We start from the raw sequence: 57,671 nt of genomic DNA, 5'->3' as shown, positions 1-57,671 counted from the left end.
ACTGATGGTTGAAATTGGGAAATTAGCTGGTAAGAAAGTTACTGCAATACTAACTGGTATGGACGAACCATTAGGACACAAGATTGGTAATGCACTTGAAGTATATGAAGCAATAGAAACACTCCATGGAAAAGGACCTAAAGATTTAGTAGAAGTAACTTTGACCATCGGTGAACAACTCTTATTAGATGCAAATCTTGCATCAAATCAAAAAGAAGCTAGAACTATGCTTGAAGCAGCATTAAATGATGGAAGAGCTTATCAAAAATTCTTGGAACTCGTAGAAGCTCAAGGTGGAGATATAGATCCATTGAAACATCCAGAAAATCTACTTTCAGATAAAACAGTTGAAGTTTTAGTGCCAAAAGATGGTTATATCACTGAAATGAATGCTCTTGATATAGGTAAAGCAGCAATGAGACTCGGTGCAGGACGAGAAACAAAAGAAGATCAAATCCTTTTAGATGTTGGTATTGATTTACATAAAAAGATTGGTGATCAAGTTAAAAAAGGAGACGTTTTAGCTACCTTATATGTTAGAAACAAAGGTATAGATGAAGCTAAATCATTATTACTTGATGCGATCACTATTGGTCAAGAAAAAACTGAAATCGTATTGATCAAAAAGAAAATATCATAATATGGATGTGAAATATCCTGATTATAACAATTCGATATTAAATGTAAGTCATACCATTTTAGATTATTATAAAGCTGAAAGTAAGTATCCTGTGATACCGGAATTAAAGAAAGTTTTAGATTTAGGGTTTAAACATGTAGCTTTAATCTTACTTGATGGCATGGGGACAAACATTTTAGAAAAACATTTAGATGATCAATCATTCTTAAGGAAACACATGATAAAAAAAATCACATCAGTGTTTCCTCCGACTACAGTTGCTGCGACCAATGCAGTATTAACAACAAAACCACCTATTGTTAGTGGTTATTTAGGATGGGTTCAGTATTTTAAAAAAGAAAATACGAATCACGTAGTATTTTTAAATGAAGATTTTTATGATACGAAAAGAACATTTCACAATAACTTAAGAGAGACGTATATGAAACAAGATTTAATTTATGACTATATTAAACGAGCAAATACAGATGTTGAGACTTATGAATTGTTTCCTGATTTTAGACCAAATGGGTATAAAACATTTCATTTAGAACTTAAAAGACTAAAAGAGATTACAAATAAAAACCAAAAAAGTTTCTCTTATCTTTATTGGGCATATCCAGATCTTTTAGAACATGAAACTGGCATTTGTAGTGAACACGTTAAAGTGGAACTTGAGAAGCTTAATCATGACTTAGAAATGTTTAGTCAAACGATGAATGAAGATACCGTGATCATTGTAATTGCAGACCATGGTTTAATTGATGTTGAGCCCATTGAACTATATAAACATGAAGAACTCATGAAAATGTTACTTAGAATGCCATCTATTGAGCCAAGAGCGACTAACTTTTTTGTGAAACCTTTTAAGAAACATAAGTTCAAAAAAATGTTTAATGAAACTTATGGAAATGATTATAAGCTATTATCAAAACGTGAACTTATCTATAGTGGATTACTTGGGCAGGGTGAACAACATCCGCTCATAGATTCATTTTTAGGCGATTTTATGGCGATATCAATATCTAATAAATACTTCAAATTTAAAGAAGGTAAATTATTTAAAGCACATCATGCGGGACTCCTTGCAGGAGAGATGGAAGTACCACTGATTGTTTACCACAAAAAAAATGAGAGACTCAAATGAGTTTCTCATTTTTGTATATTATTTTACTTCTTTTTTTGGTTTATCGCTTTTAGCAATTTCAGCTGCCATCATGATCGATGATGCTAAATCAGTAACGTTCGTTGGAACAACAATCTTAGTTGATTGTCCATCAGCAACTTTAGCTAATGCTTCATAACCTTTAATCTTTAATACAGCTTCGTCAGGCATTGAATCTTTAATGAGTTTGATACCTAACGCTTCAGCTTCTTTTAATTTATAAATCGCTTCAGCTTCACCTTCAGCTTCTCTAATCTTTTGTTCTTTAACAGCATTTGCTCTTAGAATAACAGCTTCAGCTTCACCTTCAGCTTTAAGAATTTCAGCACGTTTTTGACCTTCAGCAATCAAAATGGTTTGACGTCTTTCACGTTCAGCACGCATTTGTTTTTCCATTGAATCACGGATGTCTTTAGGTGGAAGAATATTCTTAACCTCAACACGATTCACCTTGATACCCCATGGGTCAGTTGCTTCATCTAAGATACGTCTCATTTGTGTGTTGATTAAATCTCTTGAAGTAAGTGTTTGGTCTAAATCAAGATCGCCAATGATATTACGTAACGTAGTTGCGGATATTTTTTCAATCGCTAACATAGGGTTTTCTGTACCGTATGTATAAGCTTTTGGATCAGTGATTGAGAAGAATACAACTGTATCAATTTGCATGGTAACATTATCTTTTGTAATTACTGGTTGTGGATCAAAGTCTTTCACTTGTTCTTTTAATGAAACAACACTAACAACACGATCTAATATTGGAACTAAGAAGTGAATACCTACACCCCAAGTTGTATAATATCCACCAAGACGTTCAACCACATATTTTTTAGTTTGCGTAACTAATCTAAAACTAGCTGCAGCAATCAGTAATAATATACCGCCAACAATAAGTAGTGTTAATCCAATAGGACTCAACATTACAGGTGAGACAAATAAATCTAATAAGTTCATATGATTTCCTCTTTCTAATTTTTATTATATTTTTTTAACAATTAATTTAACGCCTTCAACATCAAATACTCTAACTTTTTCACCAGTGACAATCGTTTCATCAGAAATTGCTGACCATTCTTGGGATCTAAGTTTAACAACACCAACGGTAGAAGGAGTAATATCTGTTGTAACATATCCTTCTTGTCCAATGACTGAGTCAACATTAGTTTTTATTTCATTGACCTTAAAGTATTTCATGACTACTGGTCTAGTAAATAGGAACAATACTGTTGTTACGACAATAAATGATAATATTTGTAGCCATTCAGGTAATCCTATGAGTGCAAAAATAAAACTTGGAGTTGCACCTAATGAGAACCAAATACTTACCATATCTGCAGTCGCAAACTCAAATGCTAAAGCAAATACAAAAATACCTAACCAAACCCAAATTAACCATTCCATATATTAAGCTTCCTCCTTCAAATCTACAATTAAGATTTGTTCTTTCTCGCTCCAAGATGCCTTATATTTTTTGACATCTTCTGATAAATCAATATGAGCCATTTCGCATATTTCGTCCATAAATGCTTTGTTTGTAACACGACTATAGGATGATTTCACTGTAATACGGTATTTGTTATTATCTGGAATATCGTGTCTTAGTGCATGTTCTTTATCTAATGGCTTTATAAAGATTTTCATATCATCTTTATTGTAACCGAGCATAACACTATAAGCTGTTTCGAAAAATGTAGTAGCAGGTTTATTAAGTGTCAAATTGCCTTTTGCTAGAGTCACAATACAGTCTTTTGGTTTTTCATTGAACCAAGTTATTTGCATACGTTATCACTCCTTTGATAACGTTATTATACTCCAAAATTATTTAAAATACAATATAATTACAAAAAATTATTTTAAATTAAGGTTTCTTATATGGAACCCATATGTTTTTGCATAATCTATTGTTTCTTCTATAATATCCAATTTATCTACTTGATGAATCATTGAATCTATGATGTACTGATGAATTGTTTCTCTTGAGTCAAGCGCACCATAAACAAATGTCTTTGGTTCAAAAATTTGCATATCATAAGATACTTCAATATGTTTAATATCATCTTCGATTTTATATTTTAATGTTTTTTTAACATGTATCTGTTCAAGAGAAACAGTTTCAATGTTTCTATCGATTAAAGGCACAATAAAATGAATACCTGGTTGATCAATCATACGATGAAATTTCCCCAGTCTTTCAATAAACATAACTTCATTTATTCTGACGATTTTAAAACTAGGAATTAAAATCATGAGTAACAGTGCAAACATCACTAAGATTGCTGTAATCACTTCATTTGGCATATATACACTTCCTTTTCTTATTTGTTGTATTAAAAAATGTTTTATGATAGAATTTAAATGATCACTACGGGGAGCTTCGCGCTGAGAGGACTAATATAGTCGACCCGAATTACCTGATCTGGATCATACCAGCGGAGGGATAGTCGAGTTATTTGAATCAATCGAACTATCAATTTCTTTGGTTATCCATAGAAATTTTTTATTTTTCTAAGGAGGAAAAGAAATGAATCAAAGTATCGAAACAAAGAAGATGATTGCTACAATTAACCTACTGGCAATCGCAATCGTCTTAGATGTTGTGCTAAGTAGTATACCTGGATTAAATCTAAGTATGCCATTTGGAGGTAAGTTTTTTGGATTGTCCATGTTGCCAATCGTCCTGATTGGACTTATGTTTGGTCTAAAATATGGACTGATTTCAGGGTTTATCTATGCACTTTATAATTTTGGTGTTGATTATATCGTGTATCTAGAAACATTGAGAATAACCCTTGAAGGTTGGACTGGAGAATCATGGGGTGCATTTAGAATATTCTTGCTAATCTTATTTGATTATATTATTCCATTTATGGCATTTGGATTATCAGGGTTATTCAAAAATGGGCTTGATCAAAGAATGCAATTTATTTACGCATTCCTTTTAGTTAGTGCAATTCGTTTAGCATCATCAACACTGAGTGGTGTTATCTTATGGAGTAGTAGTATTGAGTATGCATCAAGTCAAGTTGAAGCAGGTAATGAATCTCCAAATATTGCAACCCAAATATTTGCATTTGTTGGTAACAAGATTTGGTTATATAGTTTAGGATATAATTTCATCTATATTACAACGACTTTAGCAACCACTTTAGTCATTGGATTACTAGTTTATAGACGTCTTCAAGTCCTTAATAGAGATTATTTTTTAGCAAAATAATACTTGTCAATGACTTTTAAGTAATCTAATCTTGGCGAGAACCCAAATTGAATTGGAAATGCTTCGTTTTTAAAAGCACTATAAGGGATGGATTTTCGTCCCTTTTTTTCATCAAATTGAAGATCCCAATATTTAAATAAAACATGTGCTGGAAGCATAAAATATTCATCAAATTGTTTAAAATGAACTATTAAAAAAGCAATACCACCATGATTTTCGACATGTCTTAAGTGTTCGATTTGATGGGAGTGAATATTCTTTAGTGGCATCGAGGTTTTTGAGTTAGTTTCTTTAGCATCAAAATCGATGTATTTTCCCTTATAAATCCCATTAAAATCAGTCGTTGAAGGTGTTTTATAGTAAGCTTCAACGATTTTAGCTTTGTTTCGTGCAGGATAACTCACATTCACCACTTGTATAGGTGTTGGTTTTTTATGGATAACAGCGATATCAGCATTTAAATAGTAATTGTTGGTCGTTTCAATATCGCCTTCTAGAGTCATTCCTAAATTCGCACGATTATTTATTTTTTCTTGTTTCTTACGTTTGATTGGATAATTGATCATATATGTTTCACCTATATTCATCATATCATAATACCGAAACAAAATCATTGTTATATTCTAAAAAAATGGTATAATAAAAATAGTAAAAAGCGTTGCTTAGTTTTATATAAAGGATGTGTTATTTTGAGTCAGATTAGGTTTTTTGCTTTAGGCGGACTCGGCGAGAATGGGAAAAACATGTATGTCGTCGATGTTGACAAAGATTTATTTATATTAGATACAGGGATTAAATATCCGAGTGCAGAGTTATATGGGGTGGATGAAATCATACCTGATTATCGAGTCTTAATACGTGCTAAAGACCGTATTAAAGGCATTTTTTTGTCGCATGCTCATGAAGATCATATCAGTGCACTACCTCATATTTTAAAGGACTTAAATGTTCCTGTTTATGCGACTAATTTCACGATGCAAATCGTTAAAGATTTATTAAAGGAAGAAGAATTTAATTTAGAAGATTATAAACTTAATACGATTACACAAAATAGTATCATCAAGTTCGGAAGCGTCAGAGTGAGTTTCTTTAACACGACACACTCAATTCCAGAGTCAATAGGTATTGCTATTCATACACTTGATGGTGTTATTGTTTATACCTCAGACTTTACATTTGACCAAAGTGGACACATTCAATATCATACAGATTTTAAGAAGATTAATGAATTAGCTGAAAAAAATGTACTAGCTTTACTGATGGAATCTTTAGGTTCAACCTTGATTTTAAATGGTGGCGTGAATCAAAATTTAAACAGTAAGCTAAATAGTGTTTTTGCAAATGCAGAAGGAAGAATTATTGTCTCTTTATTCTCTTCAGATTTAAAGAAAATACAACGCGTTGTTGATATGTGCTTAGCTCATCACAAAAAGATAGCGATTATCGGTAGAAGAGCACAAAGAATCGTTGATATTGCGATTGGTGATGGGTACTTAGATATACCTAAATCTAGTTTAGTTAACTTGAAATTTATTGATGACAAGAACAAAAACGACGATAAAGATATTGTTGCGCTTGTCACTGGTAATCGTCATGAACCATTTTTCATGCTTCAAAGAATGTGCAAAAGAATAGATAGACTGATTCACATTTCTGATCAAGATACAGTCATCTTAATGACACCTCCTGTTCCTGGAACTGAGAAGATGGCAGCAAGAACGCTTGATGTATTATATAGAAGTGATGCAAAAGTAGAAAATATTGATAAAAGATTGTTAACTGCTGCACATGCTACTGGCGAAGAATTGAAAATGATGATGAATTTATTAAAACCTAAATATATTGTTCCTACAATTGGTGAATATCGTCATCAATATGGATTAAAACGATTAGCAGTCGAAATAGGTTATGATCCTGAAGAAGTATTTATTTTAGATAACGGAGATGTTTTAAACATTAAGGATAAAGATGCATTTGTATCTAGAAATGAAATAACAGTTGGAGATATTTTAATTGATGGTACTGCTGTTGGTGATGTCAATGATTACGTTATGAAAGATCGTGAACTTTTAGCAGAAGATGGAGCATTACTTATTGTTGCTCATGTTTCACCAAAACAAAAGAAAATCTTGGGTGAAGTTGAAATAGTCACTAAAGGGTTTGTATACGTGCAAGAATCAGAAGAAATCCTAACTAAAGTTAAAGAATTATTTTATAAGACTAGTGAGAAACATTTAAATGGTAAATATATCAATTGGAATGAGTTCAAACGTGATGTTAGAAATGATATCAACCGCTACATTTATCAAGAAATACGAAGAAGTCCAATTACTATTCCAGTCATTATATCGACTGAACTATAGGAGGTCTTATGAAAATTTATACAAAAAGGGGAGATTCTGGTGAAACAGATCTACTCGTAAGAAGAGTTAAGAAAAATGATTTTCATATCGAAGTCAATGGACAAATTGATGAAGTGATGGCAACTATTTTAGTTGCGAAACAACACATTAAAGACCAAAAAACTTTAGATTTGTTAGATAAAATCCACTATACATTTTATCAAATGGCCTATGAGATTGCTTTAGATGATTTAAAACAAATTAAAGTCTTTGAAACCGATGTTTTATTATTAGAAAAAGAAATTGATCACATGGATGAAACTTTAGAAAAATTGACGAAATTCATTCAACTTGATCAAAATTTAGCACAAGCATGGCTCAATATGTGTCGTGTAAAGACTAGAGCATTAGAACGTGTTTTAGTAGAACTAGATAGTCATAAAAAAGTTAATGACCATACGTTAAAATATGTCAATAGACTCTCAGATTTCTTCTTTACTTTAGGGAGAACATATGAAATAAGATAAGATAAGTTAACTTATCTTATTTTTTAATTTACAATGTAAGCGGTTTCGTGTTATCATAGTCTTGATGAAAGGCGGGATAATAATGAGAACAGTTAAAGTAGTTATATGGGGATTTGGAGCCATGGGACAAGGTATGGCAGACATGCTACTAACAAAAAAAGGCGTAGAAATAGTTGGTGTTTGTGACATTAACCCTAAAATCGTTGGAAAGAAGGTTAATGACTTGCTTGAAAGCAAGGCTTCTTGTGATGCTGTGATATCAAATGACATCGATCATCTTCTTGATGAACAAAAACCTGATGTCGTAATGCTTTGTACGGATAGTTTTGTAAAAGGAGCATTCCAAAAGATTAAAAAAGTTGTTGAGAAAAAAGTGAACTGTATCACCACAGCTGAAGAGATGGCTTATCCATATCAATCACATAAAGCATTATCAGAAGAAATGGATGAGTTAGCTAAGAAGCATGGTGTCACCATATTAGGTACTGGAATTAATCCAGGGTTTGTTATGGATTTTTTGGTCCTTGCACTTACTGGTACAATGAAAGATGTTAGTCATATTGATGTAAAACGTGTCAATAGTTTGAGTCCTTTTGGACCTGCAGTCATGGATGAACAAGGTGTTGGAGATACACTTGAAAAGTATCATGAACGTATTGAAAACAATGATTTAGCAGGTCATGTTGGTTTTAATCAAAGTGTACATATGATTTTTAAAGGTTTAGGTATTCATCCAACAAGATTCGAACAACAAATGAAACCGATTATTACTACTGTAGATAGAAAATCAAAATATGGATTTGCGAAGAAAGGCACATTGGCAGGTATCAATATGACCGCTCAAGGATATATGGGTGATGATCAATTCTTAAATATGGATCATCCTCAACAAATCGAACCAAATCTTGAAGGTGTTCATACTGGAGATTATATCGATATTTATGGTTCTCCTGATATCCATATGGCGATTACACCTGAAATTGAAGGTGGCTTAGGAACAATTGCGATTTGTGTCAATATGATTCCACATGTCATCAATGCTAGACCAGGTTTAAAAACAATGTTAGATTTACCAATCCCAAGAGCAATCCTTGGTGATATGAGAGATATGATTGAAGAGGAACTCGTTTGATAGGAGGAATATGATGATCCAAAAAGGCACATATGTCATGGTTAAAAAAATTGTTTTAAAGCATAATGAAAGATCAAACAATCTTCCTGAAGATACAAAGACAAAAGATTATATGATGAAAATAAAAGGCTTCTTATTAGAGGATGCAAATCTTAATGACTTGGTTGAAATAGAAACAACAACCAAAAGAAAAGTTGAGGGTATCTTGATTGAGGTTAATCCATCCTACACACACTCATTTGGAGATCATGTTGATGAAATTGATGTGATGAAATCGATCATTTTGGAGGAAACAAGATGACAGATTATGAGATGATGATGTCTAAAAGACAAGCAATTATGAAATCTTCACTACAATTGGATTATGAGCAGTTTGAACTTGAGGGTATTGCATTTGATTATGAAAAAATGATGAATGATGCTGGTTATACTTTTGAGGAAGTTCAAAAGATTCAAATTGAAAATCATGTAGGACAAACGCCTTTAGTTGAACTTAAAAATATAACTGAATACGCTAGAAAATTCGCAAAAAAGGGATTTGGAGCGCGTATCTTTTTAAAGGATGAAGCACTTAATTTAAGTGGTTCTTTTAAAGCAAGAAGAGCAGCAATTAGTGTATATCATGCAAAAAAATTAGGATATAAAGGTGTTGTGGCAGCAACAAGTGGAAACTATGGTGCCGCAGTAGCAGCGATGGCTGCTAGATTAAAGTTGAAATGCATTATTGTTCAAGAAGTCTTTGACTCTAATGAAAAGAATCAACCAGAAATTGTAGAAAAAGCTAGAGCATGTGAGGCATATGGTGCAGAAGTTATTCAGTTATCTGTAGGACCAGAACTTTTTTATGAGTTTTTGCTTATTTTAGAAGAAACAGGATATTTCAATGCTTCACTTTATTCCCCATATGGAGTTAAAGGCATAGAAACACTAGGATATGAAATTGCTGAAGAAATGTTAAGAAAAGAAGGCAAGTATCCGGAAGTCGTGATTGCAACTAACGCTGGTGGTGGGAATTTAACAGGCACTGCAAGAGGTCTTAAATATCATGGTGCCAATCACACAAGAATCGTTGGTGCGAGTGTTGATTTAACAGGCTTACATATGGCAAGTGATCATGATTTTAACTTAAAATCATTTACAACAGGTCACACAGGATTTGGTATCCCTTTTGCAACATACCCTGACCGATCTGATGTACCTAGAAGTGCTGCAAGACCACTGAGATATATGGACGAGTATGTTTTAGTCAATCAAGGTGCAGTTTTCTTTATGACTGAAGCTTTATCCCTTTTAGAGGGTATGGAAAGAGGACCTGCAGGTAATACAAGCTTAGCTGCAGCATTTTCAATGGCTCAAGAACTTCCAGAAGATTTCATTATCGTTGTGCAAGAAAGTGAATATACTGGAGCAGGCAAACATTTTAATAGTCAAATTGCGTTTGCTAAGTCACAAGGGATTACATTAACATTTGGTCATCCACTTGATGAAAAACCCGGAAAAAATCTTGTATTCCCTACATCCGGAAGTTTAATCAAACATAAATCATTAGATATGAATCAATTAAAAATGTCATATCTCAAAAGATATAAAAACCACGAGTTTAGTATGACTGAACTTAAGTATTTAGAAGATGAACTTAGAGTCAATCAACAAACAATTATAGAAATGGTGGGAAAGATCAATGAAAGCTAGAAAAGATGATTTTGAACAAAGACGAAAACACCTAAAAGACATGTCGGATCAAGACTTGAAAACTTATTTTTATAAATTATTAGATGAAATGATTGATCCAATTTTAGATTTAGCTTATACACACACATCACCTTCAATTGAACGAAGCGTACTACTTCGTATGGGATTTTCTTCGATTGAAGCAAAAGCAATCGTCGATTTGATTTTGGAGAATAATTTAATTGAACATGGTGCTGGACATGTTGTTTATAAGTATGCCCAAAAACATCAACTAAATATGAGAGAAGCTGGGTTGAAACTACTTGAAACACATAATCTAGATGATATCAAGGAGGATTTTAAACATGCTAAAGCCTAATGAAAAACTTGATATAAAAAACATACTAAGTGATTTAGAAAATTATAGACCCAAAAGAAAAGGTTGGGTATGGAGAGAACACAAACCTCAAAACATAGGACCTTTTTTCTATCAAGATGTCAGTGATTCACTAAAAAATTATGTATCGTTACCAAGTGCAAGACATTTAAATCATATTGATCCACAACCTCAATCAACGATTACAACAGAAATTGCTTCAGGTAGGTTCGAAGATGATATTAGACGTATGCGTATGGCTGCTTATCATGGTGCTGATCATATGATGGTCATTAGAACTGCTGGACAATCACATATGGACGGACTTCTTGAAGGTACTCCTCAAGGGGTTGGTGGAGTTCCTATCACTAGAAAACAAGTTAGAGCTCAAAGAAAAGCTTTAGATATCATTGAAGAAGAAGTCGGTAGACCGATTAATTATCATTCATATGTATCAGGAGTTGCTGGTCCTGAAATCGCAGTCATGTTTACTGAAGAAGGTGTCAATGGTGCACATCAAGACCCACAATATAATGTGTTATATCGCAACATTAACATGATTAGAAGTTTTGTGGATGCAGCAGAATCTAAAAAAATTATGGCTTTTGGAGAACTTGCACAAATCGATGGTGCACATAATGCAAATGCAACAGCTAGAGATGCTTGGAAAGTGATGCCTGAACTTCTTGTGCAACATGGTATTAATTCAAGATTTAGCGAACGTGTAGGGATCAAACCAGATTTGATTTGTCTATCAACGGTTCCACCAGCTGCACCACCAAGTCCAGACATTAAACTTAATCTACCTTATGCACTTGCACTGCGTGAGTTTTTTAGCAATTATAAAATGCGTGCACAAATGAATACAAAATATATGGATTCGTCAACAAGAGAAGCTACAGTGACACATGTCTTAAATCTATTGATTTCTAAACTAACTTCTGCAGATATACAATCAACGATTACTCCTGATGAAGGACGTAATGTGCCGTGGCATATGTTTAACATTGAAGCTTTAGATACTGCTAAGCAAGCCATGATTGGTATGGACGATTTAATGAGCATGTTAACATTTAAAACAGATGGAGAACTTTTTAAAACTAAACGTGAACTAGAAGAACGAGCAATTTTAATGATGGAAGAAATCATCGAATTAGGTGGTTATTTCAAAGCTGTTGAGGCTGGTATGTTTGTCGATAGTGGACTATATCCAGAACGCATGGGTGACGGTATTAAACGAGAAGTTAATGGTGGTATTGGTAGTGATACAACATATAAACGTGCTAAGGACTATATGGCTCCAGTGTCAGCTCATTATGGATTCAATAATATCGAGCAATACGGTATAAGCAAACATCCAGAATCATTAATCAATGGATCAACTTTTGAGAAACCTGAAAAAATCCAGTTTATTGACGAACTTGATGAAGAAGATAATGTGAATATCCGCATGGATCAAACAAAAAATTATAGAGACACTCATCTTATAAAACCAGAAGTTCAGTGGTTGGGTGATGGTGTGGTAACAGTTGATTTATTTTTTCCAACAGATAAAGATACTGCCGAGGCAGCGGCTTTAGAAGTAGGTAAAAAAATGAATTTAACCAATGTGGAAGTTATACATGTCGAAGTTCTTCATCCTAGTGAAGGTACGAGAGTTCAATTCAAAGGTGTCTTTGATATTGATATTGACATCAATGAATTAAAAATTCTCAAAAAAGAAGAAAATTTACCAGAGGAAGAAATCTTGGCTTATGTAAAAAAGCATGATTTAAAAATTGTTGCTGGCACAGGTGGAAATGATGAACACAGTGTTGGTATGAGAGAAATCTTGGATATCAAACATGGTGGTATTGAAAAATATGGCATTCATTATACATACTTAGGCACAAGTGTTCCAATCGAAAAATTTATTGATGCGGCTATTGAAATCGATGCAAGTTGTGTCATGATTTCACTCATCATCTCACATGATGATATTCACTACAAGAATATGCAAAAATTAAATGATTATGCGATTGAAAAAGGTGTTAGAGATAAATTGATATTAATCGCTGGTGGTACACAAGTGACTCCAGAACTCGCAAAATCATATGGCATGGATCAAGGTTTTGGTAGAGGTACGAAAGGAATTGATGTTGCTTCTTTCATTGTGAAACAACACAAAAAGATTTATGAAAGTTGATGTTTTAGTTGCAGAAATTGGATCGACAACAACGATTGTTAATGCATTTAACCTATTCCAGGAACCACTTGGATTTTTAGGCAAGGGTTATTCTAGAACAACTGTTGAGACTGATGTCACCATTGGTTTAAAAAAAGCAATTGAAAACCTAAAAATAAACTTAAATGTTAATGACATTGATTATCAAGAGATGTTTGCAACCTCATCAGCAGCTGGGGGACTAAAAATGACTGTTCATGGTCTTGTCTATGAAATGACAGCAAAAGCTGCAAAACAAGCTGCCCTAAATGCAGGTGCAAACATTCACTTAGTGACAGCGAATCTTATAGAGGATAGTGATATCGAAAAGATTAAAGCGATACATCCTAATATTATTGTTGTTGCTGGAGGTACAGATTATGGCGAAAAAGAAGTTGCTTATCAAAATCTCTTAAAATTAAAAGATTTAAATATACCAATGATTTATAGTGGGAATATTCAAAATCATGATCGAATCAAAGCATTAAATATTATGCATTTAAGGATTGTTGAAAATGTATATCCAAGAGTAGATGACTTTAATATTTTACCTTTAAGAAAAGCAATATATGAGACTTTTGAAGAGAACATTGTTCATGCAAAGGGTATGCACAAAATTAATGACATGATCAATGGACATATTATCCCTACACCTGGATCAGTTATGGAAACGACGCTTTTATTAAATGATTTAATCAAAGGTGTAATGACAATAGATGTTGGTGGGGCAACCACAGATGTCCATTCAGTTTGTGAACCCAATCAAATATATCAAAAATATCATGATGGTGAACCTTTATTTAAGCGAACAGTTGAAGGCGATTTAGGTGTATACATTAATAGAAACCTTGTTTACGCCCAATCAAGAAAAACAAAAATAAATCAAACCATGCATATGGAAGAAGAAAGTATTTTAAGAATCTTAAAAGAAGCATCTTATATTCCAGAAACTGATCAAGGTAAACAACTGATCGACCTTTTAACAGAAGTCTGTGTCGAAAAAGCACTAGACCGTCATGTTGGCGATTTAAAGCGTGTTTTTACAACCAATGGTATGAAAGTCATACCTGATGGTAAAGACGCTTCTCAAGTTCAAGCAATCTTCTTAACAGGTGGAGCTTGTTTATACCATGATGGGATTGAACCGTTTATTAGAAACTACTTAGAACAATCTGTTACCAAACTGGTACCAAACCATCATGTTAAAATTTATAAGGACCAAAAGTATTTGTTTTCTTCACTTGGTGTACTTTCTTTAAACTACAGAGAAGAGGTTAAACAAATGCTACGTGATATGTTTAACATTAAGGAGGATAAAGATGTATCCTAGAGTCTTAATTGATCCAAAAAAATATGCTTATAACGTCTCATTTATCACAGGCTTATGTCATAAACAAGGCATATCCATTATGGGGGTTTCAAAAGTTTATTGTGCCGATGATAAGTTAGTATCTGTACTTGATCAATCTCAAGTTGATTTTATTGCAGATTCTAAACTAGATAATTTGATGCATATCAAGACAATAAAACCCAAAGTTTATTTAAGAATTCCTGCTTTATCTGAAGCATCACTTGTTGTTAAATTTACAGATATGTCACTTCATTCTGAACTTGAAGTCATTAAAAAAATAGATGAAATCTCTGGGAAAATGAGAAAAAGACACAAAATAATACTCATGTATGATTTAGGGGATTTAAGAGAAGGCATTTATTATCAATCTTTTAAATTAGATGACATTAAAGAAATTTTAGCACTTCAACATGTAGAACTATATGGCATAGGTACTAATTTAACATGCTATGGTAGTGTGATTCCTTCTATTGAAACGTATCAAAAACTAAAGACAATTAAAGATCAAATTGAACATGCATTTGACATGAAACTTCATTTAATCTCTGGTGGGAATTCATCTTCAATACCAATGCTCATAGAAGGTAACATGCCTAATTTTATCAATAATCTTCGCATCGGAGAAGCAATGATTGTCGGTAGAGAAACTGCATATCAAAAACGTATCGATCATTTATATGAAGATGTGATTACCTTAGAAACTGAAATTTTAGAAATTAAGGAAAAACCCTCATATCCTGAAGGAGAACTTGGTTTTGATGCGTTTGGTCAAATTCAAACTTACAAGGATGTTGGTATGATGAAAAGAGCTATCTTATCAATTGGTAGACAAGATGTTAAGCATGATGATTTAATACCTCCAAAAGGTATAGAAATTGTAGGAAGTAGTAGCGATCATTTAATTGTACATATTATTGATGGTATCTATCAAATTGGTGATGTGATTCAGTTTAAACTTAAATATGGGGGCATATTAAGTTTAATGACATCACCCTATGTGGAGAAAGTCTATGTCTGATATCTATAGACCAACATATGCTCAAATTGATTTAAATGCTCTTGATCATAATGTTGATTACGTCCAAAAACTAAATCCTAATAAAGAGATTATCCCTGTGATCAAAGCCAATGCTTATGGTCACGGTGCGATAAAAATTATGGAACACTTAATCAAGAAAGGTGTTCGTGTATTTGCTGTATCACTCTTGGAAGAAGCAATCGAACTTAGAAACATCAATCATCATGTCAAAATCATTATGATGGGACCTATTCTTGAGGATCAGTTTAAAGTTGCTGAAAAGTACCATGTCGATATTACGATTTATGATGAACATATTTTAAAGGCTGTCTTAAAGACAAAATGTATATTAAACATTCATTTGAAAATTGATACAGGTATGCATCGATATGGTTTGGAAGATAAAGAACAAGTCCTTAAAGCGATTAATGATATTACAACACATGAAAGTTTACATCTAGAAGGTATTTATACACATTTTGCGACTGCAAATGAGAACTATGATTATTATCTCATGCAACTCAATCATTTCAAAGACATTTTTAAAGATATAAAACATAAACCACCGATGATTCATATATCCAATTCTTCATCGGGTATAAAATATGAAAAGGATTATGATTTTACGACACATATCAGATTAGGCATATCGTTATACGGTTTATCATTAGATGAGCCAAAACCTAATCTTATACCTGTGATGTCATTACATAGTCAAGTTGCAGAAATGAAGCATATAAAAGCACATGATAAAGTCGGCTATGGTGCTTCATATGAAGCTAAAAAAGATGAGTACATTGCTGTTATACCGATTGGTTATGCTGATGGATGGTTGAGAAGCAATAAAAAGAATGATGTTGAGATTAACCATAAAAGATATCCAATTGTTGGGATTATCTGTATGGATGCAATGTTTGTAAAAGTTGATGATACAGTTCAAGTTGGAGATGAAGTCATACTATTTGGAGGTATGATTTCAACTGATGAAGTAGCACAAAAACAAAAGACTATTGTTTATGAAGTGTGTACCAATATATCATATAGGGTACCAAGAAAATATATAGGGAGAACATAACATGAATTTAAAAGGAAGAAGTTTATTAACACTGCTCGATTATACGACTGATGAAATTCAGTATTTGATTAATCTAGCAAAAAGGCTTAAGGAAGAGAAAAAGCAAGGCATACCTCATCGTTATTTAGAAGGTAAAAATATTGTTTTACTTTTCCAAAAGGATTCAACGAGAACAAGATGTGCATTTGAAGTAGGCGCATATGATCTAGGGATGCAAACGACTTATTTAGGGCCTACTGGATCACAAATGGGCAAAAAAGAAAGTGTTAAAGACACTGCAAGAGTTTTAGGACATATGTATGATGCGATTGAATTTAGAGGGTATTTACAAACAGATGTGATGGCTTTAAGTGAATATTCAGGTGTTCCTGTTTATAATGGCCTTACTGATTTATATCATCCAACACAAATTCTTGCTGATTTCTTGACGATTCAAGAAACTTTTGGAACTTTAAAAGGCTTGAATTTTACTTATTTTGGTGACGCTAGAAACAATATGGGTAATTCACTTATGATCGGTTGTGCGAAAATGGGTATCAATTTTAAGGCAGTTGCGCCTAAAGCATTATGGCCTAGAAAAGAGTTAATAGAAGTGTGCGAAAACATTGCTAAAGAAACAGGCGCAATTCTATCTTTTGAAACTGATCCATTAAAGGGTGCAGAACATAGCGATATTATCTATACAGATGTTTGGGTATCCATGGGTGAAGCTAAGGATGTGTGGTTAAAGCGCATCAAAGAATTATATCCATATCAAGTTTCTAAAGATATCATGAAAGCCGCAAATAAAGATGCTATATTCATGCACTGCCTACCTGCTTTTCATGGATTAGATACGGAAGTTGGACAACAAATTGCTATGGAGTTTGGTGATCAATATCCAACTGTTAAACAAGGGGCTTTAGAGGTTACTGATGAAGTCATAGAATCCAATCAAAGTGTCGTTTTTGAAGAGGCGGAAAATAGAATGCATACTATTAAAGCGGTGATGTTAGCAACTTTGAGTGATGATTATGAGTAAATATGTCATATCACTTGGAGGTAATGCATTAGGGAAAGACCCACAAAGTCAAAAAGCATTATTAAAACATGTAAGTAAAGCTATATTGCCACTTATTAAAGAAAGGCATGATATTGTTTTAGTTCATGGTAATGGACCACAAGTTGGTATGATTAATTTGGCTTTTAATGAATCAAAATCAACACCAATGATGCCATTTGCTGAGTGTGGTGCAATGAGTCAAGGTTATATTGGCTTTCATATCCAAAATGCTTTAATCAATTTGATTAAGCAAGAAAAATTAAACAGAAAAGTAGTAACACTTGTGACTCAAATTCTAGTCGATCAAAATGATCCAAGATTTAAAAATCCTTCGAAACCTATAGGTAGTTTTTATAGTAAAGAAGAAGCCGATGAGTTAACTAAAACTTTAAATTATGATATGGTTGAAGATGCTGGACGTGGATATCGAAGAGTAGTACCAAGTCCACTACCAATCGATGTGATTGAGAAAGAAAGCTTGTTAGCATTACTTGAAAAACATCACATCGTTATCAGTGGTGGAGGTGGAGGTATCCCAGTCATTAAAGATGAATTTGGTTATCATGGTGTCGACGCAGTGATTGATAAAGATTTTGCGAGTGCAAAAATTGCTGAAATTATTGATGCAGATGCATTAATTATTTTAACTGCTGTCGATCATGTATACTTAAATTTTAATGAACCTAACCAGATTAAGTTAGAAAAGATTTATGTTGATGAGTTAGAAACTTTAATTAATGACAATCATTTTAAAAAAGGTTCAATGCTACCAAAAGTAGAGGCATGTATATCCTTTGTAAAGCATAGTAGTCATAAAGCAATTATAGCGTCATTAGATCAAGCCTATGATGCGATTGTTCACCACAAAGGTACTGAAATTTTACCGAGATAAAGATAAAAATCACGATTCTAATATGAACCGTGATTTTTTTAATCTCTTTTTTTATGTTTGATTTGGTCGATCATTTTTAAACGATCAGACAATGCTTTTTCATATGCACTTTCTGATTTTGGATGGTAATAAACCTTATTTTTAATTTTATCTGGCATATATGACTGATCATTAATTGATTGATCATCGTTATGTGGATAATGATATATTTCAGGGTTTAACTTGATTTTTCTATTACTTGCATGATCAGGAATTACTCCACAATCTTCGTTTTCATAATCACTAAGTGCTTCATCAATCGCAATCACACCAGTATTACTTTTCGGAGATAATGCCATATCGATAACCGTGGTTGATAAAATGATTCTCGCTTCTGGCATGCCTACTTTTAAAGCAGCTTCTGTAGCAGCTAAGACTTTTTGTCCCATCATTGGATTTGCAAGTCCAATATCTTCATATGCTATGACTAAAAGTCTTCTAATAATGGATAATAAATCATCAAGTGTTAATAATCGTGCTAAATAATGGATAGACGCATCAACATCTGACCCTCTAATTGATTTTTGTAGAGCACTTAATAAATCATAGAAATGATCTTCATGATCATCAAGATCTAAATGCTTTTTGCCACTGATGCGGTCGATATGATGACTCATCAAAGTATCACCATCATCTAGAAGTAATGATGCACTTTCTAAGATGTTTAATGCGGTTCTGACTTCATGATTAGAAAATTTCACAATTTTAGTTAATGCCTTTTGATCGATATGAATATCGATATCTAAATGATGAATACCATTTAAAACTGCTTTTTCTATGGCATCATCTGTTAATTTTTTTACTTCATACAAATGACATCTCGAACGAATCGCTGGATTGACAGATTGATAAGGGTTAAGTGTTGTTAATCCAATGACAGTAGCTTTACCATTTTCCATAAAAGGTAGTAAATAATCTTGAATATCTTTTTTCATTCTGTGGATTTCATCAACAACGATTAAAATATCTTTATAAGCTGTTGTATCTAAAATATCTTTTAGTCTTTGCTTGTTATCAGTTGATGCATTAAAAAAATAGAATTCATGACCAGCTTTTTCAGCAAAAATAGTCGCGATCGTGGTTTTACCAGTTCCTGGGGGACCATATAAAATAAATGATAATAGTTTCTCTTTTTTTAGCATTAAACTCAAAACACCATCTTGTGAAACAAGATGGTCCTGTCCGAAGACATCGCTAAATTCAGTTGGTCTAATCCGATATGCTAAAGGTTTCATTTTATCACCCACCAACATTATAGCATACTTGTAAAAAGTAATAAAATGCGATAAAATAAATAAGTGATACAAAAAGATACCGGAGGCTTATTATGAACTTAAAAGACTATATTGCAGAAGTACCAAATTTCCCGAAAGAAGGGATTTTATTTAGAGATATAACACCACTCATGTTAGATGGTAAAGCATATAAATATGCATCAGATGAATTTACTAAATTTGCACAAGAAAAAGGAGCAACAGTGATCGTTGGTCCAGAAGCTAGAGGATTCATTTTTGGATGTCCTGTAGCAACAAATATGGGCATTGGATTTGCACCTGTAAGAAAACCAGGGAAACTCCCTAGAGAAGCTATATCAGTTTCTTATGATTTAGAATATGGTTCAAATGAATTGTGTATGCATGCAGATGCAGTAAAACCTGGAGATAAAGTTTTAGTTGTTGACGACTTACTCGCTACAGGTGGTACAATGGAAGCAACCATAGAACTTGTTGAAAAACTAGGCGGAGAAGTTGTTGGTCTAGCATTTTTAATAGAATTAACAGAACTAAATGGTAGAGATAAATTAAAAGGTCATGATATACTAACACTAATATCATACTAAAAGGGGTGAATCTGTGACTGATCCACTATTTCAAACTTTAGCAGAAGCTTTTGGAAAATACATAAAAAATGAAAAAGATGTAGAGCTTATAAAAAAGGCTTATTTTTTAGCTAAGGAAAAACACGAAGGACAAATGCGTAAAAGTGGAGAACCATACATCACTCACCCAGTAGCGGTTGCAAAAATCTTATCAGAGTTAACTGCTGGTCCAGCAACGATTATTGCAGCACTACTTCATGACACAGTAGAAGACACAGATTTATCATTAAAAGATGTTGAAAAAGATTTTGGTCCTGAGATTGCAGCACTTGTTGATGGTGTGACTAAAATTGGTAAACTATCGTTTAATCAAGTAGCATCACAAGCGGATAATCATCAAAAAATGCTTTTAGCAATGGCTAAAGACATCAGAGTTGTCTTAATTAAGATTGCAGATAGATTACATAATGTGAGAACATTAAACTCCATGTCTCCAGAAAAACAATATAAAATTGCTAGTGAGACATTAGATATTTATGCACCACTTGCTCATAGACTCGGGATCTTTAGAATAAAAGCTGAACTAGAAGATAGATCCTTAAGATATACTGATCCACCGATGTATTATCGTGTATCAAATATGATCCAAGCAAAAAAAGCTGAACGAGAAGCATCCATCGAAAAAATTATTGAAAGTATTAAGGGTCTATTTAATCATAGTGAACTACAAAACTATGAAATTAAAGGTCGTATTAAAAACATTTTTTCTATTTATAAGAAAATGGTTAGAGACCATCGTGCATTTGAAGATATTTATGACTTACTTGCGGTAAGAATTATTGTTCCTAAAGTAGAGACATGTTATCAAGCATTAGGTATCATTCATGCGAATTATACACCGATTCCAAGACGTTTTAAGGACTATATAGCAGTACCTAAACCAAATATGTATCAATCACTCCATACGACTGTTTTATCCGAAGATGGAACACTTTTTGAAGTGCAAATTAGAACAAAAGAAATGGATTCTGTCGCAGAGTTTGGGGTTGCAGCTCACTGGGCATATAAAGAAAATAAAACTTATTCTAAAGAACGTGAACAGTTTGAAATTGCACAAAAACTTAAATGGTATGGAGAACTCATGAAGATGACCGAAGATTCTGATGAAACAGAAGGTACAGCTGAAGAGTTTGTAGGTACTGTAAAAGGTGATATCTTAGATGCGAATGTATATGTATTTACACCAAAAGGAGAAGTCATTGAACTTCCTAAAGGGGCAACACCTATCGATTTCGCATACCGAATCCATACGGATATTGGTAATAAGATGGTTGGGGCTAATGTCAACAATCGAATTGTAACATTAGATTACGAATTAAATACTGGTGATATCGTCAGTGTTAAAACCAACAAAAGTTCTTATGGTCCGAGTGAAGATTGGCTTAAAATTGCTAAATCATCACATGCAAAACATAAAATTAAAAGTTTTTTAAATAAACAAAATCGAGATAATTTAATTCAATTAGGTAAAGATCAATTAGACCGTGAGATGTCTGCCCAAAAAGTAGATGTTTCTATTGATGATGCATTTGTCAAGAAACATTTTGAAAAAAACATGGTCACTGAATTAGAAGGTCTTTATTTAGAAATAGGCAAAGGCATTATTAGTTCTAAAACGGTTGTTGCAAAACTATTAGGAAAAGAAGTTGATAAAGAACTACTACTTCAAAGACAAATGGAAAAAGCTGCAAGACAGCTTATCACACATAGTGAAACTGGTGTCGTTATTGAAGGCTTATCAAGTCCACAATTAAAGCTTGCCAATTGTTGTCTACCTATACCTGGTGACCCAATTATTGGCTTTGTGAGCAAGACAAGTGGTATTGTTATTCATTCAACATATTGTCCAAATTGTAGTCAATTTGACGAAAACAGATTGATAGAGGCTTTCTGGTCAACTGAAATCACTAGAAAATATCCAACAAGAATAAAAATTATAGGAACTGCAAAACCGACGTTATTAACTGATATTGTCACTGCGGTTAACGCACAAACCATTAGTATTGCCGAAGTAAATGCTAATACTGGATCAAATCTTGAAATGGTGATTAAGCTTAAGGTTTTAGTGAATGATCAAAATCAGTTACAATCACTCATGGTTAACTTAAGAAAAGTAAGTGACATCTTTTCAGTGGAAAGAGATTTCAAATGAGAGTTGTTGTCCAAAGAGTTAAAGAGGCATCTGTAAGTGTAGATCAACAGATTGTTGGAAGCATTAATCAAGGTTTATTATTATTTGTTGGTGTTACTCATGATGATACAAAAGAGGATGTTGATTATTTAGTAAAGAAGGTATTAAATTTACGTATTTTTGAGGATGATCAGGGCAAGATGAATCTTTCAGTTCTTCAAGAAAACTATGAAATTCTTAGTATCTCGCAGTTTACTTTACATGCAGACACTAAAAAAGGCAATAGACCGAGTTTCATTGAAGCTGCAAAACCTGATGTTGCAGAAGAAATTTATAATGATTTTAATGCAAAGTTGAAAAAGCAAAATATTAAGATTGAAAAAGGGATTTTCGGAGCAATGATGGAGATTTCTTTAATCAATGATGGACCAGTAACCATTATTTTGGATAGTAAAAATAGATAATAATCTTACATTATAAAAGATAATTAAATATATTTTAGATAAGAGGAACTACTTGAGTTGATGTAGTTCCTCTTTGATTTAAAGTGGTTTTGTTATATAATTGAAAGAGTGATAACGATGGAGGAAGTTATATGCAGCATAAAATAATATTTGTTGAAGGACAACCGGGAAGTGGTAAATCTACGATCTCGCAATTTATAACGCAACAACTTAATCTTAATGGGGAATCAGTCTATTGGTTAGATGAGTATGAGCATGATGGTGGCTATTTTAATCAGTTTTGGGAAGACTATGATCAACCGAATAAGAATCAAGTAGAGACGCTCATCAAGTGTTGGAGACATTTAATCGATAAAATTAAGGAGTCAGATTCAACTTTCATCATTGACAGTGCTTATTTGAGTTATACGCTTTATCTGCTTAATCTTGAGATATCTTTCGAAAAAATCAAAGATTATTTTCAAAGTTTAAATAGATTATTATCTGAACTAAATCCTAAGGTTATCTTTTTTAAAGGTGATACAAAGACGATTATTACTAGAGCGTGTGAAAGAAGGGGAGACATCTGGACTGAGTATACCATTGAAAAAATTGAAGAAGGTCCTTACCAAAAGCATAGGAATAGAACTGGATTTGAAGGTATGGTTGCATATTTTTCTGACGCTCAGAACTTATATGCTGATCTATTACCTTTAAGTGATTATCAAATACTTCAATTGGATGTTACCGAAGAAAATTGGCCAAAGAATGAAGAGATGATTTTAGCATGGCTAGGATATCCAAGGATCAATAACACACATGAACTAAGTAAAAGTGATCTAAAAAAATATTTAGGCATGTATCAAGTGCCAGATCATTTCCCAGCCAAAGGTGAAACATTACAGATTGTTGAAAAAGATGATTTGCTCATATTGGTTGGAAAATTTTGGAATGATTATAAATTAATACCTAAATCAAACACACATTTTTTGATTTCTGGAATTCCAATGGAACTCAATTTTAATATTCAAAAAGAGGGTACAATTGCTGGTTTTGATTATACATTTATTGATGGAAAAACATATTTTTGTGTGAAAACTAATGCTAATCTAGTTAGATGAGTATTTATTTGAATTTTAGATAAATAAAATGGGAGTTTTTATGAGAGATTTAAGATATGAAACGCTAACAAAAGATCATCTAGATGTAATATGTAAACTACTCATAAGTAGACAAAATCAAGAAAACAAGGAATATTCCTTTTTAAAAGATGCAATCCATGAAATATCTGATGTAAAAGATCATTTTTCCAAAGTAATTGATTCAGAGAATTTAATTGGTGTTGTTGCATTTAAAAATGATATAGCTGTTGGTTATATTTATGGATTAACCTATAAAAAGGAGCATGGAAAATTCTTTGTACATGTGCCTTACGAGGGCTTAGCTGCAATAACCAATCAATCGAGTGATATCATAAAGCATATGTATAAAGAAGTTTCAAAACAGTGGGTTAATCAAGGTTTTTTCATACATTATTTAATGATGCCTTTAGGACATAAAGAACACTTAGATTCTGCACATCAATTAGGTTTTTCTATAGAACAGGCCTATGCCGCAATGTCAACTGATACTTTTCAGCCATTTTTAATAAAAAATACCGATGCAAGTATAAGAAAGTATCATCAACAAGATGCAGCCATACTTGAGAAGTTAGCATTTATTGTAGCTGAACATCAAAATCAAGCTCCGATCTTTGTATCTTATCATTTGGATAATTTAAAAACTCGAAAAGAAGCGTTTAGAAATTTAGTTAATGATAGTGATGTGTGTGAACTTTTGATTTTAGAAAAAGACAATCATCCTATAGGTTTTCAATTATATGAGTATGTATCTAAGAATTTGATGATACCTGACATGAGTGTAGAACTTGTAGTTGCAGGTGTCTTAAATGCCTTTAAAGGAAAAAATCTAGGAAAAGCACTTATGAATCATGCAATTGAATCATTGAAAAGTAAAAACTATAAATATATTGTAACTGACTGGAAACCTTTTAACTTAGAAGCATCAACCTTTTGGCAAAAATGTGGGTTTATACCATATGTTTATTTAATGAAGAGGACTATAGACAGTGATTATCGTAAAATAGATTTCAATGATATTTAATATTTTTTAGATTTATATAAGAAAGTTTATTAAATTTCTAATAAATGTTGACAAAAATACCTACTAAAAGATAGAATAATACTATATCATTTAAATAGCCAATGAAAAAGAGCATTTATGTTATAAATGGTGACAACTTTGGAGGCATATCAAACATTGAGGGCTAGAAATTTTCTAGAACTAAGGTGGTACCGCGAACATATTCGTCCTTAGATTTTTTTAGGGACGATTTTTTTTAAAATCAAAGAAGGTAATCAAATGAAAAAACCATACAAAAATATGCCGATCATATCTTTTGATCATTACATGCTTAGAACAATCAAAAAAAGTGATTATAAAGATATGTATATATATGGCAAAGATGAAGAAACAACTAAATATCTTTCATGGGGGCCCTTTTTACATCCTTTAGAAGCAAAATATTCGATCACTAAAATTTTTTATCCGAGAATTAAACAAGGATTACCCATTGGTTATGCCATCATTGATAAAAATAAAAATCAAATGATTGGAACAGTGGATTTTCATACAAAACCGATCAATAGAAACTATGCTGAAATCGGTTATGTTATTCATAAAGATTATTGGGGTCAAGGTATCATGACCAAAGCTGTAAAAGCTTTAGTAAAAATAGGCTTTGAACATCTAAATTATGATAAAATTATAGTGAAACATATCAGTCAAAATATTGGTAGTAAAAAAGTTATATTGAAATCAGGTTTCAATTATATTAAAAAAGAACCTTACATATTAGAAAAAAGATCATATGTTTTAAGTGATGAACTCTTGACATATGAGATGACAAAGGAGCAATACAATGAGCGCAAACAGAGTTAAAGGAACATATGATGTGCTTCCAAATGAATCGCACAAATGGATAAAACTAGAAGAAAAAATTAGAGAAATATTAAATCTATATAACATCAGGGAAATGAGAATACCAATTATGGAGTATTCTAATGTCTTTCATAGAGATTCTGAAGGATCCGATATGGTCACAAAAGAGACTTATGATTTTGTAGATCGTTCAAATAGAGCTTTAACACTTAGACCTGAGGGTACAGCAGGTGTGATTAGAGCTTATGTCGAAAATAAGCTTTATGCATCACAAGAGTTAGAAAAAGTTTATTATATAGGGCCTAATTTTAGATATGAAAGACCTCAAAAAGGACGTTATCGTCAATTTTATCAATTTGGTGTAGAAGCCATTGGTACGGTTGATCCATCATTAGATGCAGAAATCATCATTTTAGCGTACGATTTTATTAAACGCTTAGGACTAAAAGGTGTCAAAGTTAGAATTAACACTTTAGGTAATCAAAAATCGAGAGATGCTTATCAAAAAGCTTTAGTTGATCATTTTACACCTCATAAAGATGAGTTATGTAACGATTGTAAGGAAAGAATTAATAAAAATCCATTACGGATTTTGGATTGTAAAATCGACCAAAAACATGAAGCTGTTAAATCAGCTCCAACAACACTCGATTTATTAAACGAGGAGTCAAAAATCTATTTTGACGAAGTTATCGCTTATTTAAATGCTGCTGAAATTGATTATGAAATCGCACCAAGACTTGTACGAGGACTCGATTACTATAGTCATACAGTATTTGAAATAGAAGCTGACATCGCAGGATTTGGTGCACAAAATGTTTTAGGTGGTGGTGGTAGATACCAAAACCTTGTTAAGGAACTTGGAGGACCAGATTTAGGTGGGATAGGATTTGCATGTGGCATGGAAAGACTTTTAATGGCATTAGATGCCCTTGAAATCGATTTTTCAAAAGACCTTGAAGTTGATGCATTCATCGTAACAACAAGTCCTGATTTACGCAAACATGCGATGAAATTGTTATATGATTTAAGAAGTGCAAACCTTGTCTCTGATATGAACTATACCCAAAAATCATTTAAAGGTCAGTTCAAACAAGCATTAAGACTAGATACCAAATATTTATTGATCTTAGGCGATGAAGAATTTAATCGTGGTATGGTCAGTATTAAAGATACAAAAACAGAAGTACAAGAAGAAATTAAACTAAATGAAGTTGTGACTTATTTAACACAAAAATTGGAGAAATAACATGAAATATACACATCATAATAATGAATTAAATATCAAGCATGTTGGACAACATGTTTATCTAAAAGGTTGGGTTCAAAAATCAAGAAACCTAGGTGGTTTAGTGTTTATAGACTTAAGAGACAGATTTGGGATCACACAAATTGTGGTAAAACCAGATCATAAAGACTATGAAAAGGCATTAAAAATCAGAAGTGAATATGTCATTGAAGTCAAAGGTGTTGTTTTAGAACGCGAAAGCAAAAACTTAAACATTCCTACAGGAGAAATCGAGATTGAAGTCATGGATTTAATGATTTTAAGTGCAGCTGAAACGCCTCCGATGACAGTATCTAATGATTCAGATGCACTTGAAGAAACAAGGCTTAAATACCGTTATTTAGATTTAAGACGTCCGGTGATGCAAAACTTTTTAATCCAAAGACATAAGATCACCCAAGCGATTAGAAGTGTATTAGTTGATGAAGGGTTTTATGAGTTAGAAACACCGATATTAGGTAAGTCAACACCAGAAGGTGCAAGAGACTATTTAGTACCTTCTAGACTTTATGCAGGTCATTTTTATGCACTTCCTCAATCTCCTCAAATATATAAACAATTATTTATGGTTGCTGGTTTTGAGAAATATTTCCAAATCGCAAAATGTTTTAGAGATGAAGACTTAAGAGCAGACCGTCAACCTGAATTTACACAAGTCGATATCGAAGCTTCTTTTATTGATGAATCAGATATTCAAAGTTTAATTGAAAAAATCATGGTCCATACATTTAAAAAAGTACTTGATGTAGAAGTTCAAACTCCATTTAGAAAAATGAGTTATAAAGAAGCAATGGAAACTTATGGTACAGACAAACCTGACTTAAGATATGAGTTACATATATCTGATTATTCAGAATTATTTAATGCTATCGATATACCTTTGTTTAATGATAAAACATATGTTAAAGGCTTAATCATGCCAAATGGTTCAAGTTTATCAAGAAAACAAATTGATCAACTATCTGCGTTAGTTAAGAAAAATCATGGAGATGCACTCGCATTTATTAAATATACAAATGAAGGTTATTCGGGCAGTATAAACAAATTTATGACTGATACAGATTATGCAAAATTGAACTTGAAAGAACAAGATATTTTATTCTTGGTACCTGGAAATGACGATAATGCATTAAACGCTTTAGGTGCACTAAGAGTCGAACTTGCAAGTATGTTTGGACTTGCAGACCCAAATCATTATCAATTTGTATGGATTACAGATTGGCCACTTTTAGAATATGATGCAGAAGAAGGTCGTTTTTATGCTAAACATCATCCATTTACTCAACCGAGTGATCCAAAAGTCTTAAAAGATAATCCAAAAGAAGCATATGCTAAAGCCTATGACATCGTTTTAAATGGTTATGAAATTGGTGGGGGATCATTAAGAATCTATGATCAAGAAGTCCAAAAATTAATGTTTAAAACACTAGGATTAACTGATGAAGATGTAAAACATCGTTTTGGATTCTTTGTAGATGCTTTAAAATATGGTACGCCACCTCATGGTGGGTTAGCGCTAGGTTTAGATAGAATCGTTATGTTAATGACACATACAACAAATATTAAAGATGTCATTGCATTTCCTAAAACGCAAAGTGCAAAAGATCAAATGATGCAAGCACCAAGTGATGTTGATCAAGTTCAATTAAAAGAGTTACATTTGAAAGTTGGTGAATAATATGAAGAGTATTGTTTTAGCTGGTGGATGTTTTTGGGGTGTTGAAGCCTATTTTGACCAATTAAAAGGGGTTTTAGAGACCTCTGTTGGATACGTTGATGGTAATAGAACACATCCAACATACAGAGAAGTTTGTGATGGTACTTGTACACATGCAGAAGCATGTAGAGTCGTCTACGATGAGCAAGTTTTAACACTTGAAGGTGTATTAGAACATTTTTTTAGAATTGTAAATCCATTTAGCATCAATAAACAAGGCAATGATATTGGATATCAATATCGTAGTGGTATTTATTTAGAAGACATGAGTGAGAAAGAACGTGTCATCGATTATATGAAATCATATTTTAAAAATGATTATGATAAAGTTCAAGTCAAAATAAAAGAAAATAAAGACTATGAACTTGCAGAAGAAAATCATCAAAAATATTTGAAGAAAAATCCATTTGGTTATTGCCATGTTAATTTAGGTTTAGCCAAAAAGGAAGAGAGAAAATCATGAGAAAAGATTTTATCACTTGGGATCAATATTTCATGGGAGTTGCGAAATTATCAGCACTTAGAAGTAAAGATCCATCAACTCAAGTAGGAGCATGTATTGTTAATAGTGATTTAAGAATTGTCGGCATTGGCTATAATGGTATGCCTTCAGGCGCAAAAGATGATGAGTTTCCTTGGGGAAATATGGGTGAGTACTTAGATACTAAATATCCATATGTTGTTCATGCTGAAGCCAATGCGATTTTGAATGCGACACAATCACTTAAAGGGTCGTCCATTTATGTGACACTTTTTCCTTGCAATGAATGCACAAAGTTGATCATACAATCCGGTATCAAAGAGATTGTGTTTGAAAGTGATAAATACGAACATACAAAGGAACATCAAGCAGCTGTAAAAATGTTAAAGGCTGCAAATGTTTCATATCGAAAAATAAAAGTTGGTGAGTTAACTTATGTTAACCTTCATTAAAAGTAATAAAAAAATACTAATCATTTTATCATTTGCATATTTATATGTCTTTTTTGTAGGCGTTGTACCTACGAATTACACTGTAACTGCTCCAGGTGGACTTACAGCTTTAGAATCTTCTTTTGAGATTGAAGGACACGAGATGCCAGATCAATTCTATAGTGTCTATGTATATTCTTATAATCCGATTACAGCATTCCAGTATATGTTGCTTAAAAACGATGAAAGCGTCGTTTTAAGAAGACCAACGATTAGAGAACAAGAAAACACAATCATAGATGAGTATCGGCAGGGGCAGTTATCAAAAAGTGTTTCATATCAAATTGCATTAATCAAAGCATATGAAATGGCAAAAGAGAAGGATCCGACGATTGTAATGAATTATGGATTCGAAGGATTATACATTTATGATTTTCCGAAGCGATTAGAAAACGTAGATATTGGTGATGTAATCATCGAAATCAATGGAGAATCTTATCAAGATTATGATCCGCAGTCGTTTTTCGAGTTATCAGATCATATCAACGTGACTTATTTAATTAAAAAAGAAGATGGGACAACTTATACACTTGTTTATGAACAAGTTTTAGGTGAAGTTTCTTTCTTGTTTTATACCAAATATGTGATATACGATGCTTACCCTGCATATGAACTTCCAGGGCTTAACAGCACGGTAGGAGGGCCTAGTGGGGGTATGCTTCAAACACTGAGTATTTATGTAAGTTTACTAAATATAAACATTCCGGATGTGATCATTGCAGGAACTGGAACGATAAATACGAGTGGAACGATTGGTAGAATTGGTGGGATTACACAAAAAATATATACAGCGGAATACAACGATGTTGATGTATTTTTCATTCCTAAATCACATTACGATGAGATAAAACACATTGATATATCGTATGAACTAGTACCAGTAGAAACTATCGAAGAGGCGGCTTTATGGCTTTATGAGAAATATAATTGATCAAATATATAAGTTTTTCCATAGATATAGAAACTTAGTAAAAAGAATCGATTCAAAAACATCGATGAAGACATCCGTTAAATCCGTATTGGGTGCTCTTCTTATTTCGTTTTTGATTGTGATTTTACCAAGTGTCTTCGTCATCAATATGTTTATATATACTAAACTTACATTTATTTTATCACTTATTTTATTATGTTTTGTTCTTATATGGGCGTTTTTATATTATCATTTTTATTATGTGCTCATTAAAAACTATCATGAAGAGATTAAGGATATTAATACAAAGATACCACAATATGTAGAATCTACTTTTGTAGCGATTATCTTACTTATTATAGGTATAGTAGTTTTATCAACAGTGTTTTAAGAAGGAGAGTATTATGCTTATAGGATTTATCATTATTATTGTTACACTTTTATTAGATCAAGTAACAAAACAACTTGCATATAGACTTATAGCGCCAACATTTGAAGGCATTAACGATGTAGTCATTCCCCATGTGCTAGAACTAAGCTATTATGAAAATACTGGCGCATCTTTAGGGATGCTTAGTGATTTTCAGTATAGAGAGCTAGTGTTTTTTCTGGTTACTGTAGCTGCATTAGTTGTTTTTGGTTATTTATTTAAAGACAGTGATTACAAAGACAAGAAAGTATATACAATTTCTATTGCCTTATTCATTAGTGGCACTCTAGGTAATGCGATAGATCGAGCAATTTACGGATTTGTGATTGATTTTCTACATTATCCTTTTTTGGATTTTTTAAATGACATTGGACTAAGCAATTTTACAAATAATTTAGCAGATAATTTCTTATCTGCAGCCATTGTCTTGTTTGCTATAGATATTTTCTTTTTAGAGCCTAAACGACATAAAAAGACGGAAAGTGAAGCCGATGGAAAAAACAATTAAAGTTACATTTGAACACGAAAAAGAAAGATTAGATATATATTTATCAGAAAATGAGTTTATCAATAAAAGTAGAAGTTATGTACAAAATCTCATTAAAGATCAACATATTCTAGTCAACAATCAAAAAGTGAAAACAGGTTATTTACTTAAAACAGGTGATGTCATCACCATTTTTGAGGTTGAACCAGTAACTTTGGATATAAAACCAGTTGATTTAGATTTAGATATTGTTTATGAAGATGATGATTTACTAGTCATAAATAAACCAGTAGGATTAGTTGTGCATCCAGCTTCTAGTTATCATGAACCTACATTAGTTCATGGTCTTATGCACCAAGTTGATCATTTAAGTTCAATTAATGGTGTGATCAGACCAGGCATAGTGCATAGAATTGATAAAGATACAAGTGGTTTATTGGTGGTTGCAAAAAATGATCAAGCACATCAATTGCTGAGCGAACAACTCAAATATCATCAGATTAAACGCACTTATATCGCACTTGTCTACCATGATTTTAAAGAAAACGAAGGAACTATAGATGCACCAATAGCTAGACATCCAAAAAATCGACTTAAAATGGCGATTGTTGATGATGGTAAGCGTTCAATAACACATTTCAAAGTATTAAAAAGATATGGGGATTATACATTATTATCTTGTGAACTTGAAACGGGAAGAACACACCAGATTAGAGTTCATATGGCTTATATTAATCATCCAATTGTGGGAGACCCACTATATGGTCCAAAACAAACGATTGGAAATCAAGGACAATTTTTGCATGCAACCCAATTGAGTTTCATGCATCCAATAAAAAAAGAGCATATGACTTTTACAGCCGATATGCCCGATTATTTTAAAGATTTTTTAGATCAATTAGGATAAATCTTGTTTGGCCACATTCTTGAAATTCATCTTGGCAATCAAATTAAGTCCTTTTGTGCCTTTTTTCTCATAAAGTTTTTGAATCGCTTCATCAACTTCTTTACCTGCACCTTTAGGTAAGTTCATACCTATTTTTTGGCTGTATTGTTTCATTTTAACCAAAAATGCATAGCGTGCAATAATTGAAGCAGCAGCAACACTTAAATGCACAGATTCTGCCTTAGTGTGAAAATCAATATCACGATAAACTAACGTTTCATCTTTTAAATAATTGAAATATAATTGTGGTGTACAAAACTGATCTAAGATTACAGGAACACTTTCTTTTAACTTAGAAGATGTCTTAACAATACCTTGATTATGAAGAAGTGCTTTCATTTTATTTAAATTATATCCCTCACTGACTAGCTTATTATACTTAGATGGTGGTAGAATAAGTAATGAGTGAATGAGTTTTTTAGCTAGTTTCGGTGCAATCTCAATGATTTTTTGATCTGTCATGTTCTTAGAGTCTTTGACGCCAAGCTCTTCTAAAAATGGTATTTCAGATTTGTTTACAAATACAGAACAAACAACAATCGGACCAAAAACATCACCAGTTCCAACTTCGTCAGAACCGATTGCTGCATAGTCTTCTTTGTTTAAATGGGTTTTGATTGCCACTAACTCATGAGTGACTTCATGACCTTGTAATAAGACTTTACCTGTCTTATATGCTAGAATATCGATATCATTATGCTTTGCATGAAAAAGAAGATAAGGATTTTTATCTTCTATTTGATGATATTGATAAACTTTATTTAATTTTTCTAGTTCTTTATCAGTTACAGACATTGTGTAATGTTTCATAGTTCACCTCTACGCTCAACTATTATTATACCACAATTTTACAGAAAAAGGGTGTTTTATATGCGATTTATGACAAAAACCTTAGAGTTAGATCAAATCATCGAAATCATTTCGAAATATTTAAAATCTGACTCTGCAAAACAAAAATTAAATACACAAGAACCTTCAACAGATATAAATGAAGTTGATCACATGCTTTTAGAAGTCGATGATATGTTAGAACTTATCGCTAGATTTGGACGTATTCCTTTTTTAGATGATTTTGATATCTATCAACTCCTTCATTATGCAGAAATAAAAAGACGATACAGTATCCAAGACTTACTTTATGTTCGTTTATTTTTAGTGATGGAAAGAGATATTTTACTTTATTTAAGACAAAGACAACAAATAAATTTAAAATCAACAAGTTTGGTTCCTCTTTTTGATGACTTATCCAGTCATAAAAGCTTGCTAAACTATATTGAATCAAAGCTTGATGAGGATGGTGTTATTTTAGATGATGCGACACCAAAACTTGCAAGTATCAGAAAAGACATCTCAAGATTTGAAAAACAACTTCAAGACAAGTTACAAAAAATACTTGTCGATTATTCGAAGTATTTAAATGATCAAGTCATCGTGATGAGGAATGAACGTTTTTGTATAGGCGTTAAAGAAGCTTTTAAGAATAAGGTTAAAGGTATCATTCATGATATGTCAGCTTCTAAGCAAACCATTTACATCGAACCAGAGATGACAAGATCTATCACTGCACAAATTGAAAGTTTAAAAGTCAGTGAACAAAAAGAAATTGACATGATTATTGATGAAATGAGTCATGAAATTCAATTATCTTATCTAACCTTAAAACAAAATTTAGATGTATTTGTTAAGTTGGATTTAATTCATGCAAAAGCGATCTATGCACTTGATATTGATGCTCACAAACCAAACATCAATAAAGAAGGATTTATTCAACTCATTCATGCTAAGCATCCGCTTTTAGATCAAAAAGCGGCAGTTCCAATAGGGTTATCTCTTGATAAGCATTTGAAAACATTATTAATTACAGGTCCTAATACTGGTGGTAAGACAGTTGCCTTAAAAACATTAGGCTTATTGACATTAATGACACAAATGGGGATGTTAACACCATTAAATGAAGCAAGTAGTATTGCACTATTTGATCAAGTTTTTGCTGATATTGGAGATGAGCAATCCATATCTCAATCCTTATCTACATTCTCATCACACTTAACAAAGATAATCGATATGATTAAAAACATGAAAGACAATACTTTAGTACTTTTAGATGAGATTGGTAGTGGTACTGATCCTAATGAAGGGGTTGCGCTTGCAATCTCAATTTTAGAGGCATTTAAAGACTATGATGGTCGCATGATGGTCACAACCCATTACTCAGAGCTTAAAAGTTATGCATATGAGCAACCACATATGACAACTGCAAGTGTAGCATTTGATAAGCAATCTTTAAAACCGTTATATTTCCTACAAATGGGCACAACAGGATCATCGCATGCATTTTTAATTGCTAGAAGATTAGGTTTACCAGAAAGTATCATTGAAAATGCACTTAAACTATATGAGGGTAGACAAACAGATCTAGCAAAAACGATGGAAAAATTAAACGATGAAATGCTAGATATCCAAAAAGAAAAAGAATTGTTAAACACTGAACTATCTAAAGTTAAAGAAGAAAAACAACATTATCAAGACATCAAAAATGATCTTTTAAAACGTCAAGATGAAATGATTGAAAAAGTAAAACATAAAGAAGAATCAAAATGGCTAAAACTTAGAGAAGAAGCTATTGATTTGATTTCTGAACTACAGAAAAAACAATCACTTTCTAAACCAGAACTCGCTGATTTGAAAAACAGATTAAATCAAAGAATTGGAGGAGATAAATCACTGTATTTCGATGAATCACTAAACGTTGGTGATGAGGTGTTTATTACATCTTATCAACAATACGGAACGATTATTGACATCAAGGAAGACACTTATATCGTAAAATTTGGCAAGTTTGAATTATCATTTGATAAATCTGACTTAAAAAAGGACAAGCCAAAACCAAGTGATAAACCGAAACTTGTGCAAAAACAAAAATCAGAAGAAATTAAGCCACAAAAAGAAGGTAAACTTGAAGTCGATTTAAGAGGATTTAGATATGAAGAAGTGAGTGCAGCTTTAGATGATGCAATTGACGGTGCACTCATGTCTGGTCTGACGACACTTCGTATCATTCATGGGTTTGGAACTGGTGCAGTTCGAAAGGCTGTACACAGTTATATTAAATCTAGTCCTTATATCAAAGAACACCGTTATGGTGGAGAAGGTGAAGGACTAAATGGAGTAACTATTGTCACACTAAAATAGTGCTTTTGTCTTGCAATATTATAAAAATCATATATAATAAAAATATAATAAAATTATTAAGAAATGAGGAAAATTTAATGACTGAATATCAAGGACAACCTTATGAACAAGTCGTAGGTCAACAAGGTCTAATTGTTGTACAATACTACGCAACATGGTGTGGACCATGTAAGATGTTAAAACCTGTATTAGAAAGTTTAAGTGAAGAAATGAGCGATTCAAAATTCTACAGAGTGGACATCGATTTATTTAGATCACAAGCTATTGAAGCAGGCATTCGTTCAGTACCAACAGTAGTACTTTACAAAGACGGTGAAGAAGTTGATCGTCAAAGTGGTTACCAACCAAAAGAAAGAGTAGCTGCTTGGCTAAATCAATACAAATAATTAAAGCACTTTTGTGCTTTTTTTACTTAATAGGAAATTCTATTTTCAAATCTAAAAATCAAAATAGACAAAAACCCCACAGTTATGTGGGTGAGTAAGATATAAGTCAAAACAATTATCTAAAAACCTTTAAGGTTTGTTTATGATAAACATCAAGTGGTACAGAAGATTCTTTCCCACAGTTTTCACAGTATATTTTAGGATAATCAGAAATAGATTCATCCCAAATTTCTAGTAAGATATCATATTCCTCAACATGTTCAGTGCCACAAACAAGACATTTAAAACGAACGAATTCATCAAAGATATCTTTATTCATAAAATCGTGGATATCAACAGGTGGTCCAAAGTAAAAGCCGTTTTGAAGGGCATAGCGATAGTCTTCTAAGCGAAGTTTTTTCTCTTCATCAGAAATTTTCAATTTGATGGTATTAAAATATTTTGGCATAGGTTTAACCTCCGGGGTCTCTTAGTAAAGAATAATCTAGATTAAGTTTCATGATGTGGCCACATGAACATAAGATGGGATGATACTTATAAATTGATTTTAGCATATGTATCCAATTTGAGCGAGAACGTTTGAGTTTAATAGAAGCATTTGAAAGTAGTTTTTTGAAAGTAGCGACCGATTTCTTTGATTTATTTGCATAGAAACCAAAATAGCGAATGGTGTGAAAGTGCTCATCTGGAATGTGAACGATGAGTTTGGCAATAAACCTAAAGACATGTTCAGTGATGGTTTGTCTACCAAGAAATGAAGGATCATCTTCTGATTTATCATCATCTTCATGAGGATCATAGGTCCAAGTGATCATATGGGTAGAAGTATCGAGATTCAAAATACGTTCTTCAGAAATTGCAGGACGTGAAGCATAACGTGTGATATAATCAGAAACTTTTTTCGCAGCATTCAGAAAACCATAATCTTTAAGTTTTGGACCATGTGCATAAAAGCCTTTCTTATATTTTGAGATGAGAGAAGATCTCAAACGATTGAAGCGGTTATAGATGTCCTTACTCGCGTGGACCTTTAAGTAATTTGAGATATTTCTAAGTAAAGCAAGTTGGAAGTAAAGTCTAAGTTTTTCAAAATGAAAGTAAGAAAACTTTCGCAAGTTTTGATTGAGATCGAGCGTTCTTTCAGCAACCAAAACGTGAATATGAGGATTAAACTTAAGATCACGCCCAAAGGTATGAAGAAAAGCAATGAGACCAAGTCTACGATCTTCTTTAACTGCAATCTTTGATGAAAAGACAAGTGCTTGAAGCGCTTCATTAACAGATGAGAAAAAGACATCAAAAAGCCCCCGATAAATTCTAAAGTAATCTCTAAGTTCTCTAGCGATAGAAAAGACGAAGTGACGGTGAGGGACATCTAAAAGTTTTGATTGAACAGCAATCGTTCTTTTCTCACGATAGTTCTGGTTACAAGAAACACAAAATCTAGAATGACAAGATAAACCTTGGAGATGAAAGTTATCACAAGAAGGACACTCGAAAAAAAGATGTCCTTTAGATAAATTTTTACAGTCAATCATTTTTTCAACATTAGAAATGATGGCAGGTCTTAGTCTATCGATAAACAAAGGTTTAAATATGGGCCAGTATGTTTGAAAGATGGATTGAATGGTTAGTTTTGGCTTTCGATAGGCTTTCAAATTTGAAAGTTTATTCAGTTCATTTTCATAGACATCCTTACCCTGCATCGCAGCGAAGGCTAAGAGATCTCTAAACTTATATTTGAGTAAGATAGGGTCCATGATTCTATTATAAAAAGAAAGATAAAAAAAGAAAAGGCGATTTTATCGCCCTGAGTGAATTTATTCACTTTTGTTCATTAACTAGGAAATTCTATTTCAACCTTTTATCATATTTATAAAAATGGTAAAATAGATATATAGTAAACATTTGATGAAAGGGGGGGGACTTACATGCGCTACAAAGCCATAAAAACGAAGTTATATTTAAGTCAAAATGAGAAAAAATTCTTACTTTTTCTAATGCATGAAGCCAAGCATTTATACAATCAAGCCTTATATCATGTTAGACAACATTATTTTGAATATGGAACATATTTAAGCTATGTTGATAATTATAAATTATTAAAAGATAGTGTCCATTATAGAACCTTATCAACATCGTTGGGACAGTCAGTTATAAAAAAAGTTGATGAAGCCATGAAAGCTTTTTTTGGATCCGTCAAATCAAAGAAAAACAAGAAAGTAAAACTACCTAGATACTTAAAAAAAGATGGCTTTTTCTCACTGGTTGACCGAATGGTCTATAAACCAAATGATCATGAGTATATACTACCTAGAGGACATTTTATTAAAAAGATATCTAAAGACTTTGAAGATATATCCAAACAGTTATCCAAACATGCATTATCATTATTGGAAATTGAAACATTATCATTAAAGATAGACACACCTAAATGTATATCAAACAAACGAATTAAAGAAATCACCATCAAAGAAAAATATGATGGCAAGTACATTGAAGTGATACATGTTTATGAAGATGATGATGTAACCAATGAGCATAACACTAAAAAAGAAGTGATGGGGATTGACTTTGGATATAATAACTTAGCCATGTGTGCAGTAACCAGTGGGAATCATCTATTAGTCGACGGGTTAAGATTAAAAAGTATGAATCAAAGATATTGGAAACGTATATCAAAGCTAGCTTCTTTAAGAGAAAACCAACATGTACTTACAAAAAGAATGATTGCCGTGTTAGAAAAAAGAAACCATCAAATGTCTTATGGGATATATAAAGCAGCTAAGTTAATCATTGAACATGCTAAAAAAGAACATGTAAAAGAAATCATCATTGGATATAATGAAGGATTTAAGGATACGAAAACAAGTAAGAAAAATAATCAGTGGTTTAAATCAATCCCAATCGCACGATTAAGAGATAGAATCATAACTTTAGCAGAAGCAAATGATATTTCATATCAAGTCATTAATGAGTCATACACATCAGTGGCATCTTTTATTGATCAAGATGCATTTCATCAAAAGGAGCATTCTGGTAGAAGAATCAAAAGAGGACTTTATGAAAGTAAAAAAGGCATTTTAATCAATGCAGATTTAAATGCCTCATTAAATATGATTAGAAAATGTAAGCCTGATGCCTTAGGGACAGGGTTTAGAGGTTGGAACACGCCTAAACGGACTTACCTATTTGGGTAAGGTGTCGTTTTAAAGGAGTAATTTTTAAATTACTTTTGTTCTTGGTGAAAATTTAGTATAATAGATATGGTGATAACATGGACGGATTCTTACTTGTAGATAAACCCAAGGATATGACATCTCACGATGTCGTTTTATATCTTAAACGCAAGTTTCATTTTAAAAAAATAGGCCATACTGGCACACTTGATCCCTTTGCAAGTGGTCTTTTAATCATTTGTGTTGGTAAAGCTACAAAGCTGTCAGACATGTTTTTAAATATGAATAAATCATATGATGGAACACTTGTTTTTAACAAACACTATGATACTTATGATGTAACAGGTAAATTGATTGAAGAAAAAGAGACGCAAATAGCTGATGAAGCTTTAGAAAATGCTGTAAAAAACATGATCAAAGCATATGAACAATTACCACCGATGTATTCAGCAATCAAAGTTGATGGACAAAAGCTATACGAACTTGCAAGAGCTGGAAAAGAAATCGAAAGGGATAAAAGACCTGTTGAGATTTATGATTTTAAATTGACTTCATCCTTAGTTGATCATACAGTAGATTTTAGTATTGACGTTTCTAAAGGTACTTATATAAGAAGTATAGCAGTTGATTTGGCTGATAGTTTACATACATACGGAGCACTTAAAGAGCTTAGAAGAACAAAAATTGGACCTTATCGTATCGAACAAGCAAAACCACTTCACGATATTATAGAAAGTGATATGATAACCTTAGAAGCATACTTCATCCATCATCCAAGAGTTGTTTTAAATGACTATATGATAAAGCTTGTTAGAAATGGCGTTTATTTAGATGAAAGACAAACAACCATTGACAAAGATTTTATTGTTTATGATGAACAAGGGCATATGATCGCTTTCTATCAAAGAATTAAAGAACATACATATAAACCAGGTTTAATATTTTAGAGGTATAACATGATAATTATTAATGACACTTACGATAAAATTGAAAATGAAGACGATTTGACGGTGACCATGGGAAACTTTGATGGACTACATTTAGGACATCAACAGCTCATTAACCGTGTTTTAAGATATAAAGACACCAAACATGCGGTCATCACATTTGACCCACATCCATCTGAAATCTTAAGAAGAAAACCGTTTAACACGTTGACGCAAAAAAGAGATAAAATAAAACTTTTATCTAAATTTCCATTAGATTACACATTTATTATTAAATTTAATGAAGAGTTTTCCAAGTTATCTGTACCTGAATTTATTGATTTTTTAAAGCGTTTGAGAGTACAAAGACTTGTCATCGGACGTGATGCTAGATTCGCATATCGAGGATTAGGAACGATTGATGATTTGAGAAAATTTTTTGTCGTAGATATTCTTGATGATCTCGTCTATAATCATACGCGTGTTTCTACAACCTATGTTAAAGACTTTTTATTACAAGGGGATATCGCATCGGCAAGAAAACTATTAAATAGACACTATGAAATTACAGGAACTGTAGTTCATGGCCATAAAATCGGTCGAGTCATTGGATTTCCTACTGCAAATATCGATTTTGGAAACTATTATATGCCTAGAAATGGTGTATATTATGTAAAAGTATTTGTCAAAGACACTTGGCATCATGCAATGGCAAATATCGGAAATAATCCAACATTAAACTATTCAGCTGAAAAAAGATTAGAAATATACATATTGGATTTTGATCAAGATATTTATCATGAGCAAATCACTGTAACCTTTATGCACTTTTTAAGACCAGAATATAAATTCGCATCTAAAAAAGCCCTTATTAACCAACTTAAAAAAGATGAAGAAACAGTTAGAGCACTATCAAATTATTAAAATTATGCTATAATAGATATATATGAAAAGGGGTGTTGTTATGAAAATGATCATTGCGATTGTATCTAATGACGATGCGAATAAAGTACAAAAAGCATTAGTTAAAGAAAAGTTCTTTTCAACAAGATTATCTACAACTGGCGGTTTCTTACGTGCAGGTAATGTTACCTTTATGATTGGTGTGAATGATGAAAAAGTGCCACAAGCACTTGAAGTTATCGAAGCTCATTCGAAGAAACGATCAAAACTAGTACCAAACACAATTGTGAATGAATTTGGTTCATTTTCTTCACTACCTATTGAAGTTGAAGTCGGTGGAGCAACCGTGTTTGTTCTAAATGTCGATCAATTCGTTAAAATTTAACAATAATGTTGCATTTTATAAAAAAAATGTTACAATAAAAAAGGCGGTAACAAGGTATAAGGACAGCCGACCTGTACTTTAGTTATTCGAAGGAGGAAACAATAATGGCATTAACAAAGGCGCAAAAAACAGAAATCATTAAGAATTATGCAACTAAAGACGGAGATACTGGTTCACCAGAAGTACAAATCGCTGTATTATCTGCTGAAATCAACTCTCTCAATGAACATTTACAACAACATATTCATGATTTCCACTCTCGTCGTGGGTTATACATGATGATTGGTAAAAGACGTCGCTTATTAAACTATTTACGTCATAAAGATGTAGATCGTTATACAGCATTAATCCAAAAATTAGGATTACGTCGATAAAAGGGTTGCGTAAGCAATCTTTTTTTTTCTGAGCTTTGGTGATGATTGTTGTTCATATCTCAGATAATTTGATAACAATCACCATAAATCGGATTTTAAATACTAAATATTTATTTGAAAAATAGTGTTATAACCCGAGTTTTATAGTTTGAAAAGAGTAAAAGAGACAATCTCCGCTTGATTAGTGGAAGTTAGTCTCTTTTTTGATTTAAGTGTTTTGTAGTAAAGTAGTAAATTCTCTTTTAATAGTTTCGGATTTGTAGAACTGCTTAGAGAAATCTACTCCATATTTATATGATAATTCTAGGATTTCATGATTCACTTTATTCAAATGTAATATTCCATTTGACATTTGAAGTATTTGTGCGCTATTTAAAGCGTCTTTAAGTTTATTTACTGAATACTTGTTTCCAGTTTCTAGCTGTAATAAACGATAAAGTGTTAATGAGATGAAACAAGTTAAGAAATGGCCTTTTATGTGCTCGTCTGTCCATACATAAACTGGTCTTCCTTCCAAGTCGCTTTTAGTGACTCTAAATGAATCTTCAATTACGGATAAATTTCTATACTTATCAATGATATCGAATGGTGTTAACTCTAAATCGTTTGTTACGATTGCGTAATATCCATCCAATGCGATATCTCTTTTGTACTTTTCTTCATTAAATTCATAATGATTCTTAGCTTTTACTATTTCTCCAGTATCTTTATCATATACTGTCTTTTTAAAGTATTTCTTTACACCGAATGAGTTTGATGCGTTAAGTAATGATGGGTCATCAATAAACTTTTCTATCTTTTCATCTAGAATGCCACGTTTAGCGTGTTGGTATCTTTCTTCCTTTAAACTCCAAAAACACAATAGATGTTCTGTTAATTCATGTTTGATCTTTTTATTATCTTTATCTACTTCACCAGTGTCTACAGTACGGATTCTTTTGACTGTTTTATATTTGAACGTACCAGCTTGGTTTTCTATATATCCTTCAGGATCTAATATGATATCTGCCATTTTGCTTCCACGCATTCGTATCTTTTGGGAAATAATATACTTATCTTTCTTTTGATCAATATAACTAAGGTTTTTTCCACTGTTGTTACCTTTGTCTCCGACAATGGTAATTTTACCTAAGTTGTATTGTTTTTTTATTTTCGTTAAGATTGGTTGCATTGTACTTAAATCATTTGTACATCCTGGAAACAACTCATAGGTTATTGGGATTCCATCTCTATCTATAAATAACCCCATTTGTACTATTCCTGTTTTTTTATTTTCTTTGGATACTCCTTTTTGTCTTAAACCTATCATCTCTTCACTTTCAAAGTAATAGTTAGTCACATCATAGAATACTAATGTACAATCACGTCCGTATTCCTTACTGATTCCTTGATGCATGCAATATGTTAAATCATCTTTAATTAATGCTAAATAATCAAGTGATTTATAGATGTCTTCCATCTTGAAATCACTTAAATCAAAGAAGTAATTCCCTTTATTCTCATATGTTTTCTTCTTACTTCCTGGATTAAGACATCTAGAAAACACAAGTAACTTCAATATGTCATCTAAGTCGTATTTTACTCTTGTAGTTTCTTGGTATGCCTTCATAAACTTCGATATCCCTATCTTGTTGTAAATTCTCTCTAAGAATACATATCCGTAGTTCAGCAACGAGTTTGATTGTTCTTTGGAGAAATCAATTGTCATTTCTTGAAAAAGTTGTTCTTCTTTCTCTAAACTCAGTTTCTTCGCTTCTAATCTTAGTTCTTCTAAAATGTTTGGGTTGTCTTTTTCTAACTCTTCTAAAATACCGTAACTCTTTATTGTTCGGTGCTTTGGTTTACCGTTTTGATCACGGTAACTCTCAACCAAATATAGAGAATGTGTATTATTTGTTTTTATCTTTACCTTTTTTATAAACATAAGAATCAACTCCTATATTCATCATATCATAAATTACTACGATTTACTACAATTATTTTGACTATTTGCTTTTTTATAGTTTGTTTTATACTTAAAAGCACCTAAATCACTATTTATAGCCATTTAGGTGCTGTTGTATTTGTAGTAAACTTGTTGTATTAATGTTGTTTAGTGCTAGGTTTGTGAAACTAAACTATAAAACTCGGGTCACCATAAATCGGATTTTAAATACTAAATATTTATTTGAAAAATAGTGTTATAATATATACGCCAAACAATTACAATAAAAGGAACTATAAAAGCGAGTATTTTATCCTTGAATTGTTTGGCGACGTTCCTTGGGATGAAATACTCGCTTTTGAAGTCTAAGGAACGTGCATATGTCAAAATTGAATAAAGTTTGTCCACTTTGTGGAACAATAGATTCTTCTATTAAACATGGTAAAGATACTAAATGTAGACAAAGGTTTTTATGTAAATCATGTAATAAATCTTATATCAAAGATTCAAGTAGTCTAAAACATTTAAAATCAAGTGATTATATTTTTAAAAAGTTTTTAGGATTAATGATCGATGATACTACTATTGAAGTAATAGCAAGAAACCTCAATATAAATACTAAAACTGTTAACTATTGGAAATTTATAGTATTTAAATCACTAGAGAACCACCAAAATGATATTAAACTTAATGGTACTATATTAATAGATGAAACCTTTATTCCAATACGAAATAAAAAATATAAGATATTAAAAAACCTTAACAAAGAGATCCGAGGTATATCCTATAATCAATTATGTATAATAACAATGATTAATCTATTTGGTAAATCAGTAGCTAAGGTAGTGTCAAGGGCTATGGCTATGCCAGAGCACTACATAAATTTATTTACCCACAACATAGGGTATGTAGATAAATTTATATATGATGGTAATAAAAGAGGTTTTCAATTTATGAAAGGGTTCAATGTTGAATACATCGATGGAAAAAGAGATATAACAAATGAGCATTCAACGGATTTAGTTGATCAGTATCACTCAATATTGAAAAGACATATATTTAAACATAATGGTTTTAACATAAAAAATACGCAACATTATTTAAACTTCTTTGTATATAGACAAAATTACTTGGCATCTCATAATGTTAAAGATATGAGAAGCAAAAACAAAGTTAAAAATAAAATGATAGATGATTTGTTCAAAATCATTAAAAACACAAATAAGAAAATCACTTATCTAGATTACATGAAAGACCTGGGAATTGAAGATATATTATTAGCAATTTAGAATAAACAACAATCATCACCAAAGCTCAGTAAAAATTTGAAAAAATGCATATTTTTAGTATAATATATATACCAAATTTAATTGTTAAGGCTATAAAGACTCAAGGGAGAAAGTTTTTATCTGAGGTAAAATGCAAAAGTTTAAGTTTTACAAATTTTACGGTATAATATTTTATATTAGGAGGTATGGCAAATGTTTAAACATGAACCCGGACGTTTTTATATGGAAAATGAAGATGGACAAATGATTGCAGAAATCACTTATCAGTATGTAAAGGATTATATTGCAGCAACACATACGTTTGTTGATCCTGTACTTAGAGGACAAGGGATTGCACAAAAGTTAGTGGATGCAGTTGTTGATGTTGCTCGTCGTGAGGGTAAAAAAATAGATCCTGTTTGTCCATATATTTTAAAACTATTTCAAAGAGATGCAATTTATAACGACGTATTTTTAAAGTAAAATTTACGTTAAACTTATGTATTTAGCATACGCTATGCTAAAATAGCATATATATTTTATTATAGGTAACATAGATTAGGGAGAACAGTCTATGAACGATGTAAATATTGCATTATTTTTCTATTCATTTATATTGTTGATAACAATATATAATTATAGCCGACAAGTTAAATATTCATTAATGAGTGATCAATTGTTTAGATACTTAGCACAGGTCACGCTTTTACTCTTGGTGTTTGATTTTTTATCTAGATTTCAAGGATTCGGGTTACCAATATATCGTATATTTACAGAAGTTGGTAATATTGTTACACATGGTATTTCACACTTGATTCCATCCTTATGGTTTTTATATTTACATTTCAAGATATACTCCGATACTGAACGCACCAAAAAATTATATAAATACTTTATAGCAATATCTGCTATAAACATTATATTTTTAATTATTACACAGTTTACTGGTTGGTATTATGAAATAGATGCATATGTATACGAGAGGACCATTCTTCATGTATACACACATCGTCAACGGTTTGATTTTTATTTCTGCAGTATGCTTATTAATCTATAAACGTAAACGTATTGAGGCTTCACATATGGTTGCCTATCTGATATTTAGTTTAATTCCTGCAACTGGATTGTTTGCCCAAATATTATTAAGTGGTATTGCCTATATACCAAGTTCAGTGACTGTATCGATTGTTATACTCTTTGTCTTTGTTCAAAACAGTCGCGTACGTAATGATCATTTAACAGGCATATTTAATCGTAGACAATTAGATTTTTATTTAGAATATAAAATAGAACAAGCAAGACAAGGTAAAGCATTTACAGCAATTTTATTAGATTTAGATGATTTTAAAATTATTAATGATACACATGGACACTTAGTTGGTGATGAAGTTATTAAGTTAACTGCAAAACTATTAGATAGCTGTATTGGTAAAAACGAGTTTTTAGCACGTTATGGTGGTGATGAATTCTTAATTATTACAACCAAATATGAACCTGCAGATATTGAACAAATAGCTAGGGATATAAAAATTGGGTTAGATGAACTGAACAAAGTAGATGATCGTTTTAATGTTACAATGAGTTATGGCTATTTTACTTATATGCCTGATATGACAATAAGTAGTGATGAGTTTATTCATTTAGTAGATAAGAGATTATTATCCAATAAGAAAAATAAAAAGAAAAACAGAGGCAATATTTCGTGAACTTTGATAACACAGTTATAAATCAACTAGAAGTTAAAGGGTTTGTTGTATCAAAGGTACGAGGTGTTTCAATGTGGCCACTTTTAAATCAAAAAAATACAACGGTCTATATTGAAAAATCAAATGATTATAAAAAACATGACTGTGTACTCTTTATGCGTCAAAATAAGGATATGATATTGCATCGGATTTTAAAGGTGAAAGCAGACTACTTTCTTGTATGTGGAGATAATCAAGCTTATTTAGAAAAAGTTTATCCAGCACAAATTAAAGGTAAGCTACTTGAGTATTATAAACATGGTAAAACGAAACAATTAAAAGGTTTATTCTATCAGATATACTTAAGGTTTATGTTATTTACAAGACCGTTAAGGATATGCAGAGAGTTTCTTAAAAAAGTTGTAAAAAAAAGTGATAAGAAATAGGTAAAGATAGCCGGTGAATGGTGAAAATTCACCGGTTTTTTGTTGTGTAAAATTATGAAAACGTGTTCATTATAGTTTCATTTTGAATTTAAAAAAAAATAATGTAAAATGAAGGTGAACAAACAATTCAAGTAATATAAGGAGAAATTTAATATGGAAAAAGACAAGCTAATCTCTAACGAGGTGAATCTTTTAGTCGCGCATGCAAACCAAGCATTAGTAGATTATTTAGACTTTACACAAGAGAAAATTGATGAGATCGTTGCTAAAGTATCTGTGGCTGCAATTGATGCACACGGTATACTAGCAAAGATGGCAGTAGAAGAAACCGGACGAGGTGTTTTTGAAGATAAAGCAACAAAGAACTTGTTTGCAGTTGAGTATGTAATTAATCATATGAGGCATTTAAAAACAGTCGGTATCATCTCTGAGAATAAAGTAACAGGGATTACAGAAATTGCTGATCCTGTAGGGGTTATATGTGCGGTTACACCTGTAACAAACCCAACCTCAACCACTATTTTTAAGGCATTAATCGCACTTAAAACTAGAAACCCTATTGTTTTTGCATTCCATCCGAATGCACAAAACTGTAGTTTAGAGGCTGCACGTATTATAAGAGATGCGGCAATTAAAGCAGGTGCACCAAAGCATTGTATTGGTTGGGTAGAAAATCCTAGCTTAGAAAACACGAATCAATTAATGAACCATGATGGGGTTGCAACTATTTTAGCAACTGGTGGTAATGCAATGGTTAAGGTAGCTTATTCATGTGGTAAACCAGCTCTTGGTGTTGGGGCTGGAAATGTGCCTGCATATATTGAAAAAACAGCCGACTTAAAACAAGCAATTAATGATATTGTTATGTCTAAAGCTTTTGATAATGGTATGGTTTGTGCATCTGAACAAGCAGTCATTATGGATAAAGAAATTTATAATGATGCAGTTGCTGAATTTAAAAAACTACATACTTTTTTATGTAATCAAGAACAAAAACAAATGTTAGAAAAATTCATGTTTCCTGACGGTGTGAAATTAAATCCATATGTAGTAGGTAAATCTGCAAGTCACATTGCAGAACGCGCAGGATTTAGTGTACCGGCAAATACAAATATTTTATTAGTTGAATGTAAGAGTGTTGGTAAAGAAGAGCCATTAACTAGAGAAAAACTATCACCTGTCTTAGCACTACTTAAGGTAAAAGATTCAAATGAAGGTATTAATTTATCTAAAGCAATGGTTGAACTAGATGGTTTAGGACACTCTGCAGTCGTACATACTAATGTAGATTCAATTAAAAAGGCATTTGGATTAGCGTTAAAAGCAATTCGTATTATTGTGAACTCACCTGCAACATTTGGTGGTATAGGTAATGTATATAACCGCTTTATACCATCCCTAACTTTAGGTTGTGGTTCATATGGTAAAAATTCTGTATCAGATAATGTGAGTGCAATCCATTTACTAAACATTAAACGCATTGGTGAAAGGAAAAATAATATGCAATGGTTTAAAGTACCATCTAAAATCTATTTTGAAAGAGACTCTATTGAGTATTTAAGACAAATGCGTGATGTGAGTAAGGTTGTTATTGTAACGGACCGTGTGATGGTTGATTTAGGTTATGTTAAAAAAGTAACAGATCAATTAAGTTTAAGACGAAATCATGTGGTTTACCAACTATTTACGGATGTAGAAGCAGACCCATCTATTGAAACAGTTATCAAAGGTTATGAATTAATGAAGTCCTTCCAACCAGATACAATTGTAGCAATTGGTGGTGGTTCTCCGATGGATGCTGCTAAAGCTATGTGGGTATTCTATGAAAATCCTGAAGTAGACTTTAACGACTTAAAACAAAAATTTATGGATATTCGTAAACGTGCATTTAGATATCCAGATTCAGGGAGAAAATCTAAACTCGTATGTATTCCAACAACCTCTGGTACAGGTAGTGAGGTGACACCGTTTGCTGTAATCACAGATAATAAAGAAAGTAAGAAGTATCCACTGGCTGATTACTCCTTAACACCTACGGTTGCAATTGTTGATCCTGCACTAACACTTACACAACCTAAAGGTGTTACAGCAGACACAGGTATGGACGTATTAACGCATGCAGTTGAAGCTTATGTTTCTATACTAGCTAATGACTATACAGATGCACTTGCAATTCAATCAGTAAAAATGGTTTTTGAGTATTTAAAGCGTGCATTTGACAATGGTAATGACTTTGAAGCAAGAGAAAAAATGCATAATGCATCTACAATGGCAGGTATGGCATTTGGTAATGCATTCTTAGGTATTTCACACTCTATGGCACATAAGGTTGGCGGTAGATATCATATCCCTCATGGACGTATCAATGCAATCTTATTACCACACGTTATTTTATATAACGGTGTGGTACCTGCAAAACTATCTACTTGGCCAAAATATAAGTATTATGTAGCAGATCAAAAGTATATGGAATTAGCACGTGCTATTGGTTTAAACCCTAAAACTAAAGAAGAAGGGGTTGTAATGTTTGCTAAAGCTTGTTATGAACTAGGTAAATCTATCGGTATTCAAATGTCCTTTAAGGAACAAGGTACAGATGAAAAAGATTACTTACTAAATAGCGAAACGATGGCATATATGGCATATGAAGACCAATGTTCAACAGCAAATCCTAAACTACCTTTAGTTGCAGATATGAAGGTTATATTAGAAAACGCATATTACGGTAAAATATTTAAATAATAAATTAAAATACTAAAATTATCGACTAATTAATCATTTAGTCGATAATTTTTTTTACTGAGCTTTGGTGATGATTGTTGTTTATTCTAAATTGCTAATAATATATCTTCAATTCCCAGGTCTTTCATGTAATCTAGATAAGTGATTTTCTTATTTGTGTTTTTAATGATTTTGAACAAATCATCTATCATTTTATTTTTAACTTTGTTTTTGCTTCTCATATCTTTAACATTATGAGATGCCAAGTAATTTTGTCTATATACAAAGAAGTTTAAATAATGTTGCGTATTTTTTATGTTAAAACCATTATGTTTAAATATATGTCTTTTCAATATTGAGTGATACTGATCAACTAAATCCGTTGAATGCTCATTTGTTATATCTCTTTTTCCATCGATGTATTCAACATTGAACCCTTTCATAAATTGAAAACCTCTTTTATTACCATCATATATAAATTTATCTACATACCCTATGTTGTGGGTAAATAAATTTATGTAGTGCTCTGGCATAGCCATAGCCCTTGACACTACCTTAGCTACTGATTTACCAAATAGATTAATCATTGTTATTATACATAATTGATTATAGGATATACCTCGGATCTCTTTGTTAAGGTTTTTTAATATCTTATATTTTTTATTTCGTATTGGAATAAAGGTTTCATCTATTAATATAGTACCATTAAGTTTAATATCATTTTGGTGGTTCTCTAGTGATTTAAATACTATAAATTTCCAATAGTTAACAGTTTTAGTATTTATATTGAGGTTTCTTGCTATTACTTCAATAGTAGTATCATCGATCATTAATCCTAAAAACTTTTTAAAAATATAATCACTTGATTTTAAATGTTTTAGACTACTTGAATCTTTGATATAAGATTTATTACATGATTTACATAAAAACCTTTGTCTACATTTAGTATCTTTACCATGTTTAATAGAAGAATCTATTGTTCCACAAAGTGGACAAACTTTATTCAATTTTGACATATGCACGTTCCTTAGACTTCAAAAGCGAGTATTTCATCCCAAGGAACGTCGCCAAACAATTCAAGGATAAAATACTCGCTTTTATAGTTCCTTTTATTGTAATTGTTTGGCGTATATATTATAACACTATTTTTCAAATAAATATTTAGTATTTAAAATCCGATTTATGGTGACCCGAGTTTTATAGTTTAGTTTCACAAACCTAGCACTAAACAACATTAATACAACAAGTTTACTACAAATACAACAGCACCTAAATGGCTATAAATAGTGATTTAGGTGCTTTTAAGTATAAAACAAACTATAAAAAAGCAAATAGTCAAAATAATTGTAGTAAATCGTAGTAATTTATGATATGATGAATATAGGAGTTGATTCTTATGTTTATAAAAAAGGTAAAGATAAAAACAAATAATACACATTCTCTATATTTGGTTGAGAGTTACCGTGATCAAAACGGTAAACCAAAGCACCGAACAATAAAGAGTTACGGTATTTTAGAAGAGTTAGAAAAAGACAACCCAAACATTTTAGAAGAACTAAGATTAGAAGCGAAGAAACTGAGTTTAGAGAAAGAAGAACAACTTTTTCAAGAAATGACAATTGATTTCTCCAAAGAACAATCAAACTCGTTGCTGAACTACGGATATGTATTCTTAGAGAGAATTTACAACAAGATAGGGATATCGAAGTTTATGAAGGCATACCAAGAAACTACAAGAGTAAAATACGACTTAGATGACATATTGAAGTTACTTGTGTTTTCTAGATGTCTTAATCCAGGAAGTAAGAAGAAAACATATGAGAATAAAGGGAATTACTTCTTTGATTTAAGTGATTTCAAGATGGAAGACATCTATAAATCACTTGATTATTTAGCATTAATTAAAGATGATTTAACATATTGCATGCATCAAGGAATCAGTAAGGAATACGGACGTGATTGTACATTAGTATTCTATGATGTGACTAACTATTACTTTGAAAGTGAAGAGATGATAGGTTTAAGACAAAAAGGAGTATCCAAAGAAAATAAAAAAACAGGAATAGTACAAATGGGGTTATTTATAGATAGAGATGGAATCCCAATAACCTATGAGTTGTTTCCAGGATGTACAAATGATTTAAGTACAATGCAACCAATCTTAACGAAAATAAAAAAACAATACAACTTAGGTAAAATTACCATTGTCGGAGACAAAGGTAACAACAGTGGAAAAAACCTTAGTTATATTGATCAAAAGAAAGATAAGTATATTATTTCCCAAAAGATACGAATGCGTGGAAGCAAAATGGCAGATATCATATTAGATCCTGAAGGATATATAGAAAACCAAGCTGGTACGTTCAAATATAAAACAGTCAAAAGAATCCGTACTGTAGACACTGGTGAAGTAGATAAAGATAATAAAAAGATCAAACATGAATTAACAGAACATCTATTGTGTTTTTGGAGTTTAAAGGAAGAAAGATACCAACACGCTAAACGTGGCATTCTAGATGAAAAGATAGAAAAGTTTATTGATGACCCATCATTACTTAACGCATCAAACTCATTCGGTGTAAAGAAATACTTTAAAAAGACAGTATATGATAAAGATACTGGAGAAATAGTAAAAGCTAAGAATCATTATGAATTTAATGAAGAAAAGTACAAAAGAGATATCGCATTGGATGGATATTACGCAATCGTAACAAACGATTTAGAGTTAACACCATTCGATATCATTGATAAGTATAGAAATTTATCCGTAATTGAAGATTCATTTAGAGTCACTAAAAGCGACTTGGAAGGAAGACCAGTTTATGTATGGACAGACGAGCACATAAAAGGCCATTTCTTAACTTGTTTCATCTCATTAACACTTTATCGTTTATTACAGCTAGAAACTGGAAACAAGTATTCAGTAAATAAACTTAAAGACGCTTTAAATAGCGCACAAATACTTCAAATGTCAAATGGAATATTACATTTGAATAAAGTGAATCATGAAATCCTAGAATTATCATATAAATATGGAGTAGATTTCTCTAAGCAGTTCTACAAATCCGAAACTATTAAAAGAGAATTTACTACTTTACTACAAAACACTTAAATCAAAAAAGAGACTAACTTCCACTAATCAAGCGGAGATTGTCTCTTTTACTCTTTTCAAACTATAAAACTCGGGTTATAACACTATTTTTCAAATAAATATTTAGTATTTAAAATCCGATTTATGGTGATTGTTATCAAATTATCTGAGATATGAACAACAATCATCACCAAAGCTCAGTTTTTTTTTGGATTTTATCTAGATTATTATGAAATATCATGATTTTATGGTATGATATATAAGGTTAAATATAAAAAAAGTATATGAGAAAACATATAAAATGAAGGAGATTTTATATTATGAACAAAAAAGAATTTGAAACAACCTTAGGCGGTAGAGTGCTTAAAGTTGAAATTGGAGAAGTTGCTAAACAAGCCAACGGCGCAGCATTCATCCATTATGGAGACTCTACAGTATTAAGTGTTGTGACTGCAAAGACAGAACCATCACCGATGGATTTCTTCCCACTTATGGTTATTTATCAAGAAAAACTATACGCTGGTGGAAAAATTCCTGGAGGATTTTTAAGAAGAGAAGGTAGACCTTCTGAACATGAAACATTAACATCAAGACTCATTGATAGACCACTTAGACCAATGTTTCCTGAAGGATTTAAAAATGAAGTTCAAATCATTAACACAGTATTAAGTAGTGACCCAGAAGCTACAACTGAAATGGCTTCACTATTCGGTTCATCACTTGTACTTGGTATATCTAATATTCCATTTAATGGTCCAGTTGCAGGTGTAACTGTAGGTATGATTGATGGAGAATTCATCATTAATCCAACACCAGAACAACTTGAAAAGAGCCAAATTGAACTTATCGTAGCTGGAACAAAAGATGCCATTAACATGGTTGAAGCTGGAGCTAAACAAGTTGATGAAGATACAATGTTAGAAGCCATTTTATTTGGACATAATGCAATTAAAGCTTTAGTTGCTTTCCAAGAAAAAATTATTGCTGAATTAAAACCAGAAAAAATGGATTTTGAAATTTTCGAAATTGATCAACAAGTTGAAAAAGATGTACACGATTTTGCATATGATAGACTGATTAAAGCAGTATCAATTTTTGACAAGTTAGAAAGATATCATGCAATTGACAAAATCAAGGAAGAAACTGTTGAAAAATTCAGTGAAAAATCATTTTTTAATGAAATAGACGGCGTTAAAGTATTTGATGAAAAAGCACACAAAAACTATATTCAACAAGTTAAGACAGTTGTTGATAACATTGTAACTAAAGAGTTAAGAAGATTAATTACTGAAGATAAGGTAAGACCTGATGGACGTAAAGTTGATGAAATCAGACCATTATTTTCAAGAGTAGATGTTCTAAAACGTACACATGGTTCTGCATTATTTACAAGAGGGCAAACACAAGCTTTAGGTGTTGTAACTTTAGGTGCACTTGGTGAAAACCAAATCATCGATGGTCTAGGTTTGGAAGATTCAAAACGTTTTATGCTACATTACAACTTCCCACCATTTAGTGTTGGTGAAACAGGACGTTATGGTTTTGTTGGAAGACGTGAAGTTGGCCATGGTGCTTTAGGTGAAAGAGCATTATTACAAGTATTACCTGATGAAGAAAAATTCCCTTATACTATCCGTGTTGTATCAGAGATTTTAGAATCTAACGGTTCATCATCACAAGCAACAATTTGTGCTGGATCAATGGCTTTAATGGCTGCTGGTGTACCAATTGAAGCTCCAGTTGCTGGTATTGCAATGGGTCTGATTATGGATGGTAAAAACTATACGATTTTAAGTGATATCCAAGGTATGGAAGACCATGAAGGTGATATGGACTTTAAAGTTGCTGGTACAAGAAAAGGTATTACAGCTTTACAAATGGATATTAAAATTTTAGGTATCACTAAAGAAATCTTAAAAGAAGCTTTAGAACAAGCTAGACAATCAAGATTGTTCATCTTAGACCATATGGAACAAACAATCGCAGAAACTAGAGGAGAATTATCAGCATACGCTCCAAAAGTTAAGATGATTAGAATCAATCCTGATAAGATTAGAGATGTCATTGGTGCAGGTGGTAAGATCATCACTCAAATCATTGAAGATCATGATCAAGTGAAGATTGATATCGAACAAGATGGACGTGTCTTCTTGATGCATACAGAATCTAAATGGATTGAAGCTGCTGCAGCATATATTCAAAACTTAGTTCGTGAAGCAGAAGTTGGAAAAATCTATGAAGGTAAAGTTACACGTGTTGAGAAGTTTGGATGTTTCGTAGAACTTTGGCCAGGTGCTGAAGGACTCGTACACATCTCAAGACTTGCTAAAGAAAGAGTAGAAAAAACTGAAGATGTAGTTTCAGTTGGTGATCAAATTCTAGTTAAATGCATTGGTATCGATGATAAAGGTCGTATCGATTTATCTAGAAAAGACGCACTAAAGGCTGCTTGAGTAAGTCAAAACATTATGATAAAATAACAGTGTCAATGGAAGGTGACCGAGCCTATTTTATAGGTTAGGAAAGTCCATGCTAGCACATTCTGAAATGAATGTAGTGTTTGTGCCTAAGGAAACAATAACTTAGGGTACATCAATAGATGTAACGGCGTTTGATGGTCTAAAGCTTAGGCTATGACCTAGAACTTAATGTGCCACAGAGACGAGTCACTTAGAAATGAGTGAATGAAACGCGGTAAACCCCTCAAGCTAGCAACCCAAAATTTGGTAGGGGCACGTATACAAGCGAACTTAAAGCAAGTATGCGCTACTTAGTAGAGATAAATGGTCACACCCGTAAGGGAACAGAACATGGCTTATGCACATTGACAATCTAAAGGTCCTTAGGGACCTTTTCTTTTTACTTGAAATTATGTTAAAATAAACTAATCAAGGCGGTGAATTTATGAGCATAGGGGTAATCTTAGTTTTAATTTTTATCTTAATATTAGTCAATGGTTTTTTTGCGGCTAGTGAAATGGCTTTAGTTTCAGTCAATATGTCCAAAATGAAAAGTTTGGCTAATGAAGGTAACAAGAAAGCTAAATTAGTTTTAAAAGTAACTGAGGATTCTACAAAATACTTATCAACCATCCAAGTCGCAATCACACTTGCTGGATTTATGTCAAGTGCTCTTGCTGGTGCGAGATTATCATTGAATTTTGTAGCTTTTTTACAAAGCATTGGTATAAATGTAAGTCAAAATCTAGCTGTAGTCCTCATTACCCTCATGTTATCCTATGTGACACTTGTATTAGGAGAGTTAGTTCCTAAAAAACTCGCGTTATCTAATCCAAATAAGTTCTCTTTGTTCTCAATCTATGTTGTTTATATTGTCATGATAGTCACTAAACCATTTGTATGGTTGCTTTCAAAGTCGACTCAAGCTGTTTTGTTTATTTTTGGAAAAAAACTAGATGATCAAGATGATCAAGTTACTGAAGACGATATAAGACACCTTATTTTATTAGGTCAAGTTCAGGGATTATATAAAGATCAAGAACGTAAAATGATAGAAAATATCTTTAGATTTGATGATTTAAGAGCGCACATGATTAAAACTCCACGGACAAAAACATTTGGTCTTGATATCAATTTACCTAAAAAAACATTAATCAAAAAAATGATTGAATCTAAATATTCAAGAGTTATCATCTATGAAAAAGATTTTGACCATATTTTGGGCATCATTCATGTGAAAGATATATTAGGTGAATTAGTTAATAAACCTTTGGATGAAGTTGATTTAAAAACTGTTTTAAGAAAACCTTATTATGTACCTGAAGATATCAAAGTAAATATCTTATTTAAGCGCATGCAAAACACAACTGAGCAATTTGCCCTGTTGGTTGATGAACATGGTGGATTCGAGGGTATTGTGACTATTGAAGACATGTTAGAAGAAATTGTTGGTGATATTTATGATGAACACGATCAATTACCAGATCATATCAAAAGAATATCAGATAATAAGTATATTATTCATGGAGATATAACAATATTAGACTTAAATAAATACTTAAATTTGAACCTAGATGAAAAACATGAAACATTTCATACACTAAGTGGGTTATTCATTCATGTTTTAGGTTATTTACCAATAAAAAACGAACATCAGACTATTGCATATGAAAATTTGAAACTAAAAATACATAAAATGAAACATAAATTTATCAATCAAATCGAAGTAGAGGTTTTAACACCAACTGCCGAGGACGTCAAAAAATAGACATAAGGGCCTTATTATGGTAAAATGAGTGTAAGAAAACTAGGAGGAAATAAATTATGAAAGTAAATTTACGTACTAGACCACTGCGTGAAGTG

The 57,671-nt window shown here is 32.1% G+C and carries 57 protein-coding genes, 1 other RNA gene and 1 other annotated feature (2 of these 59 cut by a window edge); of the genes, 47 read left to right on the top strand and 11 right to left on the bottom strand.

Annotated features, from left to right (window positions below; all coding sequences use genetic code 11):
• Both deoA and BK011_05645 read left to right on the top strand, forming a co-directional pair.
• On the top strand, positions 1-640 hold the 3' portion of the coding sequence (gene deoA, locus BK011_05650; protein AUD65190.1) for a pyrimidine-nucleoside phosphorylase. The gene continues 656 nt to the left of window position 1, outside the view; only the last 640 of its 1,296 coding nucleotides appear in the window; its start codon lies beyond the left edge, outside the window; its stop codon occupies positions 638-640.
• A gap of 1 nt (position 641) precedes the next feature.
• Positions 642-1,766 carry a hypothetical protein gene (locus BK011_05645; GenBank protein ID AUD65189.1) on the top strand — a complete coding sequence of 375 codons (1,125 nt, stop codon included), beginning with the start codon at positions 642-644 and terminating at the stop codon, positions 1,764-1,766.
• Between the two features lie 18 nt (positions 1,767-1,784).
• On the opposite strand, the gene BK011_05640 is transcribed toward BK011_05645, so the two are convergent.
• The 4 genes from BK011_05640 to BK011_05625 form a co-directional block, all read right to left on the bottom strand.
• The gene (locus BK011_05640) at positions 1,785-2,705 is read right to left on the bottom strand and encodes a peptidase (protein ID AUD66156.1); all 921 of its coding nucleotides are present in this window, start codon (positions 2,703-2,705) and stop codon (positions 1,785-1,787) included.
• A 57-nt stretch (positions 2,706-2,762) separates the two neighbouring features.
• Positions 2,763-3,185: a hypothetical protein gene (locus tag BK011_05635; protein AUD65188.1), complete on the bottom strand. Its 423-nt coding sequence runs from the start codon at positions 3,183-3,185 to the stop codon at positions 2,763-2,765.
• A 3-nt stretch (positions 3,186-3,188) separates the two neighbouring features.
• On the bottom strand, positions 3,189-3,563 hold the full coding sequence (locus BK011_05630; protein ID AUD65187.1) for a hypothetical protein: 375 nt from the start codon (positions 3,561-3,563) through the stop codon (positions 3,189-3,191).
• A 69-nt stretch (positions 3,564-3,632) separates the two neighbouring features.
• Entirely contained in the window at positions 3,633-4,082 is a 450-nt protein-coding gene (locus BK011_05625) for a hypothetical protein (GenBank protein ID AUD65186.1), read from the bottom strand.
• 57 nt (positions 4,083-4,139) lie between these two features.
• Positions 4,140-4,239, top strand: a binding site (TPP riboswitch).
• Positions 4,240-4,305: 66 nt separating this feature from the next.
• Here BK011_05625 and BK011_05620 point away from each other — a divergent pair.
• The gene (locus BK011_05620) at positions 4,306-4,998 is read left to right on the top strand and encodes a hypothetical protein (protein AUD65185.1); all 693 of its coding nucleotides are present in this window, start codon (positions 4,306-4,308) and stop codon (positions 4,996-4,998) included.
• Here BK011_05620 and BK011_05615 read toward each other — a convergent pair.
• Complete coding sequence (locus tag BK011_05615) at positions 4,980-5,564, bottom strand: Holliday junction resolvase RecU (GenBank protein ID AUD65184.1); 585 nt, start codon at positions 5,562-5,564, stop codon at positions 4,980-4,982. The two genes, BK011_05620 and BK011_05615, sit on opposite strands and share 19 nt — an antisense overlap.
• Positions 5,565-5,687: 123 nt before the next feature.
• Between BK011_05615 and BK011_05610 the strand changes: the two genes are divergently transcribed.
• The 12 genes from BK011_05610 (at position 5,688) to BK011_05555 (ending at position 18,627) form a co-directional block, all read left to right on the top strand.
• Complete coding sequence (locus BK011_05610; protein AUD65183.1) at positions 5,688-7,361, top strand: RNase J family beta-CASP ribonuclease; 1,674 nt, start codon at positions 5,688-5,690, stop codon at positions 7,359-7,361.
• A gap of 8 nt (positions 7,362-7,369) precedes the next feature.
• Positions 7,370-7,867, top strand: coding sequence for an ATP:cob(I)alamin adenosyltransferase (locus BK011_05605; GenBank protein ID AUD65182.1), 498 nt, complete (start codon positions 7,370-7,372; stop codon positions 7,865-7,867).
• 82 nt (positions 7,868-7,949) lie between these two features.
• On the top strand, positions 7,950-8,999 hold the full coding sequence (locus BK011_05600; protein AUD65181.1) for a dihydrodipicolinate reductase: 1,050 nt from the start codon (positions 7,950-7,952) through the stop codon (positions 8,997-8,999).
• 13 nt (positions 9,000-9,012) lie between these two features.
• The gene (locus tag BK011_05595; GenBank protein AUD65180.1) at positions 9,013-9,300 is read left to right on the top strand and encodes a hypothetical protein; all 288 of its coding nucleotides are present in this window, start codon (positions 9,013-9,015) and stop codon (positions 9,298-9,300) included.
• Positions 9,297-10,691 carry a PLP-dependent lyase/thiolase gene (locus BK011_05590; GenBank protein ID AUD65179.1) on the top strand — a complete coding sequence of 465 codons (1,395 nt, stop codon included), beginning with the start codon at positions 9,297-9,299 and terminating at the stop codon, positions 10,689-10,691. The genes BK011_05595 and BK011_05590 overlap by 4 nt, the downstream gene beginning before the upstream one ends.
• Positions 10,681-11,049, top strand: a complete 369-nt coding sequence (locus BK011_05585; protein AUD65178.1) for an ornithine aminomutase — start codon at positions 10,681-10,683, stop codon at positions 11,047-11,049. Before BK011_05590 ends, BK011_05585 begins: the two co-directional genes overlap by 11 nt.
• Entirely contained in the window at positions 11,036-13,231 is a 2,196-nt protein-coding gene (locus BK011_05580) for a LuxR family transcriptional regulator (GenBank protein AUD65177.1), read from the top strand. Before BK011_05585 ends, BK011_05580 begins: the two co-directional genes overlap by 14 nt.
• Complete coding sequence (locus BK011_05575) at positions 13,221-14,579, top strand: hypothetical protein (protein ID AUD65176.1); 1,359 nt, start codon at positions 13,221-13,223, stop codon at positions 14,577-14,579. Before BK011_05580 ends, BK011_05575 begins: the two co-directional genes overlap by 11 nt.
• Entirely contained in the window at positions 14,569-15,618 is a 1,050-nt protein-coding gene (locus BK011_05570; protein AUD65175.1) for a hypothetical protein, read from the top strand. The genes BK011_05575 and BK011_05570 overlap by 11 nt, the downstream gene beginning before the upstream one ends.
• Positions 15,611-16,693, top strand: coding sequence for an alanine racemase (locus BK011_05565; GenBank protein AUD65174.1), 1,083 nt, complete (start codon positions 15,611-15,613; stop codon positions 16,691-16,693). Before BK011_05570 ends, BK011_05565 begins: the two co-directional genes overlap by 8 nt.
• Before the next feature lies 1 nt (position 16,694).
• A complete protein-coding gene (locus BK011_05560) occupies positions 16,695-17,714 on the top strand; it encodes an ornithine carbamoyltransferase (GenBank protein ID AUD65173.1) in 1,020 nt (339 codons plus the stop codon).
• Positions 17,701-18,627 carry a carbamate kinase gene (locus BK011_05555; GenBank protein AUD65172.1) on the top strand — a complete coding sequence of 309 codons (927 nt, stop codon included), beginning with the start codon at positions 17,701-17,703 and terminating at the stop codon, positions 18,625-18,627. Before BK011_05560 ends, BK011_05555 begins: the two co-directional genes overlap by 14 nt.
• A 38-nt stretch (positions 18,628-18,665) precedes the next feature.
• Here BK011_05555 and BK011_05550 read toward each other — a convergent pair whose 3' ends face one another.
• The gene (locus tag BK011_05550; GenBank protein ID AUD65171.1) at positions 18,666-19,901 is read right to left on the bottom strand and encodes a hypothetical protein; all 1,236 of its coding nucleotides are present in this window, start codon (positions 19,899-19,901) and stop codon (positions 18,666-18,668) included.
• 92 nt (positions 19,902-19,993) lie between these two features.
• On the opposite strand from BK011_05550, the gene BK011_05545 reads away from it, so the two are divergent.
• The 14 genes from BK011_05545 (at position 19,994) to BK011_05480 (ending at position 32,830) form a co-directional block, all read left to right on the top strand.
• Positions 19,994-20,506: an adenine phosphoribosyltransferase gene (locus BK011_05545; protein ID AUD65170.1), complete on the top strand. Its 513-nt coding sequence runs from the start codon at positions 19,994-19,996 to the stop codon at positions 20,504-20,506.
• Positions 20,507-20,519: 13 nt separating this feature from the next.
• Positions 20,520-22,697 carry a (p)ppGpp synthetase gene (locus BK011_05540; protein ID AUD65169.1) on the top strand — a complete coding sequence of 726 codons (2,178 nt, stop codon included), beginning with the start codon at positions 20,520-20,522 and terminating at the stop codon, positions 22,695-22,697.
• Complete coding sequence (locus tag BK011_05535) at positions 22,694-23,140, top strand: D-tyrosyl-tRNA(Tyr) deacylase (GenBank protein ID AUD65168.1); 447 nt, start codon at positions 22,694-22,696, stop codon at positions 23,138-23,140. The genes BK011_05540 and BK011_05535 overlap by 4 nt, the downstream gene beginning before the upstream one ends.
• Positions 23,141-23,271: 131 nt before the next feature.
• Complete coding sequence (locus tag BK011_05530; GenBank protein ID AUD65167.1) at positions 23,272-24,240, top strand: hypothetical protein; 969 nt, start codon at positions 23,272-23,274, stop codon at positions 24,238-24,240.
• A gap of 40 nt (positions 24,241-24,280) precedes the next feature.
• Complete coding sequence (locus BK011_05525; protein AUD65166.1) at positions 24,281-25,282, top strand: hypothetical protein; 1,002 nt, start codon at positions 24,281-24,283, stop codon at positions 25,280-25,282.
• 258 nt (positions 25,283-25,540) lie between these two features.
• Complete coding sequence (locus BK011_05520) at positions 25,541-26,119, top strand: hypothetical protein (GenBank protein AUD65165.1); 579 nt, start codon at positions 25,541-25,543, stop codon at positions 26,117-26,119.
• Entirely contained in the window at positions 26,100-27,368 is a 1,269-nt protein-coding gene (locus BK011_05515; GenBank protein AUD65164.1) for a histidine--tRNA ligase, read from the top strand. The genes BK011_05520 and BK011_05515 overlap by 20 nt, the downstream gene beginning before the upstream one ends.
• A 1-nt stretch (position 27,369) precedes the next feature.
• On the top strand, positions 27,370-29,085 hold the full coding sequence (locus BK011_05510) for an aspartate--tRNA ligase (protein AUD65163.1): 1,716 nt from the start codon (positions 27,370-27,372) through the stop codon (positions 29,083-29,085).
• A 1-nt stretch (position 29,086) separates the two neighbouring features.
• Complete coding sequence (locus tag BK011_05505) at positions 29,087-29,587, top strand: peptide-methionine (S)-S-oxide reductase (GenBank protein AUD65162.1); 501 nt, start codon at positions 29,087-29,089, stop codon at positions 29,585-29,587.
• A complete protein-coding gene (locus BK011_05500) occupies positions 29,584-30,057 on the top strand; it encodes a cytidine deaminase (GenBank protein AUD65161.1) in 474 nt (157 codons plus the stop codon). Before BK011_05505 ends, BK011_05500 begins: the two co-directional genes overlap by 4 nt.
• Positions 30,041-31,027, top strand: a complete 987-nt coding sequence (locus BK011_05495; GenBank protein ID AUD65160.1) for a hypothetical protein — start codon at positions 30,041-30,043, stop codon at positions 31,025-31,027. The genes BK011_05500 and BK011_05495 overlap by 17 nt, the downstream gene beginning before the upstream one ends.
• The gene (locus tag BK011_05490) at positions 31,011-31,397 is read left to right on the top strand and encodes a hypothetical protein (protein ID AUD65159.1); all 387 of its coding nucleotides are present in this window, start codon (positions 31,011-31,013) and stop codon (positions 31,395-31,397) included. The genes BK011_05495 and BK011_05490 overlap by 17 nt, the downstream gene beginning before the upstream one ends.
• A 13-nt stretch (positions 31,398-31,410) precedes the next feature.
• The gene (locus BK011_05485; GenBank protein AUD65158.1) at positions 31,411-31,944 is read left to right on the top strand and encodes a hypothetical protein; all 534 of its coding nucleotides are present in this window, start codon (positions 31,411-31,413) and stop codon (positions 31,942-31,944) included.
• Entirely contained in the window at positions 31,928-32,830 is a 903-nt protein-coding gene (locus BK011_05480) for a pseudouridine synthase (protein ID AUD65157.1), read from the top strand. The genes BK011_05485 and BK011_05480 overlap by 17 nt, the downstream gene beginning before the upstream one ends.
• On the opposite strand, the gene BK011_05475 is transcribed toward BK011_05480, so the two are convergent.
• Complete coding sequence (locus BK011_05475) at positions 32,822-33,679, bottom strand: ribonuclease HIII (protein ID AUD65156.1); 858 nt, start codon at positions 33,677-33,679, stop codon at positions 32,822-32,824. The two genes, BK011_05480 and BK011_05475, sit on opposite strands and share 9 nt — an antisense overlap.
• A gap of 60 nt (positions 33,680-33,739) precedes the next feature.
• Here BK011_05475 and BK011_05470 point away from each other — a divergent pair, with 60 nt between their 5' ends.
• Both BK011_05470 and BK011_05465 read left to right on the top strand, forming a co-directional pair.
• Positions 33,740-36,061 carry a hypothetical protein gene (locus tag BK011_05470; GenBank protein AUD65155.1) on the top strand — a complete coding sequence of 774 codons (2,322 nt, stop codon included), beginning with the start codon at positions 33,740-33,742 and terminating at the stop codon, positions 36,059-36,061.
• Between the two features lie 77 nt (positions 36,062-36,138).
• The gene (locus BK011_05465) at positions 36,139-36,447 is read left to right on the top strand and encodes a thioredoxin (GenBank protein AUD65154.1); all 309 of its coding nucleotides are present in this window, start codon (positions 36,139-36,141) and stop codon (positions 36,445-36,447) included.
• A 115-nt stretch (positions 36,448-36,562) separates the two neighbouring features.
• On the opposite strand, the gene BK011_05460 is transcribed toward BK011_05465, so the two are convergent.
• Both BK011_05460 and BK011_05455 read right to left on the bottom strand, forming a co-directional pair.
• On the bottom strand, positions 36,563-36,895 hold the full coding sequence (locus BK011_05460) for a hypothetical protein (protein ID AUD65153.1): 333 nt from the start codon (positions 36,893-36,895) through the stop codon (positions 36,563-36,565).
• Positions 36,896-36,899: 4 nt separating this feature from the next.
• Positions 36,900-38,207: a hypothetical protein gene (locus tag BK011_05455; GenBank protein AUD65152.1), complete on the bottom strand. Its 1,308-nt coding sequence runs from the start codon at positions 38,205-38,207 to the stop codon at positions 36,900-36,902.
• Between the two features lie 171 nt (positions 38,208-38,378).
• Between BK011_05455 and BK011_05450 the strand changes: the two genes are divergently transcribed.
• The 5 genes from BK011_05450 (at position 38,379) to BK011_05430 (ending at position 42,214) form a co-directional block, all read left to right on the top strand.
• The gene (locus BK011_05450; protein ID AUD65151.1) at positions 38,379-39,647 is read left to right on the top strand and encodes a hypothetical protein; all 1,269 of its coding nucleotides are present in this window, start codon (positions 38,379-38,381) and stop codon (positions 39,645-39,647) included.
• A 77-nt stretch (positions 39,648-39,724) separates the two neighbouring features.
• On the top strand, positions 39,725-40,573 hold the full coding sequence (locus tag BK011_05445; GenBank protein AUD65150.1) for a tRNA pseudouridine(55) synthase TruB: 849 nt from the start codon (positions 39,725-39,727) through the stop codon (positions 40,571-40,573).
• A 9-nt stretch (positions 40,574-40,582) separates the two neighbouring features.
• A complete protein-coding gene (locus BK011_05440) occupies positions 40,583-41,476 on the top strand; it encodes a riboflavin biosynthesis protein RibF (protein ID AUD65149.1) in 894 nt (297 codons plus the stop codon).
• A 40-nt stretch (positions 41,477-41,516) separates the two neighbouring features.
• Positions 41,517-41,840 carry a transcriptional regulator gene (locus tag BK011_05435; GenBank protein ID AUD65148.1) on the top strand — a complete coding sequence of 108 codons (324 nt, stop codon included), beginning with the start codon at positions 41,517-41,519 and terminating at the stop codon, positions 41,838-41,840.
• A 104-nt stretch (positions 41,841-41,944) separates the two neighbouring features.
• Positions 41,945-42,214 carry a 30S ribosomal protein S15 gene (locus BK011_05430; protein AUD65147.1) on the top strand — a complete coding sequence of 90 codons (270 nt, stop codon included), beginning with the start codon at positions 41,945-41,947 and terminating at the stop codon, positions 42,212-42,214.
• 208 nt (positions 42,215-42,422) lie between these two features.
• Here BK011_05430 and BK011_05425 read toward each other — a convergent pair whose 3' ends face one another.
• Complete coding sequence (locus BK011_05425) at positions 42,423-44,138, bottom strand: hypothetical protein (GenBank protein ID AUD65146.1); 1,716 nt, start codon at positions 44,136-44,138, stop codon at positions 42,423-42,425.
• 380 nt (positions 44,139-44,518) lie between these two features.
• On the opposite strand from BK011_05425, the gene BK011_05420 reads away from it, so the two are divergent.
• The 6 genes from BK011_05420 to BK011_05395 all read left to right on the top strand — a co-directional run bounded on the left by BK011_05420 (position 44,519) and on the right by BK011_05395 (position 50,279).
• Positions 44,519-45,427: a hypothetical protein gene (locus tag BK011_05420; protein AUD65145.1), complete on the top strand. Its 909-nt coding sequence runs from the start codon at positions 44,519-44,521 to the stop codon at positions 45,425-45,427.
• Positions 45,428-45,619: 192 nt separating this feature from the next.
• The gene (locus BK011_05415) at positions 45,620-45,889 is read left to right on the top strand and encodes a GNAT family N-acetyltransferase (GenBank protein AUD65144.1); all 270 of its coding nucleotides are present in this window, start codon (positions 45,620-45,622) and stop codon (positions 45,887-45,889) included.
• A 91-nt stretch (positions 45,890-45,980) separates the two neighbouring features.
• Positions 45,981-46,463: a hypothetical protein gene (locus BK011_05410; protein ID AUD65143.1), complete on the top strand. Its 483-nt coding sequence runs from the start codon at positions 45,981-45,983 to the stop codon at positions 46,461-46,463.
• 25 nt (positions 46,464-46,488) lie between these two features.
• Positions 46,489-47,112, top strand: coding sequence for a hypothetical protein (locus BK011_05405; protein ID AUD65142.1), 624 nt, complete (start codon positions 46,489-46,491; stop codon positions 47,110-47,112).
• Positions 47,109-47,537: a hypothetical protein gene (locus BK011_05400; GenBank protein ID AUD65141.1), complete on the top strand. Its 429-nt coding sequence runs from the start codon at positions 47,109-47,111 to the stop codon at positions 47,535-47,537. Before BK011_05405 ends, BK011_05400 begins: the two co-directional genes overlap by 4 nt.
• 153 nt (positions 47,538-47,690) lie before the next feature.
• Complete coding sequence (locus BK011_05395) at positions 47,691-50,279, top strand: bifunctional acetaldehyde-CoA/alcohol dehydrogenase (GenBank protein ID AUD65140.1); 2,589 nt, start codon at positions 47,691-47,693, stop codon at positions 50,277-50,279.
• 86 nt (positions 50,280-50,365) lie between these two features.
• On the opposite strand, the gene BK011_05390 is transcribed toward BK011_05395, so the two are convergent.
• The gene (locus tag BK011_05390; GenBank protein AUD65139.1) at positions 50,366-51,274 is read right to left on the bottom strand and encodes a hypothetical protein; all 909 of its coding nucleotides are present in this window, start codon (positions 51,272-51,274) and stop codon (positions 50,366-50,368) included.
• Between the two features lie 380 nt (positions 51,275-51,654).
• On the opposite strand from BK011_05390, the gene BK011_05385 reads away from it, so the two are divergent.
• From BK011_05385 to BK011_05365, 5 genes are all read left to right on the top strand, one after another.
• The gene (locus BK011_05385; protein ID AUD65138.1) at positions 51,655-53,370 is read left to right on the top strand and encodes a hypothetical protein; all 1,716 of its coding nucleotides are present in this window, start codon (positions 51,655-51,657) and stop codon (positions 53,368-53,370) included.
• A 299-nt stretch (positions 53,371-53,669) separates the two neighbouring features.
• Positions 53,670-55,802, top strand: a complete 2,133-nt coding sequence (locus BK011_05380; protein AUD65137.1) for a polyribonucleotide nucleotidyltransferase — start codon at positions 53,670-53,672, stop codon at positions 55,800-55,802.
• Positions 55,803-55,836: 34 nt separating this feature from the next.
• Positions 55,837-56,172: RNase P RNA component class B (gene rnpB, locus BK011_05375), an RNA gene on the top strand.
• 81 nt (positions 56,173-56,253) lie between these two features.
• Entirely contained in the window at positions 56,254-57,576 is a 1,323-nt protein-coding gene (locus BK011_05370) for a hypothetical protein (GenBank protein AUD65136.1), read from the top strand.
• A gap of 56 nt (positions 57,577-57,632) precedes the next feature.
• Positions 57,633-57,671: the 5' portion of a hypothetical protein gene (locus BK011_05365; protein ID AUD65135.1), read on the top strand. The gene runs 576 nt beyond the window's last position; the window shows 39 of its 615 coding nt (coding positions 1-39); it begins with the start codon at positions 57,633-57,635; the stop codon falls past the right edge of the window.

It is taken from the genome of Tenericutes bacterium MZ-XQ (assembly GCA_002838205.1).
Taxonomy (GTDB): domain Bacteria; phylum Bacillota_I; class Bacilli_A; order Acholeplasmatales; family Acholeplasmataceae; genus Mariniplasma.
Note: the sequence above shows the minus strand (reverse complement) of the source record. Positions and strands in the feature narration are given on the sequence as shown.

Excerpts from the sequence above, each read along its gene's own strand:
- BK011_05545 (AUD65170.1), top strand. The coding sequence starts at position 19,994 with ATGAACTTAAAAGACTATATTGCAGAAGTACCAAATTTCCCGAAAGAA.
- BK011_05630 (AUD65187.1), bottom strand. The coding sequence starts at position 3,563 with ATGCAAATAACTTGGTTCAATGAAAAACCAAAAGACTGTATTGTGACT.
- BK011_05370 (AUD65136.1), top strand. The coding sequence starts at position 56,254 with ATGAGCATAGGGGTAATCTTAGTTTTAATTTTTATCTTAATATTAGTC.
- BK011_05535 (AUD65168.1), top strand. The coding sequence starts at position 22,694 with ATGAGAGTTGTTGTCCAAAGAGTTAAAGAGGCATCTGTAAGTGTAGAT.
- BK011_05490 (AUD65159.1), top strand. The coding sequence starts at position 31,011 with ATGAGAAATATAATTGATCAAATATATAAGTTTTTCCATAGATATAGA.
- BK011_05390 (AUD65139.1), bottom strand. The coding sequence starts at position 51,274 with ATGTCAAAATTGAATAAAGTTTGTCCACTTTGTGGAACAATAGATTCT.
- BK011_05460 (AUD65153.1), bottom strand. The coding sequence starts at position 36,895 with ATGCCAAAATATTTTAATACCATCAAATTGAAAATTTCTGATGAAGAG.
- BK011_05560 (AUD65173.1), top strand. The coding sequence starts at position 16,695 with ATGAATTTAAAAGGAAGAAGTTTATTAACACTGCTCGATTATACGACT.
- BK011_05465 (AUD65154.1), top strand. The coding sequence starts at position 36,139 with ATGACTGAATATCAAGGACAACCTTATGAACAAGTCGTAGGTCAACAA.
- BK011_05640 (AUD66156.1), bottom strand. The coding sequence starts at position 2,705 with ATGTTGAGTCCTATTGGATTAACACTACTTATTGTTGGCGGTATATTA.
- BK011_05410 (AUD65143.1), top strand. The coding sequence starts at position 45,981 with ATGAACGATGTAAATATTGCATTATTTTTCTATTCATTTATATTGTTG.
- BK011_05495 (AUD65160.1), top strand. The coding sequence starts at position 30,041 with ATGTTAACCTTCATTAAAAGTAATAAAAAAATACTAATCATTTTATCA.
- BK011_05570 (AUD65175.1), top strand. The coding sequence starts at position 14,569 with ATGTATCCTAGAGTCTTAATTGATCCAAAAAAATATGCTTATAACGTC.
- BK011_05530 (AUD65167.1), top strand. The coding sequence starts at position 23,272 with ATGCAGCATAAAATAATATTTGTTGAAGGACAACCGGGAAGTGGTAAA.
- BK011_05550 (AUD65171.1), bottom strand. The coding sequence starts at position 19,901 with ATGAAACCTTTAGCATATCGGATTAGACCAACTGAATTTAGCGATGTC.
- BK011_05575 (AUD65176.1), top strand. The coding sequence starts at position 13,221 with ATGAAAGTTGATGTTTTAGTTGCAGAAATTGGATCGACAACAACGATT.
- BK011_05500 (AUD65161.1), top strand. The coding sequence starts at position 29,584 with ATGAGAAAAGATTTTATCACTTGGGATCAATATTTCATGGGAGTTGCG.
- BK011_05445 (AUD65150.1), top strand. The coding sequence starts at position 39,725 with ATGGACGGATTCTTACTTGTAGATAAACCCAAGGATATGACATCTCAC.
- BK011_05590 (AUD65179.1), top strand. The coding sequence starts at position 9,297 with ATGACAGATTATGAGATGATGATGTCTAAAAGACAAGCAATTATGAAA.
- BK011_05565 (AUD65174.1), top strand. The coding sequence starts at position 15,611 with ATGTCTGATATCTATAGACCAACATATGCTCAAATTGATTTAAATGCT.
- BK011_05520 (AUD65165.1), top strand. The coding sequence starts at position 25,541 with ATGAAAAAACCATACAAAAATATGCCGATCATATCTTTTGATCATTAC.
- BK011_05420 (AUD65145.1), top strand. The coding sequence starts at position 44,519 with ATGTCAAAATTGAATAAAGTTTGTCCACTTTGTGGAACAATAGATTCT.
- BK011_05395 (AUD65140.1), top strand. The coding sequence starts at position 47,691 with ATGGAAAAAGACAAGCTAATCTCTAACGAGGTGAATCTTTTAGTCGCG.
- BK011_05470 (AUD65155.1), top strand. The coding sequence starts at position 33,740 with ATGCGATTTATGACAAAAACCTTAGAGTTAGATCAAATCATCGAAATC.
- BK011_05450 (AUD65151.1), top strand. The coding sequence starts at position 38,379 with ATGCGCTACAAAGCCATAAAAACGAAGTTATATTTAAGTCAAAATGAG.
- BK011_05625 (AUD65186.1), bottom strand. The coding sequence starts at position 4,082 with ATGCCAAATGAAGTGATTACAGCAATCTTAGTGATGTTTGCACTGTTA.
- BK011_05645 (AUD65189.1), top strand. The coding sequence starts at position 642 with ATGGATGTGAAATATCCTGATTATAACAATTCGATATTAAATGTAAGT.
- BK011_05505 (AUD65162.1), top strand. The coding sequence starts at position 29,087 with ATGAAGAGTATTGTTTTAGCTGGTGGATGTTTTTGGGGTGTTGAAGCC.
- BK011_05440 (AUD65149.1), top strand. The coding sequence starts at position 40,583 with ATGATAATTATTAATGACACTTACGATAAAATTGAAAATGAAGACGAT.
- BK011_05615 (AUD65184.1), bottom strand. The coding sequence starts at position 5,564 with ATGATCAATTATCCAATCAAACGTAAGAAACAAGAAAAAATAAATAAT.
- BK011_05555 (AUD65172.1), top strand. The coding sequence starts at position 17,701 with ATGATTATGAGTAAATATGTCATATCACTTGGAGGTAATGCATTAGGG.
- BK011_05425 (AUD65146.1), bottom strand. The coding sequence starts at position 44,138 with ATGTTTATAAAAAAGGTAAAGATAAAAACAAATAATACACATTCTCTA.
- BK011_05525 (AUD65166.1), top strand. The coding sequence starts at position 24,281 with ATGAGAGATTTAAGATATGAAACGCTAACAAAAGATCATCTAGATGTA.
- BK011_05580 (AUD65177.1), top strand. The coding sequence starts at position 11,036 with ATGCTAAAGCCTAATGAAAAACTTGATATAAAAAACATACTAAGTGAT.
- BK011_05430 (AUD65147.1), top strand. The coding sequence starts at position 41,945 with ATGGCATTAACAAAGGCGCAAAAAACAGAAATCATTAAGAATTATGCA.
- BK011_05385 (AUD65138.1), top strand. The coding sequence starts at position 51,655 with ATGTTTATAAAAAAGGTAAAGATAAAAACAAATAATACACATTCTCTA.
- BK011_05405 (AUD65142.1), top strand. The coding sequence starts at position 46,489 with ATGGTTGCCTATCTGATATTTAGTTTAATTCCTGCAACTGGATTGTTT.
- BK011_05600 (AUD65181.1), top strand. The coding sequence starts at position 7,950 with ATGAGAACAGTTAAAGTAGTTATATGGGGATTTGGAGCCATGGGACAA.
- BK011_05455 (AUD65152.1), bottom strand. The coding sequence starts at position 38,207 with ATGGACCCTATCTTACTCAAATATAAGTTTAGAGATCTCTTAGCCTTC.
- BK011_05595 (AUD65180.1), top strand. The coding sequence starts at position 9,013 with ATGATCCAAAAAGGCACATATGTCATGGTTAAAAAAATTGTTTTAAAG.
- BK011_05475 (AUD65156.1), bottom strand. The coding sequence starts at position 33,679 with ATGAAACATTACACAATGTCTGTAACTGATAAAGAACTAGAAAAATTA.
- BK011_05435 (AUD65148.1), top strand. The coding sequence starts at position 41,517 with ATGAAAATGATCATTGCGATTGTATCTAATGACGATGCGAATAAAGTA.
- BK011_05415 (AUD65144.1), top strand. The coding sequence starts at position 45,620 with ATGTTTAAACATGAACCCGGACGTTTTTATATGGAAAATGAAGATGGA.
- BK011_05635 (AUD65188.1), bottom strand. The coding sequence starts at position 3,185 with ATGGAATGGTTAATTTGGGTTTGGTTAGGTATTTTTGTATTTGCTTTA.
- BK011_05585 (AUD65178.1), top strand. The coding sequence starts at position 10,681 with ATGAAAGCTAGAAAAGATGATTTTGAACAAAGACGAAAACACCTAAAA.
- BK011_05620 (AUD65185.1), top strand. The coding sequence starts at position 4,306 with ATGAATCAAAGTATCGAAACAAAGAAGATGATTGCTACAATTAACCTA.
- BK011_05515 (AUD65164.1), top strand. The coding sequence starts at position 26,100 with ATGAGCGCAAACAGAGTTAAAGGAACATATGATGTGCTTCCAAATGAA.
- BK011_05380 (AUD65137.1), top strand. The coding sequence starts at position 53,670 with ATGAACAAAAAAGAATTTGAAACAACCTTAGGCGGTAGAGTGCTTAAA.
- BK011_05485 (AUD65158.1), top strand. The coding sequence starts at position 31,411 with ATGCTTATAGGATTTATCATTATTATTGTTACACTTTTATTAGATCAA.
- BK011_05480 (AUD65157.1), top strand. The coding sequence starts at position 31,928 with ATGGAAAAAACAATTAAAGTTACATTTGAACACGAAAAAGAAAGATTA.
- BK011_05605 (AUD65182.1), top strand. The coding sequence starts at position 7,370 with ATGAAAATTTATACAAAAAGGGGAGATTCTGGTGAAACAGATCTACTC.
- BK011_05510 (AUD65163.1), top strand. The coding sequence starts at position 27,370 with ATGAAATATACACATCATAATAATGAATTAAATATCAAGCATGTTGGA.